This window comes from Arthrobacter glycogeni (assembly GCF_054510815.1).
Window position 1 is genome coordinate 1 of the sequence record NZ_JBTNDV010000010.1, and the last position, 57,671, is coordinate 57,671.

The 57,671-nt window shown below is 63.6% G+C and carries 38 protein-coding genes, 1 tRNA gene and 1 pseudogene (1 of these 40 running past the window's edge); 29 read left to right on the top strand and 11 right to left on the bottom strand.

Annotated elements, in window-relative coordinates:
* Positions 1-359, bottom strand: a pseudogene (locus ACX80G_RS11535) (HNH endonuclease); the annotation flags it as partial.
* 371 nt (positions 360-730) lie between these two features.
* Between ACX80G_RS11535 and ACX80G_RS11540 the strand changes: the two are divergent.
* The 3 genes from ACX80G_RS11540 (at position 731) to ACX80G_RS11550 (ending at position 3,427) form a co-directional block, all read left to right on the top strand.
* Positions 731-802 (top strand) — tRNA-Gln (locus tag ACX80G_RS11540).
* A 196-nt stretch (positions 803-998) separates the two neighbouring features.
* Complete coding sequence (glmU, locus tag ACX80G_RS11545) at positions 999-2,450, top strand: bifunctional UDP-N-acetylglucosamine diphosphorylase/glucosamine-1-phosphate N-acetyltransferase GlmU (protein WP_459307911.1); 1,452 nt, start codon at positions 999-1,001, stop codon at positions 2,448-2,450.
* Positions 2,447-3,427, top strand: a complete 981-nt coding sequence (locus ACX80G_RS11550; protein WP_459307786.1) for a ribose-phosphate diphosphokinase — start codon at positions 2,447-2,449, stop codon at positions 3,425-3,427. Before glmU ends, ACX80G_RS11550 begins: the two co-directional genes overlap by 4 nt.
* Positions 3,428-3,455: 28 nt before the next feature.
* Here the strand turns inward: ACX80G_RS11550 and ACX80G_RS11555 are convergent, their stop codons facing one another.
* Positions 3,456-4,769 carry a UDP-glucose dehydrogenase family protein gene (locus tag ACX80G_RS11555; protein ID WP_459307787.1) on the bottom strand — a complete coding sequence of 438 codons (1,314 nt, stop codon included), beginning with the start codon at positions 4,767-4,769 and terminating at the stop codon, positions 3,456-3,458.
* A 339-nt stretch (positions 4,770-5,108) separates the two neighbouring features.
* Between ACX80G_RS11555 and ACX80G_RS11560 the strand changes: the two genes are divergently transcribed.
* From ACX80G_RS11560 to ACX80G_RS11625, 14 genes are all read left to right on the top strand, one after another.
* Positions 5,109-5,732 (top strand): 50S ribosomal protein L25/general stress protein Ctc, encoded by a 624-nt coding sequence (locus tag ACX80G_RS11560; RefSeq protein ID WP_459307788.1) that lies wholly within the window; start codon positions 5,109-5,111, stop codon positions 5,730-5,732.
* 19 nt (positions 5,733-5,751) lie between these two features.
* Complete coding sequence (gene pth / locus ACX80G_RS11565) at positions 5,752-6,339, top strand: aminoacyl-tRNA hydrolase (protein ID WP_459307789.1); 588 nt, start codon at positions 5,752-5,754, stop codon at positions 6,337-6,339.
* A 345-nt stretch (positions 6,340-6,684) separates the two neighbouring features.
* Complete coding sequence (locus ACX80G_RS11570; protein WP_459307790.1) at positions 6,685-9,024, top strand: LuxR C-terminal-related transcriptional regulator; 2,340 nt, start codon at positions 6,685-6,687, stop codon at positions 9,022-9,024.
* Positions 9,021-11,717, top strand: a complete 2,697-nt coding sequence (locus ACX80G_RS11575) for a LuxR C-terminal-related transcriptional regulator (RefSeq protein WP_459307791.1) — start codon at positions 9,021-9,023, stop codon at positions 11,715-11,717. The genes ACX80G_RS11570 and ACX80G_RS11575 overlap by 4 nt, the downstream gene beginning before the upstream one ends.
* A 442-nt stretch (positions 11,718-12,159) precedes the next feature.
* Positions 12,160-14,808, top strand: a complete 2,649-nt coding sequence (locus tag ACX80G_RS11580; protein WP_459307792.1) for a LuxR C-terminal-related transcriptional regulator — start codon at positions 12,160-12,162, stop codon at positions 14,806-14,808.
* On the top strand, positions 14,801-17,491 hold the full coding sequence (locus ACX80G_RS11585; RefSeq protein WP_459307793.1) for a helix-turn-helix transcriptional regulator: 2,691 nt from the start codon (positions 14,801-14,803) through the stop codon (positions 17,489-17,491). Before ACX80G_RS11580 ends, ACX80G_RS11585 begins: the two co-directional genes overlap by 8 nt.
* Before the next feature lie 497 nt (positions 17,492-17,988).
* Positions 17,989-19,485, top strand: a complete 1,497-nt coding sequence (locus ACX80G_RS11590) for a sugar transferase (protein WP_459307794.1) — start codon at positions 17,989-17,991, stop codon at positions 19,483-19,485.
* Positions 19,485-19,982, top strand: coding sequence for an FAD synthase family protein (locus ACX80G_RS11595; RefSeq protein ID WP_459307795.1), 498 nt, complete (start codon positions 19,485-19,487; stop codon positions 19,980-19,982). Before ACX80G_RS11590 ends, ACX80G_RS11595 begins: the two co-directional genes overlap by 1 nt.
* On the top strand, positions 19,982-21,205 hold the full coding sequence (locus tag ACX80G_RS11600; protein WP_459307796.1) for a DUF1972 domain-containing protein: 1,224 nt from the start codon (positions 19,982-19,984) through the stop codon (positions 21,203-21,205). The genes ACX80G_RS11595 and ACX80G_RS11600 overlap by 1 nt, the downstream gene beginning before the upstream one ends.
* Complete coding sequence (locus tag ACX80G_RS11605; RefSeq protein ID WP_459307797.1) at positions 21,202-22,032, top strand: CDP-alcohol phosphatidyltransferase family protein; 831 nt, start codon at positions 21,202-21,204, stop codon at positions 22,030-22,032. Before ACX80G_RS11600 ends, ACX80G_RS11605 begins: the two co-directional genes overlap by 4 nt.
* A complete protein-coding gene (locus tag ACX80G_RS11610) occupies positions 22,029-22,898 on the top strand; it encodes a hypothetical protein (RefSeq protein WP_459307798.1) in 870 nt (289 codons plus the stop codon). The genes ACX80G_RS11605 and ACX80G_RS11610 overlap by 4 nt, the downstream gene beginning before the upstream one ends.
* Positions 22,899-22,900: 2 nt before the next feature.
* Complete coding sequence (locus tag ACX80G_RS11615; RefSeq protein ID WP_459307799.1) at positions 22,901-26,758, top strand: PKD domain-containing protein; 3,858 nt, start codon at positions 22,901-22,903, stop codon at positions 26,756-26,758.
* Between the two features lie 62 nt (positions 26,759-26,820).
* Positions 26,821-27,831 (top strand): hypothetical protein, encoded by a 1,011-nt coding sequence (locus ACX80G_RS11620; RefSeq protein WP_459307800.1) that lies wholly within the window; start codon positions 26,821-26,823, stop codon positions 27,829-27,831.
* A gap of 12 nt (positions 27,832-27,843) precedes the next feature.
* Positions 27,844-30,489 carry a PKD domain-containing protein gene (locus ACX80G_RS11625; protein ID WP_459307801.1) on the top strand — a complete coding sequence of 882 codons (2,646 nt, stop codon included), beginning with the start codon at positions 27,844-27,846 and terminating at the stop codon, positions 30,487-30,489.
* On the opposite strand, the gene ACX80G_RS11630 is transcribed toward ACX80G_RS11625, so the two are convergent.
* The 3 genes from ACX80G_RS11630 to ACX80G_RS11640 are packed head-to-tail and all read right to left on the bottom strand — an operon-like array spanning position 30,470 to position 34,116.
* Positions 30,470-31,438, bottom strand: a complete 969-nt coding sequence (locus ACX80G_RS11630) for a glycosyltransferase family 2 protein (RefSeq protein ID WP_459307802.1) — start codon at positions 31,436-31,438, stop codon at positions 30,470-30,472. The genes ACX80G_RS11625 and ACX80G_RS11630 overlap by 20 nt on opposite strands.
* 30 nt (positions 31,439-31,468) lie before the next feature.
* The gene (locus ACX80G_RS11635; protein WP_459307803.1) at positions 31,469-32,977 is read right to left on the bottom strand and encodes a lipopolysaccharide biosynthesis protein; all 1,509 of its coding nucleotides are present in this window, start codon (positions 32,975-32,977) and stop codon (positions 31,469-31,471) included.
* Positions 32,962-34,116, bottom strand: coding sequence for a glycosyltransferase family 4 protein (locus tag ACX80G_RS11640; protein ID WP_459307804.1), 1,155 nt, complete (start codon positions 34,114-34,116; stop codon positions 32,962-32,964). Before ACX80G_RS11640 ends, ACX80G_RS11635 begins: the two co-directional genes overlap by 16 nt.
* Before the next feature lie 229 nt (positions 34,117-34,345).
* Here ACX80G_RS11640 and ACX80G_RS11645 point away from each other — a divergent pair, with 229 nt between their 5' ends.
* The 6 genes from ACX80G_RS11645 (at position 34,346) to sufU (ending at position 42,414) form a co-directional block, all read left to right on the top strand.
* Entirely contained in the window at positions 34,346-35,776 is a 1,431-nt protein-coding gene (locus ACX80G_RS11645) for a tyrosine-protein kinase domain-containing protein (protein WP_459307805.1), read from the top strand.
* A gap of 141 nt (positions 35,777-35,917) precedes the next feature.
* A complete protein-coding gene (locus tag ACX80G_RS11650) occupies positions 35,918-37,147 on the top strand; it encodes a hypothetical protein (protein WP_459307806.1) in 1,230 nt (409 codons plus the stop codon).
* Between the two features lie 16 nt (positions 37,148-37,163).
* On the top strand, positions 37,164-38,597 hold the full coding sequence (locus tag ACX80G_RS11655) for a glycerophosphodiester phosphodiesterase (RefSeq protein ID WP_459307807.1): 1,434 nt from the start codon (positions 37,164-37,166) through the stop codon (positions 38,595-38,597).
* Between the two features lie 252 nt (positions 38,598-38,849).
* On the top strand, positions 38,850-40,544 hold the full coding sequence (locus ACX80G_RS11660; protein ID WP_459307808.1) for a hypothetical protein: 1,695 nt from the start codon (positions 38,850-38,852) through the stop codon (positions 40,542-40,544).
* A 119-nt stretch (positions 40,545-40,663) separates the two neighbouring features.
* Entirely contained in the window at positions 40,664-41,962 is a 1,299-nt protein-coding gene (locus ACX80G_RS11665; protein ID WP_459307809.1) for a SufS family cysteine desulfurase, read from the top strand.
* Positions 41,962-42,414, top strand: coding sequence for a Fe-S cluster assembly sulfur transfer protein SufU (gene sufU, locus ACX80G_RS11670; protein WP_459307810.1), 453 nt, complete (start codon positions 41,962-41,964; stop codon positions 42,412-42,414). Before ACX80G_RS11665 ends, sufU begins: the two co-directional genes overlap by 1 nt.
* Before the next feature lie 24 nt (positions 42,415-42,438).
* Here the strand turns inward: sufU and nhaA are convergent, their stop codons facing one another.
* Genes nhaA through ACX80G_RS11685 form a run of 3 tightly spaced genes read right to left on the bottom strand, consistent with a single transcriptional unit; the run spans position 42,439 to position 44,546 of the window.
* A complete protein-coding gene (gene nhaA / locus ACX80G_RS11675; RefSeq protein ID WP_459307811.1) occupies positions 42,439-43,791 on the bottom strand; it encodes a Na+/H+ antiporter NhaA in 1,353 nt (450 codons plus the stop codon).
* An 18-nt stretch (positions 43,792-43,809) separates the two neighbouring features.
* On the bottom strand, positions 43,810-44,031 hold the full coding sequence (locus ACX80G_RS11680) for an SCO4848 family membrane protein (protein ID WP_459307812.1): 222 nt from the start codon (positions 44,029-44,031) through the stop codon (positions 43,810-43,812).
* A gap of 11 nt (positions 44,032-44,042) precedes the next feature.
* The gene (locus ACX80G_RS11685) at positions 44,043-44,546 is read right to left on the bottom strand and encodes a DUF2505 domain-containing protein (protein ID WP_459307813.1); all 504 of its coding nucleotides are present in this window, start codon (positions 44,544-44,546) and stop codon (positions 44,043-44,045) included.
* A 222-nt stretch (positions 44,547-44,768) separates the two neighbouring features.
* On the opposite strand from ACX80G_RS11685, the gene mfd reads away from it, so the two are divergent.
* The 4 genes from mfd to ACX80G_RS11705 all read left to right on the top strand — a co-directional run bounded on the left by mfd (position 44,769) and on the right by ACX80G_RS11705 (position 52,016).
* Positions 44,769-48,428 carry a transcription-repair coupling factor gene (gene mfd, locus ACX80G_RS11690; RefSeq protein WP_459307814.1) on the top strand — a complete coding sequence of 1,220 codons (3,660 nt, stop codon included), beginning with the start codon at positions 44,769-44,771 and terminating at the stop codon, positions 48,426-48,428.
* A 176-nt stretch (positions 48,429-48,604) separates the two neighbouring features.
* Entirely contained in the window at positions 48,605-49,624 is a 1,020-nt protein-coding gene (deoC, locus tag ACX80G_RS11695) for a deoxyribose-phosphate aldolase (RefSeq protein ID WP_459307815.1), read from the top strand.
* Between the two features lie 11 nt (positions 49,625-49,635).
* Entirely contained in the window at positions 49,636-51,141 is a 1,506-nt protein-coding gene (locus tag ACX80G_RS11700; protein WP_459307816.1) for an aldehyde dehydrogenase family protein, read from the top strand.
* The gene (locus ACX80G_RS11705) at positions 51,138-52,016 is read left to right on the top strand and encodes an aldehyde dehydrogenase family protein (RefSeq protein WP_459307817.1); all 879 of its coding nucleotides are present in this window, start codon (positions 51,138-51,140) and stop codon (positions 52,014-52,016) included. Before ACX80G_RS11700 ends, ACX80G_RS11705 begins: the two co-directional genes overlap by 4 nt.
* A gap of 154 nt (positions 52,017-52,170) precedes the next feature.
* On the opposite strand, the gene ACX80G_RS11710 is transcribed toward ACX80G_RS11705, so the two are convergent.
* The 3 genes from ACX80G_RS11710 to ACX80G_RS11720 form a co-directional block, all read right to left on the bottom strand.
* A complete protein-coding gene (locus ACX80G_RS11710; RefSeq protein ID WP_459307818.1) occupies positions 52,171-52,479 on the bottom strand; it encodes a hypothetical protein in 309 nt (102 codons plus the stop codon).
* A gap of 73 nt (positions 52,480-52,552) precedes the next feature.
* Positions 52,553-54,298 (bottom strand): phospho-sugar mutase, encoded by a 1,746-nt coding sequence (locus ACX80G_RS11715; protein WP_459307819.1) that lies wholly within the window; start codon positions 54,296-54,298, stop codon positions 52,553-52,555.
* Positions 54,299-54,324: 26 nt separating this feature from the next.
* Positions 54,325-55,128 (bottom strand): purine-nucleoside phosphorylase, encoded by an 804-nt coding sequence (locus ACX80G_RS11720; protein ID WP_459307912.1) that lies wholly within the window; start codon positions 55,126-55,128, stop codon positions 54,325-54,327.
* Between the two features lie 128 nt (positions 55,129-55,256).
* Here ACX80G_RS11720 and ACX80G_RS11725 point away from each other — a divergent pair, with 128 nt between their 5' ends.
* Both ACX80G_RS11725 and ACX80G_RS11730 read left to right on the top strand, forming a co-directional pair.
* Positions 55,257-56,657, top strand: a complete 1,401-nt coding sequence (locus tag ACX80G_RS11725) for an NAD(P)H-quinone dehydrogenase (protein WP_459307820.1) — start codon at positions 55,257-55,259, stop codon at positions 56,655-56,657.
* A gap of 181 nt (positions 56,658-56,838) precedes the next feature.
* A protein-coding gene (locus ACX80G_RS11730; RefSeq protein ID WP_459307821.1) for an MFS transporter crosses the window boundary here: on the top strand, positions 56,839-57,671 show its 5' portion. The gene runs 580 nt beyond the window's last position; only the first 833 of its 1,413 coding nucleotides appear in the window; its start codon is at positions 56,839-56,841; its stop codon lies beyond the right edge, outside the window.

Consider the following 57,671-nt stretch of genomic DNA (forward strand, 5'->3'; position numbering starts at 1 on the left):
GCTTTCGCTTCCTGCGCATCAACCCAGGAACGCAACCCTCCCAGATCCTTAATCAGGTCCAGGGTCCGCCCCGCATCCAGGCCGACCACCGCCGCCACAGCCACCCCGCCCGTCAACGCCGGCCGATCAGCTGACGCTTCCCGATCAGCTGCCGGGGCGGTCCACACCGCGCCGACGCCCAACGGACCACCCGGACCATACCCACCAGACGCCCCACCAGACGCCCCACCAGACGCCCCGCCTGACGTCCCGCCGGGCGCCCCCTCGGCAGTATCCGCAGACCCGTTAGTGGAGCGGGAGTCCGGGCCGGATTCGGGAGGGTATCCCGTTCCGGTAGGAGAAGCTGTACTGCTTTTCATACCTTCATTCCATCATCGGGCACTGACAAAATAAGGTCCGCAGGAAGGCACCCGGAAAAGAATTTTGAACTATTTTTCCTGGCAGATCAAAGTTTTTGGATCGGCGGCATAAAGGGAACCACAACGCGCCCGCTGAGGCCTTAGATCGGGCGACTCGCCCTCACAAGCCCGCCAGCCCACCAGAGCTCACGGTTCGGCGAAGAGGGAGGCGCAAGCCGGAAAAGCAGAACCGGAAGGGAGGGCCGGAAAGGAGTCCTGTCCCCACCCAGGGAACAGCCCGGAGGGGTTTCCAAGTCGCAGGATGCACCCGACTCATGGCAAACTGGATAACCGCGCTTCGTGACGGAAATTTGGCAGTTCCTCAGGCGTAGTCCGCCCTGGTGTAATGGCAGCACCCCAGCCTTTGGAGCTGTGGAGTATAGGTTCGAATCCTATGGGCGGAACTGTAGGGCAGTAGTGCCGCGGGTAGTATTGCCGGTGTGAGCCTGTACTTTTCCGGTTGACAGCGAAACTACAGGCAGGAGTGTCTCCTCAATGGGTCCGCAGACCTCAAACACGCACCACCAGACATCAGATTCAGTGACAGGAGTCCTGCGGCCAGCAGCCGTCATCGTGCTCGCAGCAGGAGCCGGGACCCGGATGAAATCCCGGACACCGAAGATCCTCCACACCCTCGGCGGCAGGTCGATGGTGGGACATGCGATGGCAGCCGCCCGTGGTGTGGTCCCCGAGGCAATGGCAGTGGTGGTCCGGCACGAACGGAACCTCGTCGCCAGCCATATCTCCAGCCTGGATGAGCAGGCACTCATTGTGGACCAGGACGACGTGCCAGGTACTGGTCGCGCGGTGCAGGTAGCGCTTGCGGCGCTGGATCAGGCGGGTGAAGCCCCCCTCGATGGCACGATAGTGGTCACCTACGGCGACGTACCGCTGCTGACCGCCGACACTCTGGCCGAGCTCGTCGCGGCGCACACCACGCAAGACAACGCGGTGACCGTCTTGACCGCCGTCCTTAAGGACGCGACCGGCTATGGCCGGATCCTGCGGGCCGACGACGGCACCGTCACCGGCATCGTCGAGCACAAGGACGCCTCCGACGCCCAGCGGTCCATCCACGAAATCAACTCGGGCATCTACGCGTTCGACGCGACAACCCTGCGCAACGCGCTCACATCAGTCACGGCAGGTAACTCTCAGGGTGAAATGTATCTGACCGACGTCCTCGGCATCGCCTCAGCCAGGGGCGGCCGGGTGGCCGCCGTCGTTTCCGACGATCCCTGGCAGGTCGAGGGCGCCAACGACCGGGTCCAGCTTGCAGCCCTCGGCGCCGAGCTCAACCGCCGCACCCTGACCCGCTGGATGCGCGCCGGGGTTTCAATCGTTGACCCCGGCTCCACCTGGATTGATACCTCGGTGCACCTGGCGGAGGACGTCACAATCCTGCCGGGCACCCAGCTCCACGGCGTCTGTGAGATTGCGCGCGACGCCGTCGTCGGCCCTGATACCACCCTCACCGATGTGGTGGTGGGCGAGGGTGCCACGGTGCTCCGGACCCACGGCTCCGGCGCACGGATTAGCGCCGGCGCCTCTGTTGGCCCGTTCACTTACCTGCGTCCCGGCACGGTGCTGGGTGAAGGCGGGAAGATCGGCGCATTCTACGAGACGAAGAACGTCATCATTGGCCGCGGATCAAAGCTGTCGCACCTCGGATATGCGGGGGACACCGAGATCGGCGAGAACACTAATATCGGCTGCGGCAATATCACCGCCAATTACGACGGGGTCAACAAGCACCGCACCACCATCGGCAGCAATGTCCGCACCGGTTCCAATACGGTTTTCGTGGCGCCAGTGACAATCGGTGATGGTGCCTACACCGGTGCGGGCGCGATTGTGCGCAACGACGTCCCGCCGGGAGCGCTGGCCTTCAGCGTTGCGCCGCAGCGCACCTCGGAGGGCTGGGTGCAGGCCAAACGTCCCGGCAGTTCCGCAGCCGATGCGGCGGCTGCAGCTCAGAAATCGGCCACCACTGACCCGGCTGCTGAACCTACCAGCAGTACCAAGAGCACTGACGAAAGCGACAGTTCATGAGCGAGATCACCGCACGCGGCGAGAAGAAACTGGTCCTGGCTTCAGGGCGGGCACACCCGGAATTGGCCGAGGAAATTGCCGCGGCACTCGGCACTGAGCTGCTGCCCATCTCCGCCTACGACTTCGCGAACGGTGAGATTTACGTCCGGTCCGGCGAAAGTGTCCGCGGCACCGACGTGTTCGTGATCCAGGCTCACCCGGCGCCGTTGAACAACTGGCTGATGGAACAGCTCATCATGATCGATTCCCTGAAGCGGGCCTCAGCCAAGCGGATCACTGTGGTTTCCCCGTTCTACCCCTATGCCCGCCAGGACAAAAAGGGCCGCGGCCGCGAACCGATCTCCGCCCGCCTCGTCGCGGATCTGTATAAGACGGCCGGAGCCAACCGGCTCATGTCCGTTGACCTGCACACCTCACAGATTCAGGGCTTCTTCGACGGGCCGGTCGACCATCTGATGGCCATTCCGCTGCTCGCCGACTACATCCGCACCCGGGTCGACGCCGACAACGTCACGGTGGTCTCCCCGGACACCGGCCGGGTCAGGGTAGCTGAGCAGTGGGCCGAGCGGCTCGGCGGTTCACCGCTGGCCTTCGTGCATAAGAGCCGCGACCTGACCGTCCCCAACCAGGCGGTGTCCAAGCAGGTGGTGGGTCAGGTCGAGGGTCGGACCTGTGTGCTGATCGACGACATGATCGATACCGGCGGAACCATCTCCGGCGCAGTCCAGGTGCTGAAGAACGCCGGGGCCAAAGACGTGATCATCGCGGCGACCCATGCGGTGTTCTCCGACCCGGCGGCACGCCGTCTCTCCGAATCCGGCGCCCGGGAGGTAGTGGTGACAAACACCCTGCCCATTCCCTCCGAAAAACGGTTCCCGCAGCTCACCGTGCTGTCCATCGCACCCCTGATTGCGCGGGCCATTCGTGAAGTGTTCGACGACGGATCGGTCACCAGCCTTTTCGACGGTATCGCGTAGGGACACGGTTCAGGGCAGGAGGCGCCCGCTACGGGCGCCCGATGCCCTGATAGTTCCACCCCGCCGCGCGCCATTCGGCGGGACTTAGCACGTTCCGGCCGTCGAGGATGTTCTTGCTTGCCACCCGGAGGGCCAACGCGGCTGGCTCGAGCGAACGGTACTGGTCCCATTCGGTGAGGACCAGCACCGCGTTGGCGTGGGCGACGGCGGCGTCGAAGTCGGGCTCATAGGTCAACTCGGGGAAGCGGCCACGGGCATTGGTCAGGGCCTCAGGGTCGGTCACCGTCACGTCGGCGCCCTGGAGCTGAAGTTGCGCGGCAATGCTCAGCGCCGGAGAGTCCCTGACGTCGTCGCTATTCGGTTTGAAGGCCACCCCCAACACGGTGATCCGTTTTCCGAGAAGGGAACCCCCGACAAGTTGGCGGGTCAGCTCAACCACCCGGATCCGGCGCCGCAGGTTGATGTCGTCCACCTCGCGGAGGAACGTCAACGCCTGGTCAGCCCCCAGCTCCCCGGCCCGGGCCATGAAGGCACGAATGTCCTTGGGCAGGCAGCCACCGCCGAAGCCTATACCCGCGTTGAGGAACTTCCTGCCGATCCGGTCATCCATCCCGAGGGCGTCGGCCAGCAGCGTGACGTCAGCGCCGGCGGCGTCGCACACCTCCGCCATGGCGTTGATGAAGGAAATCTTCGTGGCGAGGAACGAGTTGGCCGCCGATTTCACCAGTTCCGCGGTGGCGTAGTCGGCGACCAGCCGCCGGGTGCCCAAACCCATCGGACCCGCGTACACTTCGTCGAGCATCGCTGTTGCCTGCTCGCCGGCCTCCCCGGCCGGAACCCCGTACACCAGCCGGTCGGGGCTGAGCGTGTCCTTGACGGCGAAGCCCTCCCTGAGGAACTCGGGGTTCCACGCGAGACTCGCCTCGGGGAACCGCTCAGCCAGGTCATCGGCGAGCCGCGCAGCGGTGCCCACCGGAACAGTCGACTTGCCGACAACCAGGTTCCCCGCCTCGAGTGAATCCGCGAGAGACGCAAACGCCGCATCGACGTACCGCAGGTCAGCCGCATACTCGCCTTTCCGCTGCGGGGTCCCCACGCAGAGGAAGTGGACCTGGGCCCCACGCGCGTCAGCGATGTCAGCGCTGAACTTGAGCCGGCCGGTCTGCAGCACCTCGTCCAGGAGTTCAGGGAGGCCGGGCTCAAAAAAATGCGATCGTCCGGCTTGCAACTCGGCAATCTTCCGCTCATCAATATCGATGGCGACGACGTCGTGCCCCAATTTCGCCATGCACGCCGCGTGAACAGCGCCAAGGTAGCCGCAACCGATAACAGAAATTCGCATGGTGATCCTTTGTCGGGCTGGCCCGGGATTCCGTGAGGAATCCGACGGGCTCCATCAGCTTTTAACGGTATGCCTCACACATTAGAGGATGATGAGGGGAGGTCAGCCAGTTTCGGGCGATCATCCGTGGGCCCGGTCGATGCCCAGGCGAACGTGCTGTACCATTGATCCCGATGCCTAGGCGAGGGAGCATCCCGGGAAGACCCGGGAACTGTTCCGTGATCGACGGTGGCTAGCGACTGACGTCCGACACGGATTGTGTTGACGATGACCTGTTTCTAGACAGCTGACGATCGTGACCCTGGCAACGATCCACTCATCGCCACAACAGGAGATTTCATGTCTGACCTCACGCTCCCAGCAGAAGTTCGTACCGAATTCGGTAAGGGTGCAGCACGCCGCGCACGCCGCGAGAACAAGATCCCTGCGGTTATCTACGGCCACGGCGCCGACCCCATCCACGTATTGCTTCCCTCCAAGGCAACCACGCTGGCCCTGAGGACCTCCAATGCGCTGCTGACCCTCGACGTCGAAGGGGAGGAGCACCTGGCTCTCGCCAAGTACGTTGTCCGCAACCCGTTGAAGCGCATTGTCGAGCACCTCGACCTGCTGACCGTTCGTAGCGGCGAGAAGGTCGTCGTCGACGTCTTTATCCACGTTGAAGGCGAACTGGCCCCGGGCGCCGTCATGAACCTCGAGCACAACTCGGTTCAGGTTGAAGCAGAAGCCACCCACCTGCCGGATTCCCTGACCGTCAATGTTGAAGGACGGACGGTTGGCGAGCACATTCACGCGTCCGATATCGAACTGCCCAAGGGCGTCACCCTGCTGATCGAGGACGACACCCTGATCGTCAACATCAGCGAGCCGACCGTCCAGGACCTGGGCGAGGACGACGGCGAAACCGTTGCAGAAGGCGACGTTGTAGCTGCCTCCGGCGAGAAGTCAGAAGAAGGCGAGTAGCCACCCATCTGGCGCGCTTGTGGCAACTGATACGTGGCTGGTAGTCGGGCTCGGTAACCCTGGGCCCGACTACAGCCATAACCGGCACAATGTCGGGCAGATGGTTCTTGACGTCCTTGGGTCACGCCTGGGCGGGAAGTTCAAAAGCCACAAAGCGCACGCGGCCGTCCTGGAGGGCCGGCTGGGTCTGGGCGGGCCCCGGCTGGTACTGGCCAAACCGCTTACCTTCATGAACCTATCCGGTGGGCCAGTCAGTGCGCTATGCCGTTTCTACGACATCCCTCCCGAACGCGTCATAGCGGTCCATGACGAAATAGATATTGACTTCAACACCGTCAAGCTCAAATACGGCGGTGGTGAGGGGGGCCATAACGGTCTCCGGGACATGAGTAAGGCGCTCGGCACCAAGGACTATCTGCGGGTCAGGGTAGGTGTGGGCCGGCCACCCGGGCGGCAGGACGCAGCCGAGCACGTCCTCCGGGACTTCGGCACTGTCGAAAAAAAGGAACTCAGCTTCCTGTTCGAGGATGCAGCCGATGCAGTCGAGTCCCTGATTTACGAGGGACTTGTCAGCGCACAGCAGAAGTTCCACTCTGCGGGCAAATAGCGTATAGATTAGAATCACGATTACCGGTCAGGGCGCGCGAAGCCTTGGCTAGATCAGGCCAATAGGCCCCAAATGCGGGGGCCGACGTTGGGCGGCCTCTGAGACTGGGCCACCCCCATCCCAACGTCGGTCCCTTTTTTTGTGCCCATCAGCCCGGCCTTCCCGGCTCGTCCACGAGGGCCCCGCAAGCCGGCTCCCTCTGCATCCCGCGCCGACGGGGCCGAGTAGTCGCTGCGTAATCCGCTGGGGAAACTCGAGTAGTCGCTACTCATGTGTGACGCCCGCCCGGGTTCTAGCGTGTGCAGTACTTCACCACGCTGGGAATGCGAAGAAACAGGTCTCTCAATGAATGTCGATGTCAGTACGTACGCCTGCCAACCCGCCCCTGCCCTGCTGCTCGTCCTGGAACACGACGACCCTCCGGGAGCCGCCACGGGGCTCGGACGGCCGACCTCCCGGGTGCTGACTGTCCGCGACCGGCTCGCCGATACGGTGGGCGAACAGCTGACTGCCGAATCCGGCGTGCGCGGTGTCATCATCACCGGCGACGCGGGAAGTGGCAAGACCACTATGCTGCGGTCAGTGGTCGACCGCCTGCGGGCCACCGCCTACCTTATCCACCTACGGTGCGCGGCGGTCAGCGGCCAACAGCCCTACGGCGCACTACGGGATCACCTAACCGATTTGCCGAAGGAAGCGTGGGGCCATCCGGTCGGGGTGATCAACGGGCTGACCCGAGCGCTGGCAGACCAGGCGCACGGCCTACCGGTGATCGTTATAGTCGATGACGCCAACCACCTCGACGGAACCTCCACCACAGTGCTGGGTCAGATGGTGCAATCGGGTACCATCAGGCTGATCGTCGCATGCAGAGGTATTTCCGGTGCGCCCGAGTACTTTCAGAGGCTGCACCGAGAGGGAACTCTAGGGCAGATCGAGTTGCCACCCTTAGCCCGCCAGGACGTCGCAAACTACCTCAGGTCTGCGCTTGGACACCCTGTCTCCCGTGCGTCATCGCTCGCGCTCTACCGCCACAGCGGAGGAAACGTCAGGCTCCTTGGCGCATTGCTTGATGACTACCTGGCCTCGGGTGCTTTGCGGTGCGTCAGCGGCGTCGGGGTTCTGACCACTACCGAAGTTCATCCGGGCCCGCGCACGGCACGCCTCCTGGCTGAGCGACTCTCCACGCTACTGCCACCGCAGCGCGCCGTTCTTCACCGGCTGGCGGAAACTGGCCCCAGCCCTCTGAAGAGCATCCCGACCAATAGTCTGGGCGCGTTAGATGAGCTTCTGGAACTTGGAATCCTGTCCATTGACACTGACCGATGGGCGACCATTTCGGTGACCAGTTCACTGCTCAGCGACCTGATCCTTGGTCGCGCCAGCCAGGTCCAACTGTGGAAGCCAGACGAGTTGGCGGTGGGGAGCGGAGCGAAAGAGTCCACGCCGTCCGGGCCCGACCGATCGAGGCTAACCGCAGAAGGATTCCTCGACCGTGCGATCGCCGATACCTTCGCTGGCCGCTTCGGGACGGTGCTCAGCAATTTGCAGTCTTCTGAATTTGATCCCAATGTCCTCGACTCGGGGAAACGCCGTCGTGCAGCAGTCCTCGTGTGCGAGGCCCTGGCGTTCACCGGCCGGGTGGATGATGCGAAGGAGGCCGCACAGGCATTGCTACCCCAGACCGACGTTGGGGCCGCACTGTCATCCAGGGTCGCCGTGAGCCTGGCAACACTTGAGGCAGCAGCGGGGAACCTGTACGCCATGCTGGACGTATCAGCGGAGCATCTTGGCCGGGGCGCTGGAACCTATGAGGAGCTCGCCGAGGGGTTGATCTACGCGGCAGGGGGCCACCCCGCCGAAGCCGAGGGCGCGCTGCTCCCAGCCCTGCGCCAGCTTCAGATCCACGATCCCGCGGGCGTCGCGCCTCTGGCTGCAGCGGCCCTGGCATGGATCAACTCGACTGATGACCCCGAGCGGGCTGATCACTACCTATCATTAGCCTCGATCGCCTCGCCCGCAGCCTCCTGGTCCGTGCGGAGGCTCACCAGGCATTTCGGTGCCCTCGCCCTGCAGGGCACCTTATCGGGTGAACGGGCTGCGTTCGAACTCCGGGCCCTGAGCTGTGAGGACAAAGCGCTCGGCAATGTTACCTGGCAACTGATTGCCCTGTGCAGTGCAATGAGGCAGGGAGATCATGGTGTTGCGCCGAGTATTCTCTTGCTGAGCGCCACCTGCCAGGGCCGGTATGCGTCGCTCTGCCAGCTATATGCAAAAGGTGTCGATGCTGACGACGCCGAACTGGTATTGCAGGCAATGGATCTGGCGCTGGGCCTGGGGGACCTGCTATTCGCCCGCGATGCAGCAGCAACAGCAACCCAGCTTGCTACCCAGACGGGCGATCCGGGCACCGAAGCGTATGTGGCTGAACGGGTCCGCAGGATCATCGGGCCACTCGGCACGGTGCTTGGCGCGCGCCGGCAGCTGGCAGCCCTGACGACCCGAGAGGCCGAAGTGGTGCAGGCGGTGGTGGAGGGCAGGACCAACCGGGAGCTGGCACAGCGGCTAGGGGTCAGCGTCCGCACGGTCGAGGGGCACCTCCACCGGGCCTACGCGAAACTTCACGTCCGGACGAGGGCAGAGTTGTTGGCCAAGGCCGCCCTCGGCGCATCGGCCACCCCATGAGAACTCTCAACCGGCCTGCCGGGCTTGTCGGTCGGGCAGCCGACATCCGGGCGATAGCGGCGAGCATCCTCGACCCGGCGATCGGCGGTGCTCTGGTGTGCGGTGCAGCCGGCGTAGGCAAGTCTGCTGCAGTCGACGATGTCCTCGTCCATGTAGGGGATCGGGTGGTGCCCGTCATGATCTACGCGGATGTATCGCTCGAGAGCGTACCTTATGGTGCGCTGGGACCGGTCTTCAGAGGAAGCTTCCCCCCGGACCCCGACTCGCCGCTGTCGGTGCTCCGCACGGTCAGGTCAGCCTTCCGGGCGTTGGCAGCTAACGGGATGCTCCCGATACTCGTCGTCGTGAAGGAAGCCCACCACCTCGACCAGGAAACCAGCCATCTACTTGGTCAACTTGCAGTTGCCCGCGAAATCCGGCTCCTGGTCCTGTCGACCGATTCGGGCAACAAGCCTGAAGAGCTACACGCCTTATGTCGGGATGGGCTGCTCGCCTGGTTCGAACTGGTACCGCTGACCCGCGATCAGACTGGCGAGTTGTGTCGACGGGAGCTGGGCGGCGGGGTCAGTCTCGGATGCGTCACCTTTGTCTCGGACTGGTCTCAGGGCAACCCCTACCTAGCCAAAGCACTGATCGCGCATCTCCGCGGCTCTCGATCGGTGGTTGAGCAGAACGGTGTGTGGTCACTGGTCTGCGCGCCGAATTCGGCCGGGAAGGTACTTGAGAACCAGGTGAAGCCAATGCTCATGAGCTGCAGCCCAGCCGGGCGTGGCGCCATCGAGGTTGTTGCGCTGCTGGGATGTATGCCGACGGCGGCTGCCCGGCTCCTCCTCGATGCCGGCGGCCTGGAAGAGGCCCTCCTCAGCAAGATCATCTCCTATTCGCGGCACCACGGTAGCGACAGAAGTTGCCTCACCATTGAACCGAAATTGTATGGCGAAGCGGTCAGAGACCTCATTCCGCCCGGAAGGCGTGCTGAAATTCTGACCGGGCTTCGGCGATCACCCGTGGGAAGTGAACTGCTCCACGATGCAGGCATGAGCGTCGTAGTGGCCTGGGAGATGAGTTTGGGCTGCACAATTGCTGACAGTGACCTGTTGGAAGCCGCGCAGCTTGCCAATGACCGGTGTTCGCCCCGTCTGGCGCAGCAGTTCGCTGCCGCGGTCACGTCGCCGGAATGCGCGATGGCGGCGCGGGTGGAAACGGCGCGAGGCTACCTCGGTCTGGGAAACACTGCTGCTGCCGCTACTGAGATTCGTGGCGTAATGCAGGATTCGGCGGCCAACCCGCAAGTCCTGGCCGCGGCAGCGGTGACCGAGGCGAGGGTAGCGTTGCAGTGTGGTCAGGGACCCGAGGGTCTAATGAACATCGCGGGCCGTTGGGCAACAATTGCCCGTGGGTTGCCACCGGACCAGGACAAGAATGCCACGCAGGGCGCCGCAATTCTGACCTGCGTGGCTCTGAGCCTGGCTGGCAGGTACGGGGCTGCCATTGAAGGCCTGCGCAGGGTTCTCAAGGACAGCCCCCCGGAATCACTGGCAGGCATGGTGGCCCAGCAGGTCCTTGGGGAGGCTCTCGGCGCAATGGGGCACTCCGTTGACGCAAGGGATTTCACCTTCCGTGCGATAGCGGCGACCGGAGCTGGCGGGATCCTCTCGGAGCATTATCGAGCCATTTCTGCCCGGCTTGGGGCTTTGCTGCTGCAGACCCGCGACGAAGCAGGGTTTGCCGATCTTTTGCAATGGCATGAGCAGCACGCGCCCCGCCAACTGCACTACTTCGGAGGGGAGATGACAAGCCTCGCAGGAGTGATGGAATTAAGATCTGGAAGGATCGTGCGCGGCTGTGACCTGTTGGCCGACGGGATTGAGGAATTGCGACGAAGCGACCCAGAGCTGCTCCTGCCCTTGGCCCTGGGAGCTGCTGCATTCGCCAACAGGCTGGTGGGAAATTCGGAGCGGGCCAACACCTACGCGACGGACTACGGGAGGCTGCAGTATCGCGGCTCGCTGCCGCAGAGTCTGGTCTCCGATGCCTATGTTGCAGCCGCACAGACCTGGCCGGAGGTAAGCCCCGACAACGCGTCGGTGGTGCTGGCGCGGGCGGATGAAGCACAGTCCTTCGGCCTGGTCCACGCCGAAGCGGAAATTCTCGAACTTCTCTTCCTGATGAAATATCCACTCGCGGCCGAACGATTCAGCGCGCTGGCGGAGAGGATGGGCGCGGCTTCCTCGGATGCTGTTCGAACGATGGCAGCGGCGACAGCCTCGCAGGATCCGGCCTTGCTCATGGCAGCGGCTGCGAGCGCCCTGAGGGCCGGACGGCGCCTGCTGGGGGCCGAATGCCTGGCACGGGCCGCAGCCGGCTACGGCGCCCGGGGAGAAGGACGAACTCAGCGAGCCCTCCTGCAGCAGGTCCGGGAGTTGCGCCCCGCCGTGGGGGGGGTTCGCACTGGCCTCATCAGTGATGAGGCAATGGCCCGGGTGGCGCTGACCCGGCGGGAACTGGAGATCGCGAGGCTCGCCGCACGCGGTGCGGCATCCAGCCAGATAGCCATGAGCCTCACCGTGTCCCGCAGGACGGTGGAAGGCCACCTGTACCGGATCTATCTCAAGCTCGGAATTAGTGGCCGGGAGGAACTCTCCAGGGGTCTTTCAGCAGCAGGATTCTCACCCAGTGACAACTGTACGTAAGGCTGATCTGCGGGTTAAGTAATCGTCCGCGGGAAAACGAGTAGCCACTACCCGTGTGCGCGGGTGGGGCATTTCCCTAGACTGACAAGGTCAACCAGGCCGGGCGTGCTGGCGAGACATCGTTCACCTGAAACGGTGAACCTACGGTCGGGCCGACGGCGGCCAGCCTCCTGAGACCGGGCTGATCCCCAGCCCGCCGTCAGCCTACCGTGGGCTCCCTGACCACGCGCCACCGGATTAACCATGAGCCCGATCACAGGTTTTCTGCGATTTTTCGTGCCTTATCGGGGGATCCAGCGTAGGGTTGTGCCCTAGTACGGATGATGCCGGATTTACCACTGCATCAAGCGTATGACCCGGAAGCGGGACGACACACCGCTTCTCAACAATTGTCGGGCTGGGACGACTCGCCGTGCCGACCTGCACCATGTAGTGGGGCGCTATGTTTGGGGTGCAAGGAGTGTGGCCACTTGTTGGCCGGAATGATGAATTGAGTATCCTTCGGGAGGCTGTAGGACAACCGGACAGCAGAGGAGTTGTTCTCACCGGTCCTGCGGGCATCGGGAAGACAGTCCTGGCTCAACGGGCAGCCAGTGACGTCAAGGATGAGTACGAACTGCTGTACCTCAGGGGCAGCGTCCTTACGTCGGACATGCCGTACGGCGCCCTCAACTTCGTCCTCAGCGGGCTCGACGACGATGCGGTCGGCAACCCGCTGATCCTTCTGAAAAGTTTGCAGAACCTCTTCACCAGGCGGGTAGACGGGAAGCGCACACTCATTCTTGTCGACAACATCGAAGACCTGGATAGCGCCTCTGCGATGGCCATCGCGCACCTGGTCAGGAGTGGCGCAATCAAAGTTCTCCTCATTTGCCAGATTCTGCAGGCAGCGCCTGACGAGCTCAGCGACCTGTGGAAGGACGAACTCATTCGCCGGGTCGACGTCGCACCCTTGTCGCTGACGGATACCGCCCAGCTGCTCACCGCTGGCCTGGCGGCCCCGGTCTCGAGATCTGTCGTCTTGGACACGTGGCACGCCAGCGGGGGTAATCCCTTGTTTCTTCAGGCGATCAGCCGCGAGCAGGTGGATTCCGGCTACATCACTGTCCAGGATGGGATCTGGGTTGCAGGCACACACAGAGCACCCGATCCCGGTCGCACGATCACCGAACGGATCCTGTCACGTCTCGCCCGACTGACCCCCGATCAACGCAGAACCGCCGAGATCATCTCGATCGTCGGCGTCATGCCGCTGGAACTCATCACCGAGTTTGCTGGCGGGGTCGAGGTGGACGCACTGATGGAAACAGGAATCTTCCAGATCGAACTGTCGCAGCCGCCTATGGTGAGGGTCGCCATCGGATTGATCGGCGAGGTGATTCGACGGCAGGTGCCCATTGGGCGGAGCAGGGAGCTCCTGCACCAGCTCGCAGCCGCTTCCCTGAAACTACCGATGCCAGCGTTGAGCCGCATGAACTATGCCGCCTGGTGCCTTGACTGCTCAATGGAGATTGATCCGGACCTGGCCATCGAAGCGGCGCGATTGGCCAACCGCTATTTCGACCCGGTAGGGGCCCTCCGGTTCCTCGGGGTCATCCCGCCCGAGTTGGTGGGCGCCTCCGCGGTCACCGAGGAAGCGCGAGCTTATGGCATTCAGGGCGACACTGCACGTGCGCTCGAAATCCTCGATGGTTTTGTTGGATCGGAACGGGATCGGTCCACCCTTAAGGAGTGGGTGGGTATGAAGGTGCTCACCTGCCGACTGCTCACCAGGGATCATGTCCGTTTCGTTGAGGTGGATGCCGTCCTCGACGACCTTCGGGAGCGGTTGGCGCAGGAGGGACAAGCGGGTCGCGAAGGTCTCGCCGGGCTGCTGGCCGACACCGAACTGCTCGATGCCGAGCTGAGCGCGTATAACGGCGACTACCCAGCAATGATTGAACCTCTCGACGACCTGCTCAAGCAGAGCGGCCTGGACTCCGCCGTCCGTCACCAACTATGTGGGTGGCTCTCAGAAGCACTCTGCATGACCGGTCGCCAAGACGACGCAGTGCAGCTCAGCCGGCTGGTAGTATCGCGACTCGCAGACTCCTCCGAAGATCCGCTGCTTGCCGAATCCGCTCAGGTGCGACTGTTCTCGGTGCTGCTGATTTCCGGCCAATGGGAGCAGTGCCTCTCGATGCTGAACAACCACGCCGAAGGGCCGCTGGCTGGCATCTTCGACGGCACGTCCCTTGAACTTGCTGAAGGCTGCCTTTATGCATATGCGGGAAGGGGTCCTGAGGCGCTCGCTAAGCTCCTTCCGGCGTTGAGCCAACTCAGAATCCGCGACCGCCAGGAGTTCCTGTCCCTTGCGGAAGCCGCTACCGCCTACGCATATGCACTTAGCGGTGACGCCCACCTATCCATGTCCCATCTCGCCGAGGTGGATCTTGACTCCCGCCGGTATGACTGGCACACCAGCAGGGCGACCAGGTACTTCGCGGTACTGGCGTCAACGGCAACCCGGGATCCGCTCGACGCGGCCCAGGAGATGCTGCACCTCGCCGACGAGGACAGGGCTGGGGGGAACCTTGGGCACGAACTGTTCTTCCTCTGCCAGGCAGTGCAGCTCGGACTCACCGAGGTAGCTGAGCGCCTCGCGACCAGCGGAATGGATAACCAGGGAGCCTATGCTCGGATTTGTGCGCTGTACGGCAAAGGGGTTGCGTCAGGAGACACTGCTCAAATCCTTAAGGCAGCGACGCTGGCTGCTGGCGTCGGCAACCGCCGGCTGGCTTCCGACGCCGCAGGTCTAGTGCAGCGGCTGACCATCGGTAACCCGGGGGAGGGCGAACGGCGTGCCGCGGTTGCAGCTGACGGTGTCCTGCGCGCGGTTGGTCGCGGGAGTGGGGAACTGCGCCAGCGTGTGCTCGACAAGCTCACCGAAAGGGAGCGGAGCATTGCATCCCTCGTTGCAGAAGGATCCAGCAACCGGGACATAGCATCGTTGCTGACCCTCTCCATCCGAACTGTTGAAGGGCACATGTATCAGGTCTATGCGAAGTTGGGTGTATCCAACCGCAGCCAGCTAAAGATGATCCTTGAATAGTCACGAGGCAACTAAAGGTCTCGCCGCCGCCTCGGTCGACCTGGTCGGCAGGCAATCCCTAGTCAGCGAAATTCTCCTGATGCTCTCCGAAGCGCAGCATCATGGTGCCATAGTGGTGGGCGAACCGGGGCTCGGGAAAACCGCCCTGTCGCGGGCGCTCGCCGAGGCGTTGGCCGACGAGGTCACTGTGGTGCACGTGTCGGCGCAGCCCTCCCTGCAAAAAATTCCGTTCGGTGCGCTGGCCCCGTACCTAACCGACCTTTCAGTGGCCGACGCCGGATCACCTGTAGCGATTTACCGTGCCCTGATCCGGCATTTGGGGCAGCACAAGGCTGGCTCGCCGGCACCCCTGTTCATTGTCGACGACGCCCATGACCTCGATGACAGTACAAGTGTCCTGCTGGCGCAACTCATCGCTACCCGGCGTGCGCGGGCCCTGGTGCTCGCCCGCCCCACGCCCGGGCCGCCGTCGGAATTTGTCGCTCTTTGGCACGACGGCATGTTGAAGCGGTACGATCTCGAGCCACTCAACCGGCAGGACATTCACGAGCTATGTGTGAGGGTACTCGGGAACCAGATTCTTGCGAGTGTGAGTGCCCTTCTCAGCAGAACCTCCGAGGGTAACCCCATGTTTCTGCTGGCGTTGCTGCACCCTGACGCCCGTTCGAAGTATCTGGTGCAGCGCAATGGGGTGTGGTGTCTGTCCGGGGAACGGCCCGGGATCGACCTACGGCTCACCGACCTTATCAAGGGCCAGCTCCGCGGACGTACGACAGCAGAGTTGGAGATTCTGGAAACGGTCGCCCTCGCTGAACCCGTGGCGCTCAGCGTGCTACGGGAAAGCTGCGACCCTCATGCCGTTGACATGCTGATTGATGCTCAGCTCCTGGCCCTCAGCCCGGGGTTCGACAGCCGGGTGGCTCTGGCGCATTCATTGTATGGCGAGGTCCTTCGCGCACAGGTGCCGATCGGACGAAGCATGGCCATCCGCAGACGCCTCCTGAAGCTGTCGGAAGACCAGACCGGATCCATTGAGGGCTTCCTCCGATGGGTCTCCTGGGGTCTTGACTGCGGCGCCGTGCTTGATGACGCAACGCTGCTCAAGGCCGCGATCGTCGCCAACCGTCTGTTCGATCCGGCCTTCGCTATTCGTGCAGCCCGCGTAGTGAAGGCACCAAAACTGAAATCGCGGGCGCTGGTTGAGATTGCCCACGCCCGCATGACCCGCGGCGACTTCGACTATGCCCGTGAGCTGGTTGATGAGGCCCTGCTGAACTGCGGCAGCCTCAGGATTGCCAAGGAAGCAACCCTGCTTTCGATAGACCTGCGGATGAGGTCAGGAAGTAGCTCAAGGGAGATCCAGAACGACGTCGATCGGTGGGCCGAGACCATAGACCGCATCGAACGGGAACGGAAAGTCCCATCCAGCCGCTCAGTTCGTATCTCCCGGATGGGATGCCGGCTTCTTTCCTGCTTTGTGCTCAATCTTGAGGGCCAGTACCGTGAGTCGGAAAAGCACCTTCGTCAGATCAGAGCCGAGCCAGACGGTACAGACGAAACCCGGCTTGCCGCCCTCGCACTGCTCGGTGAGGTACTCGGATCTACGGGTCGGTCCCTAGAGGGAGCCGCGGTAACCACCGAAGGACTCGCCATCATCGCGGCGAACGGTCATCGGTTCAAGCGCCATGAGGGATTTGTCATTACCAGACACGGTATGTCCCTGATCCGAGGGGGCCAATTCACCGAGGTGGGCACCCTGCTCGCGACCTACTCGCAGGCCGCGGACGGAGGGATGGTGTATTTCGGGGGGATGCTCGAATTTTTCGAGGGCATTATTGCGTTGCGCCAGGGCAGGATGCGGACGGCCCGAAAGCGCCTCATGCTCGCTGTTGAGGGATTTCGTGAGTCGGACACCGCCCAGCTTCTGGCCATGTCCACGGGCATGGCAGCGTATGCCTGCGCGATGGCCGGCGACACCGCAGGCGCTCAGCACTATTCAGCAGAATTTGCCACTCTGCCGCCCCACGGTTCTCTCCAGGCCCGGCTCCAGGGCCGGATCCATGCGGTAGCCAGCGAAGCGAAATTCAGGGGCGCTACCGCCAGCATCTCCGAACTCTGTCTGATCGGGGACAAAGCAGATTCCGCCGGCATGACTACCCTCGCTGCCTCCGCCTTCGAACTGGCAGTTCATCTAGGCGACACGCACTCCCTCGCCCCGCTCCAGCGAATCACCAACGGGTTCGAAGGAACTGACGGCGCCATTGTGAACGCCATGGCAGGCGCCATGCTCGCCAAGGATGTCGCCGCTCTTGAAGCGGCAGCCCACCAGGCACTGCGGGGCGATTACCTCCTCATCGCTGCCGAATGCCTTGGCATGGCTATCAATCTGCTCGCCCAGCAGGGACAGTCCCAGCGCTCGCGTGCCCTACAGCCCACCCTGAACTCGGTGGTCGAGAAGCTCGAGGGTATGCATGGCCAACAGTTCTCGGAAGAACTGTCAGCCACCAAATTGACCCAACGCGAACAGGACATCGTCAGCCTAGCCTCCCAGGGCCACTCGAACCGTGACATCGCCGCACTGCATGGCGTCTCAGTCCGAACAGTTGAGGGCCATCTCTACCGGATCTTCGCCAAGCTGGGCATCAGCCGCCGCGAGGATTTGCAGGACCTTTTCCAGGCCTGACAGCGCTCACCCGGGCTCCCCCTACCACCTGCGCGTAGCATCTCCTCACTCATCGAGTACTACCCGAATCGGATGTGCCCATCCGAGTAGTACCACCCGTTCCAATTCGAGTAGCTACCACTCGTGTCCGGGATGCAACTGATTCATAGGCTTGCCCCGAAAGCAGTTCTAGGGAACTTATGAAGCGGGTCTCGAAATGTCGATCATCTCAACCTGCGGTGCAAACCGCCGGTTCACAAGAGTTTTACCTTCCCATCTCCTCTCACGTGGCGGAACCATGGTCGATTCAGACCACCCGATTCCGTCCTGGACGCAGCTGCGAGCCAGCCGGCCGCTCTCCGCGCCGGCACCGGACCTCCGCCCTGAAATACGTCCTCCCCATTCGGGGCCGGCGACGTCGGAGCCTTCCGAGACCAAGGCTCGTCCCCAGCCGTCGTCGGCTCCTTTTACGATGCGGGCCCACTGCGCCGGCCTCGTTCGCCGGGTAGGTCTCTGACATGTACCAGACCCAGGAACAGACCCTCAGGTTCCCGTTCCCCTCCGTCTCGCGGCGCACCAGGGTCCGTGCGGCCGCCGTCTCGGGCGTCCCCTGGCGGCAGCGCTACCAGATGTCCCTGCGGGTGACGGACACTCTGATCGTCCTGACTGTCGTCCTGATCACCACTGACTGGATCCTGACGAGCATGGCAAGCGGGTCTTCCCCCGCGGAAACGGTGGCCTTCGCCGTCGCCGTCAGCATCGGTTGGCTGATCATGCTGTCCATGTTCCGAACCCGGGACCCCCGCCTGATCGGCTTCGGCGCCCCCGAGTACAAGCGCATTGTCCAGGCCAGCGCCGCCACGTTCAGCTGGATGGCCGTCGCTGTGGTGCTCCTCGGTGCCAACGACTTCCGCAGTTTCCTTATCGTCACCCTGCCAGCAGGGCTCGTTGGATTGCTGGGCAGCCGTTGGATCTGGCGGAACTGGCTCATGCGCCAACGCCAGTTCGGGCTGTTCCTTTCCAAGGTCATCGTGGTAGGCCAGCATGACGACGTGCAGTACGTCGTCGGGCAACTGGCGAAGAAGACCGGGGCCGTTTACGACGTCGTCGGCACGGTCCTGGAAGGTCGGGATCGATCCCAGCTCATCCGGGCGGGGGACCGGCTGGTTCCGGTGGTGTACGGGCTGAGTCGTGTCGAACAATCGATAGCTGATACCGGGGCTGACGCGGTGATTGTCGCGGGACACCTGCACAAGGGAAGCAAATACATCAGGGAACTCGGCTGGCGGCTGGAACGCACCGCTACCGAACTGGTGCTGGCGTCGACGCTTACCAATGTGGCGGGCCCCCGGATCCAGATGAGGCCAGTCGAGGGCCTGCCCCTGATGCATGTGGAAATGCCCCAGTTCACTGGCGGACGGCACGTAGTCAAACGGGTCATGGACGTGGTCGTAGCACTCCTGGCGCTGATCGCCCTGGCTCCAGTGTTCGCAGTGGTAGCCCTTCTGATCAGACGCGACGACCCCGGCCCGGTATTTTTCACACAGAACCGGGTCGGACGGTCGTCGGCCGAGTTCCCGATGTACAAATTCCGTTCCATGGTGACCACAGCCGAAGAAGACCTGGTGGCACTGCGGGAGCACAACGAGGGCAACGGGGTCCTCTTCAAGCTACGCGACGACCCTCGGGTGACGACCGTGGGGCGCTGGCTACGCAAGTACTCAATCGACGAACTCCCGCAGCTCTACAACGTCCTGCGGGGGGACATGGCACTGGTGGGACCCCGGCCTCCCCTGCCCAGTGAGGTGTCCGGGTATGCCGGGCATACCCACCGCCGGCTCTTTATTAAACCAGGGCTGACAGGTCTATGGCAGATCAGCGGACGGTCGGACCTCGATTGGGACGAAAGCGTTCGCCTCGACCTCTACTACGTCGAGAACTGGTCGGTCATGGGGGATCTGATGATCATGTGGCGGACCTTCAAAGTACTGGTCAAACCGACAGGAGCTTACTGATGGCTTACGACACGATAGGCAACGAAAACGTCCAGGGGATCCGCATCGGTTATGCGGCGGGTGCTTTCGACCTGTTCCATGTGGGACACCTGAACATTCTTCGCCAAGCAAAGTCGCGGTGCGATTTTCTCATCGCCGGTGTGGTCTCCGACGACATCCTCGCGGAGACGAAGGGCCGTCGTCCGGTCATTCCCCTCACCGAGCGGATGGAAATTGTTGAAAACATCGGGCTGGTGGATCGGGTCTGCGCCGAGACGGTGCCGGACAGAATGGCTGTCTGGGATCAGCTGAGGTTCAACATTTTCTTCAAAGGGGACGACTGGAAGGGCACCGAACGTGCCCGCCGGCTGGAAGAGCAGTTCGCCGCCAGGAACGTGGCTGTCATCTACTTCCCCTACACCGTCCACACCTCGAGTACTTCCCTCCGGCTGGCGCTGGAGAACCTGAATCTGAACCGGGAACGCCACGAATATCCACTGTTGAATGGGACCAACTAATGCTGAAATCACTGAACAATCCGCTGGGCTCGCAGCGAAATATACCGCTCAGCATCGCGCTGATCGGCACCCGCGGGGTACCCGCACGTTATGGCGGGTTTGAAACCTGCATCGAGGAAGTAGGCAGTCGCCTCGCAGCGATGGGGCATGACGTCACCGTCTACTGCCGCCCCGTCACCCCTGCGGACGCCGTAGTGCAGGAACATCGTGGTATGCGGCTGGTCCAACTGCCCTTTCTCAGGAAACGGTCCCTCGAAACGTTGAGCCACACCGGGTTGTCGGTAGGTCACCTTTTCGGGCACCGGACAGACGCGGCGATCGTCTTCAACGCGGCAAATGCGCCGTGGCTTCCGGTGATTCGCGCAGCCGGGATCCCCGTCGCAACCCATGTGGACGGACTGGAATGGAAGCGAGCCAAGTGGGGGAAAACCGGAAAACGGTACTACCGCACCGTCGAAGCCCTCGCTGTGAAATGGTCCGACGCCCTGATCGCCGACGCCATCGGTATCCAGACCTACTACAGGGAGCGTTTCAACGCCCCGACCGAGTACATCGCCTACGGGGCACCGCTCCTTGAGAGCCCGAGCAGCGACAAGGTCACGGGTCTTGGCCTGGAACCTGGCAACTATCACCTGGTAGTCGCCAGGTTTGAGCCCGAGAACCACGTCCACATGATCGTTGACGGCTATCGAAGGAGCTCGGCCCGACTACCCCTCGTCGTGGTCGGCACAGCGCCCTACGCGGATTCCTACATCAGGAAAGTCCACTCCCTTGCGGATGAACGGGTCCGCTTCCTGGGGGGAGTCTGGGATCAGGAACTGCTCGACCAGCTGTACGCCCACGCCCGGGTGTACTGGCACGGTCATTCAGTGGGGGGAACCAACCCGTCGCTACTCCGTGCGATCGGTGCGGGCGCGGCAACCAACGCGTACCAGGTGGACTTCAATTCGGAGGTGTTGGGAGCGGCGGGCCGCTACTTCGCCGACAGCGACGACGTCACTCGGCTGATGCACGCAGCCGAACAGGACGCGCCTGACTGTGAACGTCGGGGCAGGCTTGCCCGGCAGGCCGCCGAGCGCTACGACTGGGACGACGTCGCAGCACGCTACGAGAAGCTATGCTATTCGCTGGCACGGACCCCCGCACGTCGCCGCGCCGGACGCAGGCAAGCCGCCCGAGCCCCCCGAATTGTCGTGGCAGCGCCGAAGGTGGTGGTGTCATGAGCCAGGCACTCGCCGACCTTCGGCCCGCCCCTGGCAGCTACCGCCAGACGGTTCTGGATCTTGCCGCCGCGCAAAAGGTCGCCGCGCCGGGAGCCCCGCCCTACTCGATCTACATCAACCGACGGGCCGGCCGCTATCTCGCCGCTGCCTGCCATCGTGCCGGCCTCACACCCAACGCCGTCAGTATTGTCAGCGCGGTGTTCACCTTCACCGGTATTGGGATGCTCGCGTTCGGTACTCCATCATGGGGGCTGGGCATTGCGGTCTGGCTGTGCCTGGCCGTCGGGTACGCGTTCGACGCCGCCGACGGACAGGTTGCGCGGCTACGGGGCGGCGGTTCGCTGTCCGGAGAGTGGCTCGACCACGTCGTGGATAGCGCGAAGCTTTCCAGCATCCATCTTGCGGTATTGATCGCAGCCTACCGCGGCTTCGAGCTGTCCACGCCGCTGTGGCTGCTCGTTCCACTGGCCTTCTGCGTCGTTGCGGCGGTCTCCTTCTTTTCGATGATCCTCAACGATCACCTCAAGGAGATTCATACCCTCAAGACGGGAACGGTTCCCGTCAGAGGATCAGGGTCCCGGCTCAAGTCGCTGCTCCTGATTCCCACCGATTATGGGTTCCTGTGCCTGAGTTTCATCCTGCTGGGTGCACCTACGGCCTTTATGGTGCTGTACACGGTGGTTTTCGCCGCAAATCTTGGACATCTGGTGTTGGCGTCAATCAAGTGGTTCAGGGACATGGTCCGGCTCGATGCCACCACACGTGCCGCCCAGAACACCCCAACCGGGGCACGGCATGTCCTTGTTGCAGGAAGGCCTCTGCAGTGAGTACTCCAGTAGAGGCCGGCCAGCCCGAGGAGGGACACCGTTCCGGTACCCTCCGCAAGGTCGCTGCAGGGGTGCTTGTCTGCGCCGTCGCGTTGGCGCTGGGGATCGGCTACCTGGTATCCGGTCAGCCAGGTACCGACGCCACCGCAAACGGCACTCCCACTCCGGCTGCCCCGAGCTCGCCGCAGAGCATCGAGCCCACAACGGAGGCCGCAACTGAACAGTCGGCAGAGCCAACGCCGCCGGCCGCAGCCACCAAGGTGGAGCCGACGACGGATCCGGGGCCGGAGCCGGACCAGGCGGCCGAAGCGCCAGCCACGCCCACGGCACCAGCCTCAGCACCGGCCACAGCAACAGCACCGCCCACAGCACCGGCCACAGCAACAGTTGAGGACGGGACAGCCGAGGAGGATGAGCCTGCGGCGACCGATGCGGAGCTGGCCACCCTTGAGCAGCCGGTCTCGGAGCCGGTCGACCTTGAGGAGCCCACGGTAGTCACTGAGGGAATCTCGGCAAGGATCAGCACCTTGGAGGCGATCGAGGCCGAAGCGTTCGGGATTGGTGAGATCGCCGGACCGGCGTTGAGGTTTGTGATCACTGTGGAAAATACGACAGATGACCCGGTGTCACTGAGCAACTCAGTGGTGAACGTTGAATTTGGTCCGGCGAGTCTGCCAGCCGTGCAACTCACGGGATCCGGCGCAACGGGATTCCCGGCGACGGTTGACGCGGGCGGTTCCGCGTCAGCAACCCTCGTCTTTACGGTTCCTGCCGACCAGCGGGACCAAGTACGGATTCTTCTAAATTTGGAGGCATCCTCACCCATTGCTGCATTCGAAGGTGCAGCACCAGGCGAAGAAGGTTAGCCGTGAAAGCATACTTGCCGCACCGCGCGACGCGAGGTCCGGGCCAGTCGCAGGAGACGCAGGCGGCACGCGGGCGGGGGGGAACACCGAGGGCACGCGGTCTCACCGCCGCCCTGTGCTCCCTTGCAGTGATCGTATCCATGGCAATTGTGGGGACTTCGCCCGCATCGGCGGATAGCGCGCCCCTGGACCCGACCAATCCGGCGAGCCCAACGACCGTTACTGCCGATGCCTTACCGACAGTTCAGATTGACGGGGTGGTCTGGCAACAGACCATCGTGGGGAACACCGTCTACGTCGCTGGCAGCTTCACGACTGCGCGGCCCGCTGGCTCCCCGGTCGGCGTGAACACCGTGGTGCGCAACAACATCCTCGCTTACGACATCCGCACCGGAACGCTGATCGATTCCTTCGCACCGAACCTCAACGGCCAGGCCACGGCCGTGGCAGCCTCTCCCGATGGGACCCGAATCTACGTGGGAGGATCATTCACCGCGGTGAACGGGGCCACGGTGTGGCGGGTGGCGGCATTGGATCCCGTCAACGGTCGTCTCCTGACCAACTTCGTACCGAAGATGGACGCCTCGGTTCGGGCCATCGTGGCAACAAACGACACGGTCTACCTCGGTGGGCTCTTTACCGGGGTGGGCACCGTCACCAGAGCTCGCCTGGCAGCATTCAGCGCCACTGACGGGTCCTTGCTCGACTGGGCGCCCGCCGCAGTCGGGGGGCAGGTTAACGGGCTCGCCCTCTCCCCAGATGGAACAAAAATGGTGGTCGGAGGAGCGTTTACTACCCTCAACGGGTCGGACCGGCCCGGATACGGGCTGGGTGCTGTCGACGTCGCAACAGGCCAGTCCCTTCCGTTTCCCGCCAACAACATCGTCAGGAACGGCGGCCCGAGTGGCTCCATCACCAGCCTGTCGTCCAACTCGACCAACGTGTACGGGTCCGGCTATACCTTCGGCCGTGCCAGCACCCTCGAAGGCATCTTTTCCGTGAAGTGGTCCGACTTTTCGACAGACTGGATCCAGGACTGCCACGGCGACACCTACTCGGTTCATGCGCAGGGCGACGTTATCTACTCGGCCGGCCATGCGCATTACTGCGGTAATATCGGGGGCTTCCCGCAGGAGGCCCCCTGGCAGTTCAACCGCGCTTTGGCCTTCAGTAAGAGCGCCACGGGCACTGTGACGGATGAGGCCTACGGGTATACCAACTTCGAGGGAAATCCTTCCCCAACCCTGCTCAACTGGTTCCCCTCCATTCTGGACGGGCGGTATACAGGCCAGAACCAGGGCGCCTGGTCTGTCACCGGAAACACGCAGTACATGGCATACGGCGGCGAATTCCCGTCGGTCAACGGTATCGCGCAGCAGGGCCTTGTCCGTTTCGCGGTCAAGGAAGTCGCACCGAATAGGCGAGGCCCGCGCGTTACCGGCACCAATTTCAACCCGACCCTGGTGTCGTCCGCACCCGGAACGGTGCGGGTGCGGTGGCAGGCCAACTGGGATCAGGACAACAAGAACCTCACCTACCAGGTCCGCAGGGACACGGTCGTGATCCGGACGTTGTCGCAGGAATCGACGTTCTGGGAGCGGCCCGGCATGACTTTCATGGATACGGGGCTGGTGCCCGGGCGCCAGTATGGCTACCGTATCTTCGTGACTGATCCTGCGGGCAATGAGGTCCGTTCGGATACCGTGACAGTCACCGCAGCCTCGGAGGAGCCACCTCCGAGCGCATATCACCAGACCATCAAACGGGACGGACCAGTCAATAGCTGGCGGCTCGGTGAATCCGCTGGCCCGACAGGATTCGACTCCTCGGGTCCGGATGACCTTGCGGCTTCGGCTGGGGTGGCCTTCGGTACGGCAGGGGCACTCAGCGGAGACATCAACACAGGCGTGACGCTCAACGGAACCACCAGCGGGATCCTTGCCGACCCCACCAGAGCGAAGCGGCCCAACACCTTCAGCACCGAAGCCTGGATCCGGACCAGTACCACCACCGGAGGCAAGATCATCGGCTTCGGCGACGCGCTCAACACCCTGTCCTCCGTGGTGGACCGGCACGTCTATATGGACAACACGGGCAGGATCTTCTTCGGAGTGGCGCCAAAGGGCTTCCGGTGGACAGTCAACAGCACCACCGGATACAACGACGGGAAATGGCACCATGTCGTCGCGACACTCGGGGCCAATGGAATGCAGCTCTACATTGACGGAGTGCGTGCCGCTGGGCGTGACACACCAACAACGGGCAGGTCCGTGGACGGGTACTGGCGGGTAGGCGGCGACAATCTGGGGGGCTGGCCGTCAATTCCAACCAGCAGGTATTTCCAGGGCGACGTCGATGAGGTGGCAATCTACCCGACTGCCCTGAGCGCCGGCGCAGTCAAGACCCACTACGACGCCGGAACCACCGGGGTGTTGCTCAACGCTCCACCGACTGCCGCATTCACGTCGGTGGTGAGTGGGCTCGCGGTGGCGGTGGATGGTTCGGGGTCCGCTGACTCGGATGGGACGGTTGCCGGGTATGCGTGGAACTTCGGTGATGGAACCACGGGTACCGGGGTGAACGCATCGCATACCTACGCTGCCGCCGGGACCTACCCGGTGCGGCTGACTGTCACCGACGATGATGGGGCAACCCACAGCACGACCAGGGACGTCACAGTGGCCCCGCCACCTGCGAATGTGGCGCCGGTTGCTGCGTTCACGTCGACGGTAAATAGTTTGGGTGTTGCAGTGGACGGTTCCGGATCTGCTGACTCGGATGGGACGGTTGCCGGGTATGCGTGGAACTTCGGTGATGGCGGCACCGGTACTGGGGTGAACGCGTCGCATACCTATGCGGCGGCGGGAACTTACCCCGTGCGGTTGACTGTCACAGACGACGAGGGCGCGACCCACAGCACCACAAAGGACGTAACTGTTACTGCGCCACCTGTCGCCAACGTGGCGCCGGTTGCTGCGTTCGCATCGGTGGTGAGCGGGCCTGCGGTGGCGGTAGACGGTTCGGGGTCGACTGACTCCGATGGGACGATTGCCGGGTATGCGTGGAACTTCGGTGATGGTGGCACGGGTACCGGAGTGAACGCGTCGCACACCTATGGTGCGGCCGGGACCTACCCGGTGCGGCTGACCGTCACCGACGACGACGGCGCAACCCACAGCACCACCAGAAACGTCTCTGTGGCTTCGCCTCCCGCGGGGGCCGGCGTGCTGGCCGCGGATACGTTCGGCAGGACGATTGCCTCCGGCTTCGGAACTGCCGAGCAGGGTGGTGCGTGGACCCTGGGGGGCGCGGCTTCGCTGTTCTCGGTGGCGGCCGGTGTCGGATCGATCCGGATCGGCTCCGCTGGGTCGGGTCCGGGAGCGTACCTGAACTCCGTGTCCTCGGCCAGTTCCGAATCCTCGGTGAAGTTTGGCGTGGATAAGGTCGGCAGCGGTGGCGGGACATTCGTCTACCTGGTGGGTCGTAAAGTCTCGACTGCGGAGTACCGCGGCAAGGTCTGGGTGTCCTCGACGGGCACCGTGACGCTTGATGCGACCCGTGTTGTCAACGGCGCACTGACCACCCTTGCGACACGAAGTGTCACCGGGCTTCGTCTCGCGGCCGGAGAGCAGCTGCAGGTACGTCTGCAGGTGACGGGAACCTCCCCGACCACGATCAGGGCGAAGGTGTGGAAGGTGGGCACTACTGAGCCGGTGGCCTGGATGGTCAGCGCGACCGACAGCACGCCGGCCCTGCAGGCTCCGGGCAGTGTGGCCCTGCTGACCTATTTGTCGGGTTCAGCAACCAACGCGCCGGTCACCGTCCGGTTCGACGACCTCGCCACCACCACCGTGCCGTAATAAGCTATGTCCTGCTGGGTTCTTCCCTCGGGCGGAACCCAGCAGCGCCGGAAAGGGACCCGATGACTACGGAACCGATTGCACGCACACCTGGGACAACCAGCCTCCGCCTCCTTTTGCGGTCGCTCCGACGTGGCACCCGGCGGCTGCGGAATATCCTGCTCTGGTTCTATCTTGCCGTTCGGAACGTCGTCGTCCGAAAGACGATCACCGGGTCAACGCCGATTGTCGTGTCGATCACCACCTATGGGCGACGTATCGATGCCGCTGCCATGGCCATCGAATCGATCGCCCGTGGCAGTAGCAAACCGTCTCGGATCATTCTCTGGCTCGACGACCCGGAGATCCATGCCTCGCGACCCCCAGCCCTGCGCCGGCTCGAAGCCCGAGGTCTCGAGATCCTCTTGACCGACAACCTTGGGCCGCACACCAAATACTTCCCCTACGTCCAGTCAACGCAGGATCACCGGTTCCCATTGGTGACCGCCGACGACGACATCATGTACCCGGTTCACTGGCTCCGCCGGCTGCAGCTTGCCTACCTGGACCATCCCACCAGCATCAATTGTCACTGGGCGAGCAGAATCATGTTTGCGGACGGCAACGTCCAGAGCTATCACACCTGGCCGAACTGCTCGGACACCCGGGCTGATTTCTCGAACATCGCGCTGGGGGTGTCAGGAGTCATTTACCCACCGGCCATGCTGAGGGAGCTCGCTGGACGGGGCACAGCCTTCCTGGAGCTCAGTCCGACTGCCGATGACATCTGGCTCCACTGGGTCGCTTTGCGCGCAGGATATCCGGTGCGCCAGATCTCCCCAACTCCGCGCCATTTCGCTCTGATACCGGGAACGCAGGAAAAGGCGCTCATGAAATCCAATAACGTCGAAGGATCCGGCAACGATGCGTGGATCCGGGGATTGTATTCGGCAAGCGACCGCCTGAAGATTCGCGGTCTTGCCCCCGTTGCGCCCGCGTCCGCCGTCAGCGACGCCCACGGGCTGTCACAGGATCTGGTGCCGGCTCCGACCGGCCACAGGCCCTATCTACCAGTGGGTCCAATGCTCGACTAAGGCAGTTACATTATGACCGATCACTCACCGCCGAGGGGGGAAACGGTCCTCCGCGCCGTCGCCGCCCAGTCAAAATTCAGGGTCAAGCTCACCAGGCAGGCCGTCACCGCGGCCATTTTGGGTCTGCTACTTGCCCTGTCGACCGCCCTCGTCGGCGGTCCCGTCCAGGCAGATACCGCACCGGCGGATCCGCAGAATCCTGCCACTCCCGTCACCGTATCGTCCGATGCTCTCCCGACCGCGCAGATCAATGGCGTCGCCTGGCAGCAGACAATCATCGGGAATGTGGTGTATGTGGCGGGACGGTTCACCACCGCACGTCCCTCGGGTGCTGCCCCAAACACGTCCACAGTTTCGCGGAACAACATTCTCGCGTACAACCTGACCACCGGCGCGCTACTGGGATCCTTTGCACCGAACCTTAATGGTCAGGCATTGACCATCGCTGCAGCACCCGATGGGTCACGCCTCTACGTCGGAGGCGATTTCACTACGGTAAGCGGCACCTCCCGGCTGCGGGCGGCCGCGTTGAACCCCGCTACCGGAGCCGTGATTTCAAGTTTCAATCCCCGGATGAGTGGGTCGGTGCGAGCTATCGCCGCAACCAATGACACCGTCTACCTCGGCGGCACATTCGGATCAGTCGGGTCAGTTGCCCGCTCGCGGCTAGCCGCAGTCCGGGCGTCCGATGGCGGTCTTCTTCCGTGGAATCCCAACGCCAATGACCGGGTGAACGCTTTGGTGATCTCACCGGATCGGTCGACTGTCGTCGTAGGCGGCGCCTTCACTACCCTCAACGGCTCGGCCCGGCCGGGCTACGGCCTGGGACGGGTGAACGCTACCACCGGTGCTTCCATCCCGCTGGGCGTCAATGACACGATCCGCAATGGCGGCACCGACTCGGCGATTCTCTCCCTGTCCTCGGACGGCACCAGCTTCTACGGCACCGGGTACATCTTCGGAACGGGAGGGAACCTGGAGGGCGCCTTCGCCGGAAACTGGGCCGACGGCAACCTCAAATGGGTCGAAGACTGCCATGGGGACACATACGGGGTATGGGCGTCATCGACGGCCGTATATACGGCAGGTCATGCCCACTATTGCGGCAACATCGGAGGATTCCCGCAGACGGAACCGCGGACGTGGTGGCGTGCAATTGCCTTTTCCAAAGCCGCAACCAGGACCGCTACCGCTGACATCTACGGCTATCCGAGCTTCACCGGCAAACCCGCCCCGGCACTGCTTAACTGGTTTCCACAGCTGGATACCGGCACGGTGACCGGCCAATCACAGGGACCATGGACCGTAACTGGCACCGAGGAGTACGTAGCGATGGCCGGGGAGTTCCGTAACGTGAACGGCAGGCCTCAGCAGGGACTGGTCCGGTTTGCTGCCCCGGGGGTAGCGCCCAACGCTGATGGGCCACGGGTGTCGGGTACTCCCACCAATCCGGCGTTAGCCTATCTGCGTGCCGGTGAGGTTCGCGTGAGATGGCAGACAAACTGGGACAGGGATAACCAAAACCTTTCCTATCAGGTGATCCGCGACGGCAACACCGCTGCGCCAGTTCACACCAGCGTCCGACAGTCCACCTTCTGGAACCGCCCATTCGTCGACTTCACCGATACCGGCCTGTCAGCGGGTAATCACAGTTACCGCATTCTTGCCAGCGATCCGTTCGGCAACACGGTCGGCTCGGGGACCGTCAGCGTCAACGTGCCGGTAGGCGGCGGCGGACCGGCAGCCAATACAGCTCCCGCCGCAGCGTACACGCACACCACCGCGGGGCTCACCGTCACCGTTGACGGGTCAGGGTCCACCGACTCGGACGGTACGATCGCCGGATATATATGGGACTTCGGTGACGGGACCACCGCAACCGGGGCCACCGCGACCCGTACCTACGGCGCGGCTGGCACCTACTCCCTCAGATTGACGGTGACCGACAATGACGCAGCGACAGCAACTACGGTCCGCCAGGTAACCCTGTCAACGGATCCTCCGCCGCCTAACCAACAAGCTCTTGCCCGGGACACCTTCACGCGAAACGTGTCATCGGGTCTCGGTGCTGCCGATCAAGGCGGCGCGTGGACCCTTGAGGGTTCGGCGTCTCTCTTCTCGGTCGCCAACGGGGAAGGAATCATGAACCTCGACCGGGCTGGGGCAGGGCCGTCAGCGAGCCTTAAGTCCGTGGTGTCCACCCGAACCGATACCAGCGTTCAGGTGGCGCTGTCGAAGCTGGGCACGGGTAGCGGCACCTATCTCTGGCTTTCCGGACGGACCGTCAGCGGATCGGCGCGGTACCAGGCGAAGGTTCATATCTCAGCAAGCGGGGCCATCCGGCTTGACGCAACCCGCACAGTTGGAGGAACCGAAACCTCGTTAGGCTCCAGCCCCGTTCCAGGCATCCAGTATGCGGCAGGGCAACAGGTGCAGGTGCGGGTGCGTGTTGTTGGGGTATCCCCGACCGTCATCAGTGCGAAAGTGTGGCGGGTAGGGGCTACCGAACCGGCCGGTTGGCTGGTGACTGCGACGGACGCGACAGCCGCCCTGCAAGCATCGGGCGGCATTGGATTCTTCACCTATTTATCGAGCGGTGCAGGCAATGCGCCGCTGCTGGTGAGATTCGACAATTTGATCAGCGACCAGGCGCCTTAGGGGTTGCGGTCGGCGGCCGGCGCCGGTACTCCCGGTACACGTAGCCGGCCGCTCCCAACATCATTCCCGCCCCCCGTGCAACGGTGCGCAGTCCTTTCGCCCGGTGCGCCATTGAACGGGTCGCGATTCCCCGAATCAATCCCGTACACCCGCCGGCTATCCGGAGGAGTCCGGCCGTAAACAATCGCAGGCGTCGGAAAAGCCGGTGGAAGCGTCGGCCCACCACCAGTTCGAGGCTAACCCGGCTCCAGCTGTTGCCACTGCTGAACGCACGGCGCATGACCCAGGAGCGGGTGAGCCGTTGGGCGGGTACACGGTCCATGACGATGGCGTCATCACACCAGATCATCTTGCCGCCCCGCTGGGCAAGGAGCCGGGTGAACAGTGTGTCCTCGCCGCCCAACAAACCGAACTCGCGATTGAAGTCGAGACCCATCGTTCGGACCTGTCTGAGGTCCAGCAGTAGATTGTTCGTTGCCGCGACGGTGACCGCGGTACCTGTGGGCATTCTCCGGCGGGTGAAGAATTCTCCGGCAGTGATCCACGGATCTGGCGGGTGAGCGTACTCGGAGACGACCGGACCCACGACGCCAGCCGCACCGCTTGAGCGCTGAGCCTCCAGCAGGAGGGCTAGCCAGTCCGGTGTGGGTCGCTCGTCGTCGTCGATGAACGCCAGCAGACTGAAGTCCGCAGCCTCCGTCAGGGCTCGGCTGCGGGCTGCGGCGATGCCGGGTTCAGGCTCGTGGACATAGCGTACAAGGGTGCCGTCATACTGGTGGATCAACCCGCGTGCGCCCGCGTCGGGGTCATTATCCACCACGAGGATTGTCGCCGGGACAGTGCTCGAAAGCGCCTGTGAGACGAGCTCAGGCAGAGTAGCGGCGAGGTCCTCCGGCCTGCGGTACGTCAATATCGCAATGACTACCGATTCCGCGTCAGTGTCTGGCATTGTGTCCTTTCTAGGAGAAAATCGCGGGGGCTACCTTCGCAGGTTGGTCAGGGTGACCAGACGCGAGAGGAACACCCTGGTCCGTCGGCGGTGGAACACGACCAGGATCACAGCGGAGGTGACGACAAAACCGACAAACCCTGCAATCAATTGACCTCCGTCCGACAAGTCCAGGAGCCCGACGGCTAGATAGGCGGAAGCGCCCCAGAAACTGCAGTGTACCGCCGGCCAGATGGTTGCGAGCTGGGTTTTGACCGTCGCTCCGCACAGCCGTGACTGAATCAGAAGCAGGACTGGGGTCAGTAGGAACCCTCCCGCCGCGTAACCTACAGCGACCCAGAACAAGCCGAACTGCAGGCCGACGGCGATTCCGGTCACCTGAGCGATTGTCGCCAGGATTTCGTACTTCAGATTGAGGCCAGCCTTTCCCATGCCTCGCATCAGCGACGGAGCGATAAAGAAAATGGTTTCCCGTGCGCCCGCGACAGCAAGCACGCTGAGAAGGGGTGCGGCCTCCGTCCACTCATCACCCAGTACAAAGTGGACAAGAACGGGCGACGCACAGGCCGTGAAGACCATGACTGGGACAACCAGCATTGATAGCACCTGCATGGATTTCAGGAGGTTTCCCGCCACCAGGGCCCGATTGGCGGAGGTGCGCGAAAATACCGGAAACATGACCCGGTTGACCGTTTGACCAAAAAGCATCACCGGCACCGCGAGCACCCGATAGGCCATGCCATACAGCGACAGAGCTGTGACGCCGAGGACGCGGCCCACGAGTATGTTGTCGATATTGCGGGAGAAATAGGCGAGGGCATTGACACCAAACACTCCGACACTGAACCGCAGCAGGGGAAGGACCTCATTCAGGTGCAAATTCGGGACCGGTCCCCTCGCCGCTACCAGCAAAACCACCCCCGCGACCAGGTCCATGGCAATCACCTGGTAGACGACGGCGAAGTGGTCTGCCCCAAGCAGAGCGGCCGTGACGCCGCAAACGGTGCCGACCGCGGCACCAGCGACATCCGAAACGGCCATACCGCGGAACTGGAGCTCACGGGAAAGCATCGCCCGCGGCACGACGCCAAGGGCCTTGATCGGGAGCGCGACGGCAAAAATGTGCAGCACAAGGATCAATTCTGGAACTGAGAAGAAACCCGCCAGCCACGGAGCGGTGAGCCAGGTTAACGCGCCGAGGACAACAGCGGTCACCAGATTCAGCGTCACTATGGCGCCTGGGGCCCGTGACGCGAGCTGTGGTCGCTGCACCAGCGCTGCCGACAACCCTTGATCCAGCAGGAGCGTCACCAGCACCACATAAATACTTGCCACGCTAATGATTCCGTAGCTTGCCGGACCAAGAATCCGGGCGAGGACCAGTGCGCCGAGGATCTGAAATCCCTGCCGTCCGACCACGGCTAACAGGGACCAGCGAACCCCATGCACTGCTCTGTCTTGCTGAAACCCACCACCGACGCTGCCCGTCGGATCCACTGTGGGGGAGGCGCTGACGGTACCCTTTAATCGTTTGCGCATGCGGTTCGCAAGATAGCGTCCGATAAGGCTCGCCGGTACGCACCAGTGCCGTGCTTGGCGGCGGCCGCCAGGGAATCACCAGCAGCCGCGCGTCGAAAATAATCCCAGTTCCGGATGACCCGGTGGAGGGCATCAGCCAGTTCCGCAGCGTTGCCCGGTGCTATGAACTGCGTACTTTTGTAACCCCCCGCTGCTTCCTTTAAACCAGACGTTTCACTCACCACGAGTGGTCGTGCGGCAAGGAGGGTTTCCACGGCAGTGTTGCCAAAGGGCTCGTCGAGCCGTGACGGTACGACCGCAACATCAGAATCTGACCTGAAGTGTGACACATCGGTGTGAAACCCGTGAAACGTCACAATGTCATCCAGGCCCTGCCGTGCGACGCTCTGCCGGAGGCTTTGCTCGTAGGGTTCGTATCCGGGATACACGGCACCAACGATGTCCAACACTATTGGCACAGCCCGCCGGTGCAGCTCACCGACTGCGTCGATCACGACGTCGACCCCCTTGCGGTGAGACAGCCGGCCGACATAGAGCACCCGGAGTGGTCGCGGTTCACTGGTTCGTGCGGCTGCTGTCGAGGTCGGCTCCGGCACACCGTTGTAGACAATCTCCGCCCTACCCAGCAGCCGGGGAACAGCCGTCGCATGGACCTCAGCACTGTACCGACTATTTGCCACGATGGAACTCGCCAGGACAAGTGGTGCGGCGAGCGCCATCCGCAGCAAACGCGGAGCGCTTCCTTCGGCCTCATGGACGTGGGTAAGAACGGGCCGGCCGCTGACGCGGCCCAAGACAGGCCACAGCGGAATAGTTATGGTATTGACGTAGATGATGTCGGGATTGAATTGCCTGATCACGCGGAAACCTTTGACAGCACCGGTCATCGCGGCGATAGCGAGCTGGAAGAGACCCAGGGGCGACAAAAGGCTTTTGCGTAGCACTGGTGAGCTACAGCGGTAAACCGTGACCCCGCGGGCCTGCAATTCCGGGACAAGGGGCCCATTGACGGGAAGCGCGACAGCCACGGTCCAGTGCCGGTCCAAAAAGCCATCGATGCTTTCGAGGAGCACCCGGTCGGTGCCATACAACTCGCTGCTCGGATGAGCCACCAGCACCCGCAATTTCCGACCTCTCACTGCACGCCCCCTTGTCCTGGAGTTGCCAAAAAAATCAGTTCCCAGTGACTCCGTGTAACTAGAAATGATTGTATGCAGTGTTGTCAATGGGGTTACGCAGCGACCGGTTGTGTAGTAGAACTAATTCCGGGCGGTCCTTCCGTGTCAGGCGCGAGATTTACCCTCTCACCTCCTGCGGGCGATGCTTCGGGCGCTGGCTCCGATGCCCCTGATGTAGACAGGTATCCACATGCTTCAGAGCTCGCTCGCTCGTTCCGCCCGCAAGAGCTGGTGGATTATTCTGCTGTCCGTCGTCATCTGCACAGGCATCGCAGCGGCCGTCACTTTCGCTACCGTCCCCGTGTACCAAAGTACGGTCAGGTTCTATGTCTTCGCGCCGACCGCTACGGGCCAATCAGCCCTTCAGGCTGACGAACTCGCCCGGCTGCGAATTATCGGCTACGCCAGTCTGCTGACGAGCGAAAAGATTGTGGAACAGATTTCGAAAGCCAGTGGTGTCGACGAATCGGTTGAGACGGTCACCGGCATGATCAATGCGAATGGGGATGCCGAGACACTCATTCTGACCGCAAATGTAAGAAGCATTGAGCAAGACGAGGCGTCGGCCATCGCGTCATCGATTGCCACCAATTTCAACCGTCTGGTCAACGATCTCGAAAGCGCGGGAAATCCTGAGGGCGCTGAAACAGTGTTGAACGTCGTCGCCGGGCCAACTCAGGACGACAACCCCGTTTCCCCCAGCGAGACCCTGAACTATGGGCTGGGTATCCTTATCGGACTCGCCATCGGAATGGGCGTGGTGATTTTTCGACACCGTAATGACGATGCACTGCGCTCGATGGACGGACTTGAAGCCGTCAGTGGCTTACAGTTGCTAGCAACGGTGCCGGCGGCCAAGAAAAGCGAGGTGCGGAACCTCGGTGTGACGTCGGCGAACTCACTCCAGTTTGAAGCGCTTCGTAACCTGCGCACCAATCTCCACTTCCGGTCAGATGCAGATTCGCTGCGTGCGCTAGCGGTGACATCGACTGAGACGGGCCACGGCGTGTCATCAGTCGCCTACAACCTGGCGGCGGCCTGCGCCGAAGCAGGCTACCGGACACTCCTTATCGAAACTGACCTGCGAAACCCGCGGCTCGCAGAGCGTCTCGGGATGAGTCAGGAAAACGGTCTGTCGGATGTGCTCCAGCATGGCGGCCAATTTAGCTCAGCTTTCGACCCCGGCCCACAGGAGGACCTCTGGATCATGTGCGCTGGCACGGCATCCGGACGGGCGTCCGAACTGCTGAGCGGGAAGGCGATGGAGTCCGTCTTAAGACAGGCGAGGGAAGCGTTTGATCTGATCATCCTCGATAGTGCCCCGCTTTTGCCCTTTGCCGACTCCAGAACACTGTGCGCGCTATCGGACGGCGTCATCGTCGTGGCCAGGTATGGGGTCTCGACTCCAGACAGCCTGAGGGCAGGAGCAGAAACCCTGGAATTGGTAGGCGCCAAGGTACTGGGTCTCGTCTTCAACGCGGTGCCCATCGACAGGCGATTGAGGAACCGGTTGTCCCCTGAACAGACGCCCTCGAAGGTGCCGGAGTCCGGCACCGGAAACGATCCCCAGCAGGACCCAGCCCCAGACGGGAAGCGGGGTCTGCATGTCGAAAGTCAATGACCGGCGGCGCACCTCTGACACTTTACAGAGCGGAGTGAAGTGCAACTTCTCGCGTGGGTAAGCCTCTGCTTCATAGCAGCTTTCTTTCTGCGCGCCCGCCCAGCCGCGGCAATCCTCTGTATCATTGCGCTGTGGTTTTTCGTGCCCACAGTGGGGAGTTACCTCATCACGGGGCAACGAGTCGGTCCCCTCACCTTCCACGCGTCCACCTGGCTGACTTTCGCCGTGTTTGTCACCCAGCTGGGTCGTAATCCCCAGGCCCTCCGCCAAGCTGTTACCCGGCACAGCTATCTGTTCCTGGTGCTGGTGCTGATCTTCGCCGTGTCCTTTCTGACGACTCGAACGATGCAAAGTGGCGGGGGCATGGTGCTGTTCATCGACCAGATGGTCGCCCCCGCAATGATCTTCCTCCTCATCCTTGCGGCAGGCACCACCACCCTCCTTCTCGCCATCACCTTGCGGAACTTCCTGTTTCTTTGCGCCAGCCTGGTCACCTGCATCGCTATCTGGCAATGGTTCGAGGGACGCGTCATTTTCTATGAAGATGGCTTCCTGACCCAGTTCTGGTTCAACCCGGAAACCCAACGGTGGATGGGCACATTTGACCAACCCCTGGCACTGTCTCTCGTCCTGTGCACCCTGATGCCGCTCCTCGCAGGAGTCCGTAGCCTGTTCCTCGCGGTCCCATTGGTTGCCCTGTTCATGACCGGGGTGTTAATCAGCCAGTCGCGCGTCGGAATTGTCGTGGCATCCGCTGGCGCCATCTATGCCATTGTGTTTGCCCACCACCGCCGGCGAACCAAAGGGGTGGTTCTGGCGGCTATCGCCGCCGGATTCTTCTTCCTGCTTGCCTCCCCCCTCGCAGCTGGAATACTCGGCCGGGTCTCCGACGACACCGGGTCCACTGAGGCCCGGAACAGGGCGTACGGCATCTTCCTTCGCGACTGGGACCGCTACCTCTTCACCGGTCAGGGGGTTACCTCGAGCTACGAGGCATCTGAATACGCTGGCCTCCAAACCAGTTTCGAAAGTTCGTTATTGATGTATGCGGTGGATATCGGCATAGTGTTCGCCCTGCTGTACTTCGGTTCCCTGCTGTATATCGTGGTGGCTTACCGGACCCGACACGCGGTGCCAGGCCTAACAATTGCCGGCTTGATAGTGGTGCTGATTCCCCATTCGTACAGCGGACTGGCAACGCGGTCGGTAGCCGGCATCATCGTGTGGACTATCGTTGCGATGACAGTGGTTGCCGCCCAGCGGGAAAGTGTCCTGCCGGGTCACCTTGACCGCCTCCGAGGGGTCGTTCCCCGGAATCGGGTGAAATCCAGCCGCAGTGTCGATTCAGGGGCGCGTTGGATCGGGCGATAGGGGAGGCGTGCCACACATGTCGGCGTCGCTGTCGAGACGACAGTTCATCCTTGGCGCATCCGGAGGACTGGTGCTCGCGGGATGTTCCGTGCCTTCACCCGGCGAAAAGTCGCGTCCGATCAATACAGTGGACGATTTGCTGGCCGACGAGGTGTTTTACGTTGCGCACCGAGGCTCCATGGACAACTGGCCCGAACATACCGTCGAGGCGTATCAGCAGGCAGTAGCTGCAGGGGCCACAGCAATTGAAGTGTCGGTGAGCGCGACAGCCGACCGCCAACTGGTATGTCATCATGATCTCACTACGCTCCGAATGACTGGCGCTGACCGGGTTATCGCCGACACCACCTACGATGAACTGGCCGGGCTCCTGAACGACGCCCGCCCGTGGCTAGGAGACAAAAGTCTTCTGCTGCCAATTCCACTGTTACACGACGTCCTCACTACTCATGCGACCCATTCAGTTGTTTTTATTGAGGACAAACAACGCACGAACACTGCAGCACTGCTCGATCTAATGGATACCTATCCGCATCCCACCCGCCACTTCGTGTGGAAGCAGCCGGCACTGGCCGAGGTGCCCCCCGAGGTCACCCGGCGGGGATACAAGACGTGGGGGTATCTGACCAACGAGGATTTCGACGTGGTCGCAGCAGAAAGCCTTCAAGGTCTCGCCCAACGGCACGATCTCCTCGGGATCCATCACTCAGCCCCCAACGAACTCATCACTAAGTTGGTGCAGACTGGCACACCCGTCGTTGTCTGGGAGGTACATACGCGTTCGCTGCGGGACCGACTGATGAACCTGGGTGTGCGGGGGATGATGTGTTCGAATATTCCGTATGTCACCACGGCGGACGCGCGCGCTTCAGCGGATGTTTTCGCGACCGGGCTGCGGGGCGCCGGCGACTTGCCATGGGCGCTTGCCTGGACGCATCAACCAGAAATCATCAGTTCGGGATCGTCAATACTGCTGTCGCACGGAGACAAAGCAAGCTATTGCATGGGCTCCCTCTGTCCAGTCCCAGCGTCGAGCTACAGCATCAACTTCGAGATGCGGTGGCCCGACTCGTTGCCCCGTGACGGGGATCATGCTGGGCTGGCGTTCGGACAACGGGATGACTCGCCGTACCGGGTGCGGGAACCTTCCTCATCGGGTGGATATCACATGATTCTTCGGAGTGACGGTGAGCTCGTGCTCTTTGGCCGCGTAGCTGACGAAATTGACGGCTATGAGCTGGGGCGCACGTCCACCGCGCAGCCCGTCACTGGAGTATGGATGAGCTTCCAGATCGACGTATCGGCAGAATCTATCAGGTGTTCCAGAACTGATGGGGAAGGAGGTTCAGTCAGCGTTTCCTCTGACGTGTACCGGGGTGGCTACTTCTCGCTCTGCCGCAACTATTTCGAATACCCCCCAGTCGAGTTCCGCGCGGTGACGGTTACCTGATGGGTCCCGTAGAGACAGGACGTTATCCTTCCGTGATACAGTCTTCCGTGGTTTGCTGGCAGTTTCGCCCGCCAGCAAACCAGGGTAGAAGGGCGGATCCCACATCTCGGAGTGGGTGCGCCAGCTTAGCTTCTCGCCCGATCTCCCACCGGAGAAAAGTCAACAACGCTAAGGGCTGGGCTTAGTTGCAAGGAGTGCAGGACAGCACGTTGCTGATTCCTGCCATTCACCGCATCTAACATAGGACCCTCTATGAGGAAAATAACCACTCGCTCAATCGGCTCCCTGCTCGTCCTGTCGCTTCTGCCGCTCGCCAGTACAGCGGGACACGCGGCGCCCGCGGGTCAGGCACCCTGCGAGGCAATGACGAAGAACACCTACAGAAGCGTGAATCCAGGAAGCGGTGCGACCCTCCTAAGCACCTCGACTGCCGAAATTGCAGCGGCCAGGCAAAGCTTCGGATTTACCGAGGATAAGGGTCTAGCTTTTCGGGCGGCCTCGGCAGCCGTGGATGGTCTTCACCCCGTCTACCGGATGTACCGGGATGGGAATTTCGTCTGGATGCCGGACACCCCCGGCGTGGGAGAGTTCGAAAATGCCCAGAATAGCCACGGCTACCAAACTCAACACCTCGAGTTCTACGCATCGACGACGCCCTTGGACTGCGCCGTTCCGGTACACCGTTACCTCAAAGGTGACACCCACCGTTTTGCGACGACATCGGCGGAGCGGGCAGAACTCGCCCAGGATGGTTGGAGCGACGAAGGACCGAAATTCTGGGTAGCAGCCCCTCAGGGAACCACCCCTCCTGCTCCTGTGCCGGCCCCGCCCGCTCCGGTTCCGCCGGCCCCTGTGCCGGCCCCGCCCGCTCCGGTTCCGCCGGCCCCTGTGCCGGCCCCGCCCGCTCCGGTTCCGCCGGCCCCTGTGCCGGCTCCGGCCAGCAACTGGGTGAACTGGGGGAGTGTTGCCAGCCCCGGAGAGAATATCAATACAGTCCTGGCGAAGCCGGAGCTCGCCGGGAAGGTTCTCAAGCTGCCGGCCGGAGTCTTCGAAGTATCAAATTTCCGTGACCCCGCCGCTGCCATCCGTGTGCCTTCCACAGTGAAAGGCATTGTCGGTGAAGGCCGGGACACCATCATTCGGATGAAGACAAACACATCGAGCTTCGCGGCCACCGTGCCAACGCAAGGCAGCGGACAAACCAACCAGCTGTACCTCCTGCGGATGAACGACGGGCAGGACCAGGTCCTTTCCAACTTTTGGCTACAGGGCACCGAACAGGGTCACCTGTATAACGGGATCATGGTGGGTCAGTCTTCACCGGGTACCACCGTCAAAGACATTCTCATCACGGGCGTGCCCGGAGACGCCGGAACTCCCCCCGGAGAGACATTCGGACTCAACTGGTGGCGCGGTAGCGATTCGGTGACGAGGAACGTGGAAATCGACGGCTACCGGTGGACGGGTAACACCTTCGGGTCGCGGGTGAAGGGCGCGATCGTCGGAGCCTCCCCGATTGGCTACAACAATCACGACCGGGCAAGGCTCTACGACGTATTCACCCATGACTCCAAGGTTGGGATGCCGACCTTTTGGCAGTCCAATGATGCCCAGACCTGGAACCTTCAGTCGATCCGCAACGTCACCGGGATCAACCACGAGGAAAGCTTCAACATAGTGCATCATCAGCCCGTGATGCACAGCTCGTACACCCGACGGCACGTGAACTTTATGTCCAACACATCGGACGGCAAGCTCACCATCATCGGCGCCGTCACTGACGGATGGATCAGCGGAAGCGAATCCGGGCCAATCGGTAAGGGCAAAAGAATGCTGATGCTGACACCCAATAGCTACCGGAGTTGGAACGACAACACGATCAAGACTGCGCCCACCGTTGTTCGTGATGACGGCGTGTCACCTGTGCCGTACACCTGGGCACATTAGAACAGTGCACTGTAGCCAGCCCGGTCACCTTCCCCGGTGACGGGCTGGCTTTGTGTGGGGCACGGGGTAGCCGTGACGCGTAGAATGTAGCTGCCCCGCAATAACCGAGGAGAGCCCGCTTGTCCATACCCTCCGCCCCGCAGCACCCGTTGACTGACACCGAGGTGCAGCGGATCCGCAACGATTTTCCGATCCTGCACACCCAGGTCAACTCGCAGCCGCTGGTCTATCTCGATAGCGGCGCCACCTCGCAGAACCCCCTCACAGTGTTGGAGGCGGAACAGGAGTTTTACGAACAACGCAACGCCGCCGTGCACCGGGGGGCCCACACGCTGGCGGTCTACGCCACCGACGCCTACGAGGCCGCACGGGAAACGGTCGCCGCGTTCGTCGGGGCGTCGGTCCAGGAAATTGTGTGGACCTCCAACGCCACGGAGGCGTTAAACCTCGTGGCCTATGCCTGCTCCAACGCCTCCGTCGGGCGGGGTGGGCCGGCAGCCCACCGGTTCATCGTGGGTCCAGGCGACGAAATCGTTGTCACGGAGATGGAGCATCACGCCAACCTCATTCCCTGGCAGGAACTGGCAGCACGTACCGGGGCGACGCTCCGCTGGATCCCCGTCGACGACGACGGCGCGCTCCAGCTTGACGAGGCGGCCACCATCATCGGCCCCGCCACGGCGATCGTCGCGTTCACCCACGCCTCCAACGTGCTCGGCACCATTAACCCGGTCGCCGAGTTGGTGGCAATGGCACGGGAGCACGGCGCGCTGACGGTCCTTGATGCGTGCCAGTCGGTGCCGCATCTCCCTGTCGACGTCCATGCACTCGGGGTCGACTTTATGGCCTTTTCCGGCCACAAGATGCTGGGCCCCACCGGAATAGGGGCGCTCTACGGTCGAGCCGAGTTGCTCAATGCCATGCCCCCCTTCCTGACCGGCGGCTCGATGATCACCACGGTCACCATGGAACGCGCCGAGTACCTCACCGCGCCAGCACGGTTCGAAGCCGGCACCCAGCGCATCTCCCAGGCCATCGCCTTGGCAGCAGCTGCGAATTACCTCACCGAGACCGGGATGCAGCGCGTCCAGGAGTGGGAGGAAGACCTGGGCCAGCAGTTGGTGGAAGGCCTCAGCCAGCTACCGGGGGTCCGGGTGCTTGGTCCGGCGGCCGGGGTGCCGAGGATCGGCCTGGCAGCGTTTGACGTCGACGGCGTCCACGCCCACGACGTCGGGCAGTACCTCGACCACCAGGGCATCGCCGTCCGGGTGGGCCATCACTGCGCCCAGCCGTTGCACCGCCGGCTCGGTCTGACGGCGACCACCCGTGCCAGCACCTACCTTTACAACACCAGCGACGAAGTGGCTGCCTTCCTGGCCGCCGTCGCCGGTGTCCGCCCATTCTTTGGAGTCAAATAGTGTCCGACGACCTGCAGCAGCTGTACCAACAGATCATCCTCGACCATGCCAAGGAACGCCACGGATCGGGGCTGCAGGACTTCGACGGTGCCGGCACCCTCGGTGAATCTCACCAACTGAACCCGGTCTGCGGCGACGAGATCACGTTGCGGGCAGTCCTCTCCGACGGCGCGCTCACCAGTGTCAGCTGGGATGGTGCTGGCTGCGCCATCTCCATGTCGTCGGCGTCGGTGCTGACCGACCTGATGATCGGTCTGGCGCGCGACGACGTCATGGACCTGGTGGACGAGTTCCGGACCGTGATGCGATCACGGGGGACGATCGTCGCCGACGAAGAAGTACTCGGTGACGCGGCAGCGCTTGCCGGGGTTTCCCGGTACCCGGCACGGGTCAAATGCGCCATGCTCGCCTGGGTTGCACTTGAGGAAGCGCTGCTCGCCGCCAACAAGTAGGCGCGGGCCGCCCGGCAGTACCGGTCAGTGGCTTCGGTCCTCGAACAGGTCGGGGACGCCGTCGTCGTCGGCGTCGACCTTCTCGGCCTCCAGCACGGCGCGGTAGTGCTTGTTGCGGCTGCGCAGGATGCCCGATGCGACCAGCGCGGACACCAGCGACGCGCCGAGGATGGCCACCTTCGCGTGGTCGTTCTGCGGTGAGCCCTGCGCAAAGCTGAGGTCGTTGACCAGCAGGGAGACGGTGAAGCCGACGCCGGCGAGCAGTCCGACCCCCAGCAGGTCGATCCACCGCAGATCCGGGTCGAGACTGGCGCGGGTGGTTTTGGTCAGGACGAAGGTGGTCAGCAGGATCCCGATGGGCTTGCCCAGGATCAGTCCGGCGAGAATGCCGAGAGTCACCGTGTCGCCCAAAGCCGACACCAGGCCGTCGACGCCGCCGATTGCCACCCCTGCGGAGAAAAAGGCGAATACTGGCACGGCAAAGCCGGTGGACAGGGGACGGAACCGGTGTTCGAAGATTTCCGCCAGACCGGGTTTATTGGGTCGAGGCAGTTGTACGCTGCCATCCCTGCCCTTCCGCAGTACCGGAACCAGGAAGCCGAGCAGCACCCCAGCAACCGTCGCGTGCACGCCTGAGGCGTGCATCAGGATCCAGACGGCGACGCCGATGGGCAGCAGGATCAGCCATGCAGCCGGCACGTGGCGGCCGAAAAACTTGGGGTTCCTCTGGGCGAGGAACCCGAACAGTGCCAGGGGCAGCAGCATCCACAGCAGGTAGGCGAACTCGACGTCCTCAGAGTAGAAGAACGCGATGATGCCAATGGCGATGAGATCATCGACCACCGCCAGGGTGAGCAGGAAGATCCGCAGCGCGCTGGGAAGGTGCGAGCTGATTACGGCGAGCACCGCGAGGGCGAAGGCGATGTCGGTTGCCGTGGGGATGGCCCAGCCGCGCAGCGACTCGGGTGAGGACAGGTTGACCATCACGTAGAACAGGGCGGGAACCATGACGCCCCCGGCGGCGGCTGTCACCGGAACGACGGCCCTGCTGAACTTCCTCAGGTCGCCGGCCACGAACTCGCGCTTGAGTTCCAGGCCCACCAGGAAGAAGAAGATCGCCAGCAGCCCGTCAGCGGCCCAGGTCCCGACGCTCAACCGAAGGTGCCAGGGCTCGTACCCGAATTCGAAGTCCCGGATGGCGAAGTAGCTGGCCGACGCCGGGGAGTTGGCCCAAATCAGCGCCGCAACGGCTGCGATCAGCAGCAGGATGCCGCCGACGGTCTCCTTGCGGAGAATCTCGTTGATTCTCAGATACTCGGGGTAACTCGAGCGCCCCAGAACACTTTTCTGGGGGTGGCCGTCCTCGGGGTTGCTCACGTTAGACCTTCCACTGCTTTAGCCGATCAGGGCGCGGACGCCGATGACCAGGGTGGCGATACCCAGGATCATTGAGGTGGTGATCAACATGAAGTGCACTTTGAGGAAACGGGTGGGCGCACCCGACTCGTCCTTCGCGCGCGGATCCTTGAAGACGCGCCGCAAAAAGGGCGGCCACACGATCAGGGTCCAAACGCCGGCCAGGATCAGGATCAGGGCCAGGGGGGTAGGAAGCGACACTGGTGACTCCCCTAAGCCTGGTGGCTTTCAAGCCACTTGAGTGCTTCGGTGGCCTGAAGGTTCAGGGCCTTGCCGATCATGGGCTCAGCGGCGGAGGCGATCTTCGATCCCATGAACGGGATGGAGGAGCTCACTGTGCCGGTCAGTTCCACCTGGGTGTCTGTTCCGGCGGCGACGAGGCGTTGTTCGGCGTCGACGGTGACCGGCACGCCGGCGACGGTCATGGCGACCTTGGCAACGCGGGATCCATCGGGCAGGGGTGCTGCCCACTGCTCGGTCTGCGTGACGGTGAGGCTGTCGCCGACGAACTTGCGCACCATGTCCGGGAGGCGGCTGGTGGGTAGCGTCCTGACCGCGGTCAGGGTGAACGGCCCCGAGGTGTCGCCGTCGACGGTCACTGACTTCAGGGTGCCGCCCACCCGCTCACTGACGTGCTTGAGGAAGGCCTCGTCGGTGAAGACGCCGGTCACACTGGCGGCGTCGTAGGGAAGGGTGGTTGAGGCGTTCAGGGCCAAGGTTCCTCCATGCTGGAAAGGGGTGGTGGAAAGGGGTTTCCGTCCCACTTATCTTAGGGCAGGACGGTGAAGGTGGACGCGGGGACGGTGCAGGGTAGGCTGGTCGGGTACCCGGAATTCGACAGAATTTCGGGCTTTTGTGTTGAAAATTTCCAGCGGTCGACATTTGTTGAACTCGGGTCTGACGTTTCGCTGGCACCGACGGATTCTGTAGGAGAACCATTGAGCCTGAACGGACTGCGTGCCGCCCTCAGCGAAGATTCCTCCTTCGCCAGGGTGCGCACCAACGCGTCGACGAGTGTCCCGGAGCGCAATTCCGACCTGCAGATCGGCGCCCCCGCCGGCCTGCGCGCAGCGCTGCTGGCGGAGATGGTGGATGGGTTGCCCGCCGCCGGTGACAGCGAACGGGCCGGCAGCGGTGAGGGCGGCAGGGCACTGGCGGGCAGCGGTGAGGGCGGCAGGGTTCCCGTGGTGCTGGCCGTTACCGCGACCGGCCGCGAGGCGGAGGAGCTGGCGGCTGCCCTCCGCAGCTACCTGCCGGCGTCGGACATTGAGGAGTTCCCCAGCTGGGAAACGCTGCCGCACGAGCGGTTGTCTCCCCGGTCGGACACCGTTGGCCGACGGCTCTCGGTGCTGCGCCGGCTGGCGCACCCCGGGGGCCAGCCGGCGCGGATCATTGTGGCGCCGATCCGCGCGGTGGTGCAACCTCTCGTCGCCGGTCTCGGCGAGCTGCTGCCGGTTACGCTGACGGTGGGCCAGGACGCTGCGTTTTCCGACGTGGTGCGTGCCTTGTCCGACGCCGCCTACGCCCGGGTGGACATGGTCACCCATCGCGGCGAGTTTGCCGTGCGCGGCGGAATCCTCGACGTGTTCCCACCCACCGAGGACCACCCCATCCGGGTGGAGTTTTTCGGCGACGAGGTCGAGGCGATGCGCTGGTTCGCGGTTGCCGACCAGCGCTCACTGGCGCGTGAGGAGGACGGCAGCCCGGCAGAGCTGTTCGCGCCGCCGTGCCGCGAAATCCTCATCACCCCATCGGTGATGTCGCGGGCCGCCCTCCTGAAACCCGAACTGCCGGCAGCCGCAGCCATGTTGGAGAAGATCGCGGGCGGCATTGCTGTCGAGGGGATGGAATCGCTTGCCCCGGTCCTGGTGGATTCCATGGTGCCGCTGGTGGGGGAGCTGCCCGCCGGGTCGATCGCCGTCGTCATCGAACCCGAGAAGGTGCGTACCCGCGCCCACGACCTCGCCGCCACCAACGAGGAGTTCCTCGAGGCGGCCTGGGCGACAGCGTCCGACGGCGGCGCCGCACCCCTGGACTTGGGCGGGACGCTGGGAGCTGACCTGCAGATGGCAAGCTTCAGGTCGCTGACCGACACCCGGTCGTCGGCCCTGGCCAATGACGTTGCCTGGTGGTCCATCACCTCCTTTGCCTCCGACGATTCGCTGCAGGACCTGCTGCCCGAGATTGATACGTTCACCGTTCACGCCCGCGAGCCGCGCGGCTACCAGGGCGATGTGGCGGAAATGATGGAGTTCCTGGGGAAGCGGGTTAGGGACCAGTGGCGGGTGGTCGTTGCCACCGAAGGCCCCGGACCAGCAGCACGGCTTGCCGAACTGTTCCACGATCACGACATTCCGGCCGCGCGGGTGGACTCCCTCGACTCACCACCGCAACCGGGAATCATCGAGATCACCACCGCCTCGGCGGGCCGGGGATTCGTGCTGGACTCCCTCCGGCTGGGGTTGCTGACCGAAGCTGACCTGCTGGGCAAGACCACCGCCTCGGGCACCCGGGACATGCGCAAAATGCCGTCCAAACGGCGGAACGCTGTCGATCCGCTGCAACTGCGTGAAGGCGACTACGTGGTGCACGAACAGCACGGCGTCGCGCGGTTCGTCGAACTGCTGCAGCGCGCTACCGGCGCCGGACCCACGAAGACTATCCGCGAGTACCTCCTGCTGGAATATGCTTCATCCAAGCGCGGCGCACCGGGGGACCGCCTGTTTGTGCCGACCGACCAGCTGGATCAGGTGACCCGCTACGTGGGCGGCGACGCGCCGGCGCTGAGCAAGATGGGCGGCTCCGACTGGGCCAGCACCAAGTCCAAGGCACGCAAGGCGGTGAAGGAGATCGCCGGGGAGCTGATCCGGCTGTACTCGGCGCGGATGGCGTCGCGCGGCTTCGCCTTCTCGGCCGACACCCCGTGGCAGCGCGAACTTGAGGAAGCGTTCCCCTATATCGAGACCCCCGACCAGTTGACCACCATCAACGAGGTCAAAGCCGATATGGAGCGCGAAGTGCCCATGGATCGGCTGGTCTCCGGCGACGTCGGCTACGGCAAAACCGAAATCGCCGTGCGCGCAGCGTTCAAGGCTGTCCAGGACGGCAAGCAGGTGGCCGTCCTGGTCCCCACCACCCTGCTGGTGCAACAGCATAACGAAACCTTTTCCGAACGGTTCTCCGGCTTCCCTGTGCGGGTCAAACCCCTGTCCCGGTTCCAGAGCGCCAAGGAATCCCGGGAAACCACCGCGGGGATCAGCTCGGGTGCCGTCGACGTCGTCATCGGCACCCACCGGCTGCTTTCCAACCAGGTGCAGTTCAAGGATCTGGGGCTGGTGATCGTTGACGAGGAACAACGCTTCGGGGTGGAACATAAGGAGGCGCTGAAAAAGATGCGCACCAATGTGGACGTCCTTGCCATGAGCGCGACGCCCATTCCGCGGACCCTGGAAATGTCGCTGACCGGCATCCGGGAAACCTCGACCCTTGCCACGCCGCCGGAGGAACGCCACCCGGTGCTCACCTATGTGGGCCCGTACACCGACAAGCAGACCTCGGCGGCCATCCGGCGTGAACTGATGCGCGAGGGGCAGGTGTTCTTCGTCCACAACCGGGTGTCCTCGATCGACCGGACCGCGGCGCATCTGAAGGAGCTGGTGCCGGAAGCCCGGATCGCCGTCGCTCACGGGCAGATGAGCGAGTCCCGGCTGGAGCAGATCATTGTCGATTTCTGGGAGAAACGCTTCGACGTGCTCGTGTGCACCACCATCATTGAGACCGGCCTGGATATCTCCAATGCCAACACGCTGATCGTCGACCGGGCCGACAACTATGGCCTGTCCCAGCTGCACCAGCTCCGTGGACGGGTGGGCCGCGGTCGGGAGCGGGCCTACGCCTACTTCCTTTACCCGTCGGAGAAGCCGCTCGGTGAGGTCGCCCTGGAGCGGCTCAAAGCGGTGGCTTCCCACAACGAACTCGGCGCCGGTATGCAGTTGGCGATGAAGGACCTCGAGATCCGCGGCGCCGGGAACATGCTTGGCGGCGAGCAGTCGGGCCACATCCAGGGGGTCGGCTTCGATCTGTACATCAGGCTGGTCGGTGAGGCGGTTGCTGACTTCCGCGGTGAGGCCGAGGAGAAGGCAGCCGAGATGAAAATTGAGCTGCCGGTCAACGCGCACCTTCCCCACGACTATGTGCCGGGGGAGCGGTTGCGTCTGGAGGCCTACCGCAAGCTGGCCTCGGCCCTGACCGTTGAGGCGATTGACGGGGTAGTCGAGGAGCTCAACGACCGCTACGGGGAGCCGCCAGCTCCGGTGGTCAACCTGATCGCCGTCGCCCGGTTCAGGGTAGCGGCGCGCGCGGCGGGCCTGACCGACGTGGCCCTGCAGGGGAACTTCATCAAGTTCGCGCCGGCCACGCTGCCGGAGTCGAAGGAGATGCGGCTCAAGCGCATGTATCCGGGGTCGTCGCTGAAGCCTGCCCTGAACGCCGCTCTGATTCCCAAGCCGAAATCGTCGCCGGTGGGCGGGCGGGATCTCGCCGACGCCGACATTCTGACCTGGGCCCAGAACGTGGTGGATGCCATCTTCACCGAATGAGCCGGCGCATCGCTGCGGGAGGGTCACGGTGGTAAAGTCGGACCCGACCCTACGGGTACGACCCCCTGTCCCACAGCCCCGGAAACCAGCCGCCAGCAGACCAGCCGCGGCCCGCGATCTGCGCTGTGGGAACCGTCCCGCAAGGCACCGAATCGACGTACGGAGAACACTCAACGATGGAAACTACTACCACCGGGAGCACAGCTATTGCTCCTGCGTCCCGGGCGTTGGAAGTGATTGGCGGGGATCTGACCGAGAAGGCGCTGAAGCGTTATCTTGAGGGCATCGCTGGGGTTGACGCGGTGGGCCTTGAGGCTCGTGCGGCGTCGTTGGGGACCCGGTCGATCAAGACCACGTCGAAGGCCTGGGCTTTGGATAAGATCATCACCTTGATGGACCTGACCACCCTTGAGGGGTCCGATACTCCGGGGAAGGTCAGGTCGCTGGTCGCGAAGGCGCTGGTTCCCGACGCCGATGATCTTTCCACCCCCCGGGTGGCCGCGGTGTGTGTGTACGGTGACATGGTGCCCTATGCTGTTGAGGCGCTGGGCAGGGCACACGAGGGTGACGCGCCGGGCCGGATCAATGTTGCGGCGGTTGCTACGGCGTTCCCGTCCGGGCGGTCGTCGCGGTCGGTGAAACTCTCGGACACCGCTGATGCTGTCGCTGCGGGGGCCGACGAGATCGATATGGTCATTGACCGTGGTGCCTTCCTGTCCGGGCGGTATGGTCTGGTGTTCGATGAGATCGTTGCGGTGAAGGAAGCCTGCCGCCGCGCTGACGGGTCGTACGCGCATCTGAAGGTGATCCTGGAGACGGGGGAGCTGAACACGTATGACAACATCCGGCGTGCTTCGTGGTTGTCCATCCTGGCCGGCGGGGATTTCATCAAGACCTCCACCGGCAAGGTGGCCCCTGCGGCGACCCTGCCGGTGACGTTGTCGATGCTTGAGGTGGTCCGTGACTGGCACCAGCTGACCGGCGAGAAGATCGGGGTGAAGCCGGCCGGCGGTATCCGTACCTCGAAGGACGCGATCAAGTACCTGGTCACCGTCGCCGAGACAGTCGGGGAGGGCTGGCTGGTGCCGGACCTGTTCCGCTTCGGCGCCTCGAGCCTGCTCAATGACGTGCTCCTGCAGCGTCAGAAGCTTACCAGCGGCAGCTACTCCGGCCCTGCCTACGTCACGATCGACTAAGGATTAGACCCATGACTTTTCTCGAGTACGCACCGGCCCCGGAGTCCACGGCCATCCTGGATCTCAAGAGCGAGTACGGCCTGTTCATCAACGGCGAGTTCGTCCCCGGCAACGGTGAGTCCTTCACCACGATTTCCCCGGCCACCGAGCAGACCATCACCACCATCTCCTGCGCCAGTGAGTCCGACGTCGACACCGCCGTTGCTGCCGCCCGGCGGGCGTATGAGAGGACGTGGTCGAAGCTTTCCGGCGCCGACCGGGGCAAGTACCTGTTCCGCATCGCACGCCTCGTGCAGGAACGGTCCCGTGAACTTGCGGTCGCGGAGACCCTCGACAATGGCAAGCCGATCAAGGAAAGCCGCGACGTTGACGTGCCCCTGGTCGCCGCCTGGTTCTTCTACTACGCGGGGTGGGCCGACAAGCTCGACCACGCAGGGTTGGGCCCGAACCCCCGCTCGCTGGGTGTCGCGGCCCAGGTGATCCCGTGGAACTTCCCGCTGCTGATGCTGGCGTGGAAGATCGCCCCTGCTCTGGCCGCCGGGAACACTGTGGTGCTCAAACCGGCCGAGACCACCTCGCTGACCGCGATGCTGTTTGCTGAGATCCTGCAGCAGGCCGACCTGCCAGCTGGTGTCGTCAACATTGTTACCGGTGCCGGGGCGACCGGCTCGGCCCTGGTGAACCACCCGGATGTGAACAAGGTGGCCTTCACCGGGTCCACCGCCGTCGGCCGGTCCATCGCCCGCTCCACTGCCGGCACCGGGAAGAAGCTGACCCTGGAACTCGGTGGCAAGGGCGCGAACATCGTGTTCGACGACGCCCCCATCGACCAGGCCATCGAGGGCATCGTGAACGGGATCTTCTTCAACCAGGGCCAGGTCTGCTGCGCCGGATCGCGGCTGCTGGTCCAGGAATCCGTGCACGACGAGGTGGTCGACCGGCTCAAGGCCCGCATGTCGACCCTGCGGGTCGGTGACCCCCTGGATAAGAACACCGACGTCGGCGCCATCAACTCGGCCGCCCAGTTGGGCCGGATGCGTGAGCTCTCCGATGTGGGTGAGCAGGAAGGCGCTCACCGGTGGAGCCCGGCCAGTAACCTGCCGCAGCAGGGTTTCTGGTTCCCGCCCACGATCTTCACGAACGTGTCCACGAGCCACCGTATCGCCCGGGATGAGATTTTCGGGCCGGTGCTGTCCATCCTGACGTTCCGCACCCCGGCCGAAGCGATCGCCAAGGCCAACAACACCCCGTACGGTCTCTCGGCGGGGATCTGGTCGGACAAGGGCAGCCGGGTCCTGGCTGTCGCCGATAAGCTGCGCGCTGGGGTGATCTGGGCGAACACGTTCAACAAGTTTGACCCGGCCTCCCCGTTCGGCGGGTACAAGGAATCCGGGTACGGCAGGGAGGGCGGCCGCCACGGACTCGGCGCCTATCTGGCCCCGGCCGCGGCCGGCACGTCAGGGAAATCGGTGGTGTCGGTCATCATGAACAAGACCGTCCTGGGAGGCTCCAAATGAGTGCTGCACGGCTAGGCGTACCGAAGACCTACAAGCTCTACATTGGTGGGAAGTTCGTCCGCAGCGAATCCGGTCGGGTATACGAGGTGGCAACAACGAAGGGTGGGCCTATGCTGAACACGGTCAACGCCGCGAAGGGCTCACGCAAGGACGCCCGCGACGCCGTCACGGCCGCCCGGGCCGCGGTCAGTGGCTGGGCTGGGACCTCCGGATACAACCGCGGTCAGGTGCTGTACCGGATCGCTGAGGTCCTCGACGGGCGCCGCGCCCAGTTCGCCGACGAAATCGCCGCCTCTGAAGGGGTCTCGGCTACCGCCGCGGCCGCCCAAGTGGATGAGGCCATCGACCTGTGGGTCTGGTATGCTGGCTGGGCCGACAAGTACGTGCAGGTGGCCGGCAACGCCAACCCCGTCTCCGGCCCGTACTTCAACCTGTCCATCCCCGAGCCCACCGGCGTCGTCGCGGTTATCGCCCCTCAGGGTCCCGGTTCGCTGCTCGGGTTTGTCCGCGCCGTGGCGCCGGTGCTGGTCAGCGGCAACACGGTGGTGGTGCTCGGCAACGAGCGTGCACCCTTGGCGGCCCTGAGCCTCGGGGAAGTCCTCGCCACTTCGGATGTCCCCGCGGGTGTCGTGAACATCCTCAGCGGGTCTCCCGCCGAGATCGCCCCCTGGCTGGCCTCCCACGCCGACGTCAACGCGCTCGACCTGCTCGGCGCCGAAAACCTCGACTGGGTTGACCTGCAGATCGCCGCCGCGGAAACCCTGAAACGGGTTCTCCCGCCGGAGACCGGGCCCGAGGCCGGAGCCCCCTCGATCGACCGGATCACGTTCTTCACCGAAACGAAAACCGTCTGGCACACCAAAGGCCTGCTCTAGCCGCACCCGGACGGCTGTCCACAAAGAGGGATGTCTACAAACAGGGCCGTCCCACGCGCAAAAAAGTGGCGGACCCGCAGGGGAGCGGTTGCTCAACCACTCGTCTGCGGGTCCGCCACTTTTTCGTGGGCCGATGCCGTGTGTTGGATGCTGACTAGGCCTTGCGGTCACCCTCGGCGAGGGCGGGACCGGTGTCGGAACGGCCGAGGATGGTCTGCGGGATCCAGAACGCCAGGAAAAAGAGGACCAGGCAGGAAGCAAAGGCCCACACATTGTTCTGGTCGAAGAAGGTCAACGAAAAAATCGATCCGAGGAACAGTGCCATCATCACGGCGAACGTGATGACGTTGCTGGCCAGGTGGCCCTCACCGGAGTGGGTGGGCTGCTTGCGCTGAGCTGACTGTGTCGGCTGAGCTGACTGTGTCGGCCGGGCTGACCGTGCCGAGCTCGCGGGATGTGACATGGAGTCTCCTCGAAGATGTGCGAAACATTACTGACTCAACCATAACTGGATTCGCTGCAATCCGGCGCAGCGATCAGAGACCCAGCGACTCTTCGACGTCGCGCAGGACGGCATCCAGGCGGGCCCGCGCGGTGAGCTTCGCGGTGTCGAGTTCGGCGGCTGACTCCACCGGCTCGATTACCTCCAGGTAGCACTTCAGCTTCGGCTCGGTGCCGCTGGGGCGGATGATCACCCGGGTGTCATCCCGGGTCAGGAAGAGCAGGCCGTCGGTGGGTGGCAGGCCGGCATGACCCAGCGCCAGGTCCTGGACGACGTCGACGGCCGAACCGGCGAAGGACTGCGGCGGGTTCTCGCGCAGGCGGTTCATCATCGCGCCCAGCAAACCGAGGCTGCCGACCCTGACCGAGAGCTGGTCACCGGCGTGCAATCCGTACACGAGCGACAGATCGTCGAGCAGGTCAAAGAGGGTGCGTCCGTTCGCCTTGGTCGCTGCGGCAAGCTCGGCCATCAGCAGGCCGGCCGAGATGCCGTCCTTGTCCCTGACCAGATCCGGCGCGACACAGTAGCCGAGGGCTTCCTCGTAGCCGTAGGCCAGCGAGGGGACCCTGGAAATCCACTTGAACCCGGTGAGGGTTTCGGTGTGGGTGATGCCGGCGGTGGCGGCGACGCGGGCCAGCAACCGGGAGGACACAATCGAGTTGGCGAAGACGGCGCCCGTCCCGTGCGTTTCGGCCCCGTGTGCGTTAACCCCGTGGGCCCGCCGTGCGGCGAGGTGTTGACCCAGCAGCGCCCCCGTCTCATCTCCGCGGAGCATCCGCCACTCGCCGGTTGCCGGGTCCTTGGCTGCAACGGCAACCCGGTCGGCGTCGGGATCGTTGGCGAGTACCAGATCCGCGTCCTGGGCCACCGCTGCGGCCAGCGCAAGGTCAAGAGCCCCCGGTTCCTCGGGGTTGGGGAAATCGACGGTGGGGAAGTCGGGGTCCGGTTCGGCCTGCTCGGCGACAACATGCACGGTCCCGAATCCTGCCTCGGCCAGGACCTCCTGAGCGGTCCTGCCACCGACCCCATGCAGGGGCGTGAGGACGATGGAGAGGTCACGTGCCGGGAAGTGTTCACGGTCGGCCAGGGCGACGACCGACGTCACATAATCCTTGGCGATGCTGCCGGGGAGGACATTCCAGCCCTCAGGCGCGAGGACGATGCCGTGGAGGGGCCCGACGGCGGCGATGCGGGCGGCGATCTCGGTGTCCTGGGGAGCGACAATCTGGGCGCCACGACCGGCGTCGTCAACGGCCCTGCCGCCGAGATAAACCTTATACCCGTTGTCCTGAGGGGGGTTGTGGCTGGCGGTGACCATGACGCCCACCTCGCATTCCAGTGCGCGGACCGCATAGGCGAGCACCGGGGTGGGGAGTTCGCTGGGCAGCAGGAAGGTCTGGATGCCGGCCGCGGTGAAGACGGCGGCGGTCTCTTCGGCGAAGTTGCGTGAGTTGTGGCGGGCGTCGAAGCCGACGACGGCGCGGGGCACGTAGGCGCCATCGGCGACGCCGAGCACCTGCGCTGCGACACCGGCGGCGGCGCGGCGCACCACCACCCGGTTCATCCGGTTGGGGCCGGCTCCCAGGGCGGCGCGTAGGCCGGCGGTGCCGAACAGCAGGGGTCCGCTGAACCGGTCCTGTAGCTCCTGCGTCGCGGTGGCGTGGTCGTCGTCGACCTGCTCAAGCAGCGCCTCCAGCTCCGCTGTGGTTTGCGGATCCGGGTCCTCGGACGCCCAGGCCCGGGCAGTCGCGAGGAGTGATTCGTGGTCGGCGTGCGTCATGACTTCAACTTACCTTTGGTCTGATGCTAGAGCCGGCTGATGATGTCAGCCAGCAAACGTGAGATACGGGGTCCGGCGGCGGCACCGGATTCGATGACCTCGGCGTGGCTCAGCGGTGCTGCGCTGATGCCGGCCGCCAGGTTGGTGACGAGGGAGATGCCGAAAACCTCCATGCCGGCGTGCCGTGCGGCTATGGCCTCAAGGGCAGTCGACATGCCGACCAGGTCGGCCCCGATGGTCCTGGCGTAGCGAACTTCGGCGGGGGTTTCGTAGTGGGGGCCCGTGAACTGGGCATAGACGCCCTCCTCGAGGGAGGGGTCCACCTCGCGGGCAAGTTCCCGGATCCGCGGTGAGTACAGGTCGGTGAGGTCGACGAACGTTGCGCCCTCGAGCGGTGAGGTGGCGGTGAGGTTCAGATGGTCGCTGATGAGCACGGGAGTGCCGGGAGTCCACTGCTCCTGCAGCCCGCCGCACCCGTTGGTCAGGACCATCACCTTGGCGCCCGCTGCGGCGGCGGTGCGCACCCCATGGACTACAGCCCTGACGCCCTTTCCTTCGTAATAGTGGGTGCGGGAGCCGACCACGAGGGCCCGTTTGCCCGAGGTTGTCAGGACCGAGCGCACGGTCCCCACATGGCCCTCGACCGCTGGCGCGGAAAACCCTGGGATGTCCGTGGCCTGAAGGGTGTGGGTGGTTTCGCCGATGAGTTCGGCTGCGTCGCCCCAGCCCGAGCCCAGCACCAGGGCAATGTCATGGCTTTCGACCCCCGTGTGGGCGGCAATATGGTCGGCTGCTGCGCGTGCCAGGTCGAAGGGGTCGGTCGGCGTCATTGACGTGGGGTTCGCGATCACTGACCAAACTTACCCTCAGTTCCCGGCCCGCGGCCACCGAGAGAGGGGCCCGGCGGGGGAGGCTGACCGTTTGAGCGCGCGGCGGGGATAGGACAGAATGGTCAGTTGTGACCAGCCAACTAGATTTCAGTGCCCTTCGAATCGCTATCCTGGGCGGCGGGCCCGGCGGCTATGAGGCGGCAATGGTGGCCGCATCGCTCGGCGCCAGCGTCACCATTGTTGAACGACAGGGGCTCGGTGGAGCTGCGGTCCTGACCGACGTCGTCCCCTCCAAAACGCTGATCGCGACCGCCGACATCATGGCCCAGGTTGCCTCAGCGCACGAACTGGGAGTGCGCTTCGAGAACACCGAGACGGCCTACGCGGATCTCGCCCAGGTCAACGCACGGCTCCTCAAGCTCGCCGGTGAGCAGTCGGCGGACATCACCCGGGCGCTGGAGCGGGTGGGAGTGAAGATCTTCATCGGTGAGGGGAAACTGCTCGACAATCACCGGCTCGAGGTCACCGCCGAGGGGGAAGCCACGATCATCGAGGCCGACGCCATCCTGCTGACGGTCGGCGCACACCCGCGGGAACTGCCCACCGCCCAGCCCGACGGCGAACGCATCTTCAACTGGACCCAGCTCTACTCGCTCACCGAGGTCCCCCCGAACCTCATTGTGGTCGGCTCGGGGGTCACCGGTGCAGAATTCGCTTCGGCGTACAACGGTCTGGGATCGCAGGTCACCCTGATTTCGAGCCGTGACCGGGTACTGCCCGGCGAGGATGCGGATGCCGCCGAAGTGCTCGAAAACGTGTTCAGGAACCGCGGGATGGCGGTGCTCTCCGAATGCCGGGCCCAGGGTGTGGAGCGGGTGGGCGACAGCGTCGTCGTCACCCTCTCCGACGGCCGGACCGTTGAGGGCAGCCACTGCCTCATCGCCGTGGGGTCGATCCCCAACACGGCCGGGATCGGGCTTGAGGATGCGGGGGTCCAGCTCACCGAATCAGGTCACATCAAGGTCGACGGCGTGTCCCGTACATCGGCGCCGAACGTATACGCGGCGGGCGACTGCACCGGAGTGCTGGCGTTGGCATCGGTCGCCGCCATGCAGGGCCGGATCGCCATGGCCCATCTGATGGGCGATAGCGTCACCCCGCTGAAGCTGAAGCAGGTTGCCTCCAACATTTTCACTGCCCCCGAGATCGCCACGGTGGGGGTCTCCGAGGCGGACGTCGACTCCGGCCGGTACCAGGGCGACGTCGTCAAGCTCTCCCTTCACACCAACGCACGGGCGAAAATGATGAACGTGACCGATGGGTTTGTGAAGATCATCTCCCGTAAGGGATCGGGAACGGTGATCGGCGGAGTCGTCGTCGGCCCCCGCGCCTCCGAGCTGATCTTCCCGTTGGCACTCGCGGTGACCAAGAAACTGCACGTCGACGACGTGGCGAACACCTTTACCGTGTACCCGTCGCTGACCGGCTCGATTTCCGAGGCAGCGCGGCGGCTTCACGTCCGCCTGTAGGGCGCAAAATTTAGGCTAGACCGGCCCAATAGGACAGGGCTGCGGTACCCTGACCATGAAACACTTCGTCCATATTCTGGACAATTTTATCCACCAGTTGGACCCTGCTGGTCTGATTGATGCATTCAACCACCCGATCGCGGTGCCGGCACGGCCGCCGTAGTGAGAGAAAGCCGCAGACATGTCAACAACCCCGTCCGCCGTCGACGCCGGTGCAGCAACGCCGAAGAATCCCAAGGGCCGCGTCATCTTCGCCAGCCTGATCGGCACCACTATCGAGTTCTACGACTTTTACATTTATGCCACGGCTTCAGTGCTGGTCTTCCCGGCGCTTTTCTTCCCGGATGCAACCCCAGCCAACGCGATTCTGAGCTCCTTCGCCGTCTTCGGCGTCGCCTTCGTAGCCCGGCCGCTCGGATCGATCATCTTCGGACACTACGGCGACCGGATTGGGCGCAAGGGGACGCTCGTCGCGTCGCTGCTCACCATGGGTATTGCCACGTTCCTGATCGGGGTGCTGCCGACCGCCCAGGTGGATGGCTGGATCATCCTCGCGCCAGCGCTGCTGGTACTGCTGCGGTTCTTCCAGGGCCTGGCCCTGGGCGGTGAATGGAGCGGCGCTGCGCTGCTCGCCACCGAGAACGCCCCGAAGAACAAGCGTGCCGTCTACGGCACGTTCCCGCAGTTGGGCGCCCCGATCGGCTTCATCCTCGCCAACCTGCTGTTCGTCTATCTCAACGCCACCCTCAGTGACGAGGAGTTCCTGGCCTGGGGCTGGCGGGTGCCGTTCCTGTTGAGCGCCGTCCTGGTGATCGTCGGACTGTACGTCCGGCTCAAGCTCATCGAGAGCCACTCGTTCCAGCAGGTCAAGGACAAGGGCAAGGTGGTGAAAATGCCGCTGGCCAGCGTGTTCAAGCACCAGTGGCGTGCCCTGTTACTCGGCACGTTCATCATGTTCGCCACCTACGTGCTGTTCTACCTGATGACGGCGTTCACCCTGACCTTCGGGACCAC

Bases quoted from the DNA above. Each gene is read 5' to 3' on its own strand.
- glmU (WP_459307911.1), top strand. From the start codon at position 999: ATGAAATCCCGGACACCGAAGATCCTCCACACCCTCGGCGGCAGGTCG.
- ACX80G_RS11550 (WP_459307786.1), top strand. From the start codon at position 2,447: ATGAGCGAGATCACCGCACGCGGCGAGAAGAAACTGGTCCTGGCTTCA.
- ACX80G_RS11555 (WP_459307787.1), bottom strand. From the start codon at position 4,769: ATGCGAATTTCTGTTATCGGTTGCGGCTACCTTGGCGCTGTTCACGCG.
- ACX80G_RS11560 (WP_459307788.1), top strand. From the start codon at position 5,109: ATGTCTGACCTCACGCTCCCAGCAGAAGTTCGTACCGAATTCGGTAAG.
- ACX80G_RS11570 (WP_459307790.1), top strand. From the start codon at position 6,685: ATGAATGTCGATGTCAGTACGTACGCCTGCCAACCCGCCCCTGCCCTG.
- ACX80G_RS11575 (WP_459307791.1), top strand. From the start codon at position 9,021: ATGAGAACTCTCAACCGGCCTGCCGGGCTTGTCGGTCGGGCAGCCGAC.
- ACX80G_RS11580 (WP_459307792.1), top strand. From the start codon at position 12,160: ATGTTTGGGGTGCAAGGAGTGTGGCCACTTGTTGGCCGGAATGATGAA.
- ACX80G_RS11590 (WP_459307794.1), top strand. From the start codon at position 17,989: ATGTACCAGACCCAGGAACAGACCCTCAGGTTCCCGTTCCCCTCCGTC.
- ACX80G_RS11595 (WP_459307795.1), top strand. From the start codon at position 19,485: ATGGCTTACGACACGATAGGCAACGAAAACGTCCAGGGGATCCGCATC.
- ACX80G_RS11600 (WP_459307796.1), top strand. From the start codon at position 19,982: ATGCTGAAATCACTGAACAATCCGCTGGGCTCGCAGCGAAATATACCG.
- ACX80G_RS11605 (WP_459307797.1), top strand. From the start codon at position 21,202: ATGAGCCAGGCACTCGCCGACCTTCGGCCCGCCCCTGGCAGCTACCGC.
- ACX80G_RS11620 (WP_459307800.1), top strand. From the start codon at position 26,821: ATGACTACGGAACCGATTGCACGCACACCTGGGACAACCAGCCTCCGC.
- ACX80G_RS11625 (WP_459307801.1), top strand. From the start codon at position 27,844: ATGACCGATCACTCACCGCCGAGGGGGGAAACGGTCCTCCGCGCCGTC.
- ACX80G_RS11630 (WP_459307802.1), bottom strand. From the start codon at position 31,438: ATGCCAGACACTGACGCGGAATCGGTAGTCATTGCGATATTGACGTAC.
- ACX80G_RS11635 (WP_459307803.1), bottom strand. From the start codon at position 32,977: ATGCGCAAACGATTAAAGGGTACCGTCAGCGCCTCCCCCACAGTGGAT.
- ACX80G_RS11645 (WP_459307805.1), top strand. From the start codon at position 34,346: ATGCTTCAGAGCTCGCTCGCTCGTTCCGCCCGCAAGAGCTGGTGGATT.
- ACX80G_RS11655 (WP_459307807.1), top strand. From the start codon at position 37,164: ATGTCGGCGTCGCTGTCGAGACGACAGTTCATCCTTGGCGCATCCGGA.
- ACX80G_RS11660 (WP_459307808.1), top strand. From the start codon at position 38,850: ATGAGGAAAATAACCACTCGCTCAATCGGCTCCCTGCTCGTCCTGTCG.
- deoC (WP_459307815.1), top strand. From the start codon at position 48,605: ATGGAAACTACTACCACCGGGAGCACAGCTATTGCTCCTGCGTCCCGG.
- ACX80G_RS11700 (WP_459307816.1), top strand. From the start codon at position 49,636: ATGACTTTTCTCGAGTACGCACCGGCCCCGGAGTCCACGGCCATCCTG.
- ACX80G_RS11705 (WP_459307817.1), top strand. From the start codon at position 51,138: ATGAGTGCTGCACGGCTAGGCGTACCGAAGACCTACAAGCTCTACATT.
- ACX80G_RS11710 (WP_459307818.1), bottom strand. From the start codon at position 52,479: ATGTCACATCCCGCGAGCTCGGCACGGTCAGCCCGGCCGACACAGTCA.
- ACX80G_RS11715 (WP_459307819.1), bottom strand. From the start codon at position 54,298: ATGACGCACGCCGACCACGAATCACTCCTCGCGACTGCCCGGGCCTGG.
- ACX80G_RS11720 (WP_459307912.1), bottom strand. From the start codon at position 55,128: ATGACGCCGACCGACCCCTTCGACCTGGCACGCGCAGCAGCCGACCAT.